The following is a 57671-nucleotide window of genomic DNA, read 5'->3' as shown; positions in this document are numbered from 1 at the left end:
GCCTGAACGCACAGGTATTCAACCGGTTTTTCAGCTACTGGAGCCCGGACGTGATGGTGGATACACACACTTCCAACGGTGCCGATTACCAGTACACCATGACCCTGATTCAGACCCAGACCGATAAACTCGGAAATGGTCTTGGCCCTTATCTGAGTGATGTGATGCTGCCGGAGATTTATGCCGGAATGGTGCAGCGCGGCTGGCCAACCTGTCCGTATGTGAACCCGATCAGTGATATTCCCGATCACGGCATTGAAGATTTTCTCGAAACGCCGCGTTTTTCTACCGGATATGCCGCCTTGCATCACACGATCGGTTTCATGCCTGAAACGCACATGCTCAAACCATTTGCTGACCGCTATGCGTCGATGCGGGCGCTGGTGGAAACGGTGCTTGAGCTGACTGTCAGAAATGCTGCAGATATTCAGCGTTTGCGCCAGCAGGCACGCGCCGCCACACGCGCTCATCAGGAAGTTACCGTCAGCTGGAAATCCGACCGGAATCAGCCATCCCGTTTCCTGTTCAGAGGTTATCAGGCTGTGTACCACCCGAGTCAGATCGGCAGCTACACCCGTTTGTCTTATGACCGGCATCAGCCCTGGGAAAAAGAGATTCCTTACTTTAATCGTTTTGTTGCTGATATCACGGTTCAGCAGCCGCAGGCTTATCTGCTGCCGCAGGCATGGCGCCATGTCATTGAACGGTTGCAATGGAACGGCGTTCAGATGGAGCGTCTTGAAAACTCACGCACGATACAGGTCGAAATTTACCGGATTCAGTCGGTGCAGTCGCGTTCAGGTGCGTATGAGGGGCATTTGTTTCATGAACAGATCCAAATGGCAACCAGCAGCGAGACCGTTCTCGCCGAAGCCGGGGATTATCTGATCCGACTGGACCAGCCACAGGCGCGTTATGTCATCGAAACGCTGGAGCCGCAGGCGCATGACAGTTTTTTCCGCTGGGGATTTTTCAACAGCGTACTCGAAAAGAAAGAACACTACTCGGACTACGTGTTCGAAGACACTGCAGCAGAAATCTTGCGTGATGAGCCGGATACCCGCGCAGCCTTTGAACAGTGGAAACTGGATAATCCGGCATTGTTGACCCGGCAGAATGCCGTTCTGGATTTTATTTTTTCGCATTGCCAGCGTTTCAGAGAGCCGGAATGGTTGCGTTATCCGGTGTTTCGTATCATGAAACATCAGGCCTGAAAGATGATCCATATTCAGTCTTAAACTCAACGACTGGATTCAGTCGTCCGAATAACAGGCAGCCTGCGAGATTTCAGGCAAGATTGACGTCGTGTTAGCACTGGCATACTACCTTATGGTGCACACGGTTAAAAGACGGGATCGGATACTGAACGATTATTTTTCCATGCGGCGTAACGGCAGCAGCAGACTGCGCAGATCATTGTGATCGATCTCGTACATCAGTTCCAGCAGACGGCCGATTTCACCTTTGGGAAAACCCTGGCGGGCAAACCATCCGAGGTAATGCCCGGGTAAATCGACCATCAGTTTCCCCTGATATTTGCCATAAGGCATTTTCAACTCCAGCAGGCGCTGCAGATCATCGCTTTGCATCGGCTTACCGAACGGTTTGTGCAGATCGTTCATGCAGGTCGTCTATTGAGCGACATCATTTTTTCGTGCTGTGCCGGTGTCCGTTTTTTCAGGATTGGCAGATACGGTTTTCGCATTGCTGACATTGTTTGCATTGGTAGCGGCAGGTGTTTCGGGGCTGCCTTCTTTTTTGCTGCTGTCTGTATCGGCGGGAATCTGGCTTACGTCCAGATAGCGCTCTACAAGGTCAAAAAACTGGTTATAAAACTGACCGGTTGGTATCGTTTCACTCGCGACTTTGACCAGCGCATCATCTGTTGAGCCGAACGGCAGCGAGACTGAGCCAATGGCGCTGACGCCGATGCTGGCGGAAGTATTACTTTTCTTGAGCGAGTAACGGTCGCGCACGGCATTGGCAAACACGGTAGTGCTGTTGCTGCCCTGGCTATTGGCAACGCAAACGACATTGAATTCAATTTCCGCATGGACTTCTGCATCATGCTGGTATTTGCGGCGACCCTTGATAATCGCGGGCTTCCAGTCGTTGATAACATAGCCCTGACTCAATAGCGCACGCCGTGCCGCTTCACAGGCGGATTGTTCTGTACCGGGAAAGCTGCGTGTAAACACGCCGCTTTCTCCGAATTCCTCATGCTGCAGGGCTGACTGAGGGCGAGTGGTACTGCAGCCGGCACACAGCAAGGCCAGTAACAACGGGAGATACAATAGTCGACGGCTCATTTTTTGACTGAATGTTCAATACGAATTGGTCTGATTATTTGACTGAGGCGGGTAATCACGCTGAGCAGAAATAAGGTTTTGCCAGTGAATTGCGAGGACAGTAAAGATACCTGCAGTTCATTGCGGGAAGTGGCTGTCATCCGGTCAGTTTTACCGGATCAGGCCAGTGCTTCCTTCGCAGCCTCTTCCGGCGTCAGCCCATCGAAAAACAGATCGGTGAACCATTCGATTTGTTCTTCGATATGTGTCTGTGCCTGATCGCGGGTAGCACCGCCGGCGACTAAAAAACCTTCGACATCCGTACACCAGGCGATCAGTGCTTCTGTTTCAGGATCAAGATCATTCTTTTTGGCCATGGCGTATCCTTTTCTGAAGTTGCAGCACGTATTTTAGCGTGCCGGAGAACAAGGTGCTGTGACAAGCCTGTTACCGGCATTTTCCTGAGATTAAAAACTACCGGCGAACTGGTAATGTCTGCCGGGATGCCACATCGTCACACTGGTGGCGATTTTTCCTTGCGAACGTGTTTTTCGCCTTAATACCAGGCAGGCTTCCTTGATGGAAATATGCAGCATGTCGGCAATCTGTTTCGGCGGCAGTGTAGCTTCGATCAGATAATCCACACCCTGCAGCGGCGCGACGGCGACCAGATATTCATTCGGTGTCATTTTGCTGAAATCCTGCGCGAGGTAATCCGGCGTCACGCTGGAGTTGACCCAGCGGTCCTCTACCTGTATTGCCACGTCATTTTCAAAGTGAACGATCACCGAATGAAACAGCCGGTGTCCGGGTTTGACCAGAAATTCTGCCGCCAGCTGCTCATTGGCGGGACTTTCGCTCAACTCGTGCAATTCGCTCCGATGAACATGTCCGCGTGAACGGATTTCGTCGGCAATGCTTTTGATCTCTACTAAGGTTGCCTGATATTTTTGTTGTGCAACATAGGTGCCGGAGCCCTGAATCCGGTTCAGAATTTGTTCACTGGTCAGCTCCCGCACGGCGCGGTTGACGGTCATGCGTGACACTGAAAATTGCTCTGCAAGCATAGCTTCCGAAGGAATCGCCTGACCTTCTTTCCAGGTGCCGGACTGGATTTCGCGCAACAAATAATCTTTGATCGTCTGAAAGGCGGGGGCGCTGGCTTGGGAGGTAGACACGTGATTCCTGCTGAAATAAATAAATTCTGAAACTGACTTACAAGGAGATATGAGTGAGCACAGCATGATTTTCTGCTTGTGCGCATTTCCGTATTGTCGCATGTAAATTCTGCTTGCAAAAGTTGTATATACAACTTAAACTGATCGCACAATAAATCACGGCCATGCTCAGCGGTCGGCTGAGACCGGACATTTCACCCTGACAGGAGACAATTCATGACGACCCAATTGCAAAACGATCCACGCTGGGATGCCAGCCGAGTTATTCACGCACCGCAGGGTGCTGAGAAGGTCTGTAAAACCTGGGTGGCCGAGGCCGCCTATCGCATGATACAAAACAACCTGGACCCGGCTGTCGCTGAAAACCCCAGGCATCTGGTGGTGTACGGCGGCATAGGCCGTGCGGCACGCAACTGGGAATGCTATGACCAGATCCTCGCTTCGCTGAAAGCGCTGGAAGCCAATGAAACCCTGCTGATACAGTCCGGCAAACCGGTAGGTGTATTCCAGACGCATGAAGATGCACCACGCGTGCTGATCGCCAATTCCAATTTGGTACCGAAATGGGCCAACTGGGAGCACTTCAATGAACTCGACCGCAAAGGTTTGTTCATGTACGGTCAGATGACCGCGGGCAGCTGGATTTACATCGGTACCCAGGGCATCGTGCAGGGCACTTATGAAACTTTCGCCGAAGCCGGGCGCCAGCATTACAATGGTGACTGGGGCGGGCGCTGGATACTGACTGCCGGTCTCGGCGGCATGGGCGGCGCGCAGCCATTGGCGGCCAGTTTTGCCGGGGCAGTGTCACTGAATATCGAATGTCAGCAAAGCAGTATCGACTTCCGTCTGCGTACCCGCTATGTCGATAAACAAGCTCACGACCTCGATGATGCACTGGCGCTGATACAGCAGCATTGCGCACGTAAAGAAGCGGTTTCCATCGCCTTGCTCGGCAATGCGGCTGAAATCCTGCCAGAGCTGGTCAAGCGCGCCAAAGCGGGCGGCATGAAACCGGATCTGGTGACTGACCAGACTTCGGCCCATGATCTGATAAATGGTTACCTGCCGATAGGCTGGAGCGTGGAGCAGTGGAAAACTGCTCAGCAAGACCCGGCGCAACACGCGAAGCTGACTGCCGATGCGGCGCAGGCTTGTGCCGTGCATGTACAGGCCATGCTGGATTTCCATGCGATGGGCATACCTACTGTCGACTACGGTAATAATATCCGTCAGGTCGCGTTCGATACCGGCGTCAACAATGCCTTCGATTTTCCCGGCTTTGTGCCAGCGTATATCCGTCCGCTGTTTTGTGATGGAAAAGGCCCGTTCCGCTGGGTGGCTTTGTCGGGGGACCCGGAAGACATCCGTAAAACCGATGCCAAAATCAAGGAATTATTCCCACACAATAAAGGCGTGCATCAATGGCTGGACATGGCGGGTGAACGTATCGCCTTCCAGGGCTTGCCGGCACGTATCTGCTGGCTGGGGCTGGGCGAGCGTCATATCGCCGGGTTAGCATTCAATGAAATGGTCAAAAACGGCGAACTCAAAGCGCCGATCGTGATTGGCCGCGATCACCTCGACACTGGCTCAGTATCCAGCCCGAATCGCGAAACCGAGGGCATGAAAGACGGTACTGATGCCGTCTCTGACTGGCCTTTGCTGAATGCCTTGCTGAACACTGCCGGTGGCGCCAGCTGGGTCTCTTTGCATCATGGCGGTGGTGTGGGCATGGGCTACTCCCAGCATTCCGGTATGGTGATTGTGGCTGACGGTACGGATGCTGCCGCGAAGCGTCTGGCACGCGTGCTGGTCAATGATTGCGGTTCCGGTGTGATGCGTCATGCCGATGCAGGCTATGAACAGGCAGTCGCCTGCGCCAAGCGCGAAGGCTTGAATTTGCCGATGATTAAATAAGCTGCACTGCACATAGTCGTCCCGGCTTGTCGGTGTCTCCATTGCTGCGCCGGGACAAATTTTTGTCGCTTTAAAAGATAAATTAACTGTTACTCTGATACCGGATGTCGCTGCAGTTCAGCGTCCGGCCTGACAGATGAAAAAGAGAGAATAAGCATGACCACCTGTTTTGAAATTCAACCGGGCCAATTCAGCCTGTCCGATTTACGCGAGGTCTGGAGCCAGCCGCAAACCCTGAAACTGGCACCGTCCGCCTATGCGGCGATCAATGCGTCCGCAGATACGATCAGCCAGATCGTCGCCAAAGGCGATGCGGCATACGGTATCAATACCGGCTTTGGCAAACTGGCTAAGACCCGCATACCGGATGAACAGCTGGAACTGTTGCAGCGTAATCTGATTTTGTCGCATTCTGTCGGTTCCGGTGAACTGATTTCTGATGAAGTGGTGCGCCTGATTCTAGCCATGAAAATCGCCAGCCTGGCACGTGGTGTGTCCGGCATTCGTGCCTCGGTGATCGACAGCATGATCGCGATGGTTAACGCTGGCATCATGCCGGCCATACCGGTCAAGGGCTCGGTCGGTGCTTCGGGTGATCTGGCACCTTTGTCACATATGACGCTGGCGCTGCTGGGTGAGGGCGAAGTGCGGGTCAACGGGCAATTGCAAGCTGCACGTGAAGCGCTGGCGGCTGCTGGTATTACGCCGGTGGTGCTGGCCGCAAAAGAAGGTCTGGCGCTGATTAACGGTACCCAGGTATCGACTGCGCTAGCTCTACATGGACTGTTTTTGGCAGAGCGTCTGCTGGAAGCGGCGACCATTACCGGTGCTTTGTCAGTTGACGCCGCTAAAGGCAGCGATGCACCGTTTGACGCACGTATTCATACCAGCCGTGGTCAGCCTGGCCAGATCGCGACCGCTGCGATTTACCGTTCGCTGTTGGCCGGCAGTGAAATCCGCCAGTCGCATCTGGTCAATGACGAGCGCGTGCAAGACCCATATTGCCTGCGCTGCCAGCCTCAGGTCATGGGTGCCTGTCTGGATATCATCAATAATGCGGCACGTACTTTGCTGATTGAAGCCAATGCGGTGACCGATAATCCGCTGGTGTTTGTCGAAACTGGTGAAGTCATTTCCGGCGGTAATTTCCACGCTGAACCTGTCGCGTTTGCGGCGGATACGCTGGCACTCGCGATTGCGGAAATCGGCTCGATTTCCGAGCGTCGTATCGCACTGCTGATCGATGCGTCTATCTCCGGTCTGCCACCTTTTCTGGTGCCATCTTCGGGTCTGAATTCCGGTTTCATGATTGCGCATGTGACCGCTGCTGCGCTGGCTTCGGAAAACAAATCGCACGCCCATCCATCCAGTGTCGATACGATTCCGACTTCGGCTAACCAGGAAGATCACGTCAGTATGGCGACCTATGGTGCGCGCCGTTTGCATGAAATGGCGCATAATACGGCGACCATCGTTGGAATTGAATTGCTGGCCGCGGCGCAGGGCGTGGATTTTCATGCGCCGCTGAAGACCTCTGCACTGCTGGGTAGTGTGCATCAGATACTGCGTGAGCAGGTCAGCTTTTACGACAAAGACCGTTTCTTTGCGCCGGATATTGCTGCTGCCAAAGCACTGGTGCTGGACGGGGCGCTCAGCGTCGGGCACAGTCATTTATTTCAACCGCTTTATCAGGACTGAATATGGCATTGACGCACCGCTGGCATACCGCAGACTATCAGACCATGCCGTGGAAAAATGGCGGCGGTATCACGACTGAACTGGCAATCTTTCCGGCCGGTGCGACTCTGGGTCATTTTATCTGGCGGCTCAGTACCGCCAGTGTGCATGCCGATGGCCCATTCTCTCATTTTCCGCAAATTGACCGCAGCCTCGCCGTGCTGGAAGGCGCCGGACTGGTTTTACATGACGATGACCCGACGGTTCCGCCTGTGCAATTGACGACGGACAGTACGCCGTACCGTTTTCTGGGCGAATCATCCATCAGCGCTTCGCTGCTGGATGGACAAATCCTTGATCTGAACATGATGACGCACCGTGCCGTGTGTTCGCATTTCATGCGTCAGCTTACTGCCGGTCAGCACGACATTGATGCTGCCGATGCCCAGCAGGTATTGCTGTACTGTGTGTCTGGCCAGGCAACGCTGGGGCAGGGACACACCATGTCACCGGGTGATTTATGTCAATTTGAAGAAGAAAGAGATGGTCGTGGCGCGCAGTTCCAATGCAACGCTACGGAAGATACCCTGCTGTACCTGATCACCCTCCATTTCCTGAACCGGGGTCAAAGCTGATGATGGTGTGGGATAGTTTATGGACCAATGTCCATCTTGCGACAATGCGCCGGGGGGATGGTGGCTCGTATGGAGAAATACAGGACGGCGCACTGGCAATCCGCGATGGCAGAATCGCCTGGATTGGGCGTCGTGCAGAATTGCCTCAGGATTACCGCGTCAAACAGCACCACGATGGCGGCGGCGGCTGGATAACGCCGGGACTGATCGATTGCCATACGCATCTGGTATATGGTGGTAATCGTAGCAATGAATTTGAGGCGCGCCTGAATGGCGTTTCGTATGAAGAGATCGCCCGGCAAGGCGGCGGGATTTTATCGACAGTACGGGCAACACGTGCTGCCAGCGAAGAGGAATTATTGACTGCAGCATTGCCACGCCTGCGCGCGTTGCTGGCAGAAGGTGTCACAACGCTGGAGATCAAGTCCGGGTACGGGCTGGATCTGGAGACGGAAGCCCGGATTCTGCGGGTTGCGCGGCGTATCGGACGCGAGTTTCCGGTGCGTGTCAGAACGACCTTTCTGGGGGCGCATGCCTTGCCGCCCGAATATGCGGGCCGTGCGGATGACTATATCCGTGAGGTTTGTGAAGTCATGCTGCCCGCCCTGCTCGGTGAAGAGCTGGTAGACGCGGTCGATGTTTTTTGCGAAAAAATCGGTTTTACTCCGGCGCAAACCGAGCGTGTTTTTTTTGCAGCACAGGCAGCAGGCATCCCCGTCAAACTGCATGCAGAGCAATTGTCCGATCAGGGCGGTGCGGCATTGGTTGCGCGTTTCCGGGGTTTATCTGCCGATCATCTGGAATATTTGTCGGCGGATGGCATCAGCGCCATGGCAGCGCATGGCACGGTTGCAGTGCTGTTGCCCGGTGCTTTTTACTTTTTGCGGGAAACCGTGCTGCCTCCGGTCGCCGCATTGCGTGCGGCCGGTGTTTCGATGGCGCTGGCGACCGACTGCAACCCCGGAACCTCGCCATTGACCTCCCTGCTGCTGACCATGAACATGGGGTGTACCTTATTTCGCATGACACCGCTGGAAGCTTTGCAGGGCGTGACTTGCCACGCAGCGCAGGCGCTTGACCTGCAGCAGGAAGCCGGTACGCTGGAAACCGGTCAGGCCGCCGATTTCGTGGTGTGGGACATTACCCGGCTTGCTGATCTGGCATACCACATCGGCGCTAACCCCGCGCGTCACATCGTCTTTGCCGGCCAGCCCCGGCTGTAAACCCGCAGATTTTTCGGATTTCAGACGATATCTGCAAGCCTGGCGACCTCATCCGGGCGGTTGTCTTGTTTTTTATCTCATGCCAGCGACGTATAATGTGAGTGTGCTTGTGCATCGCAGAAGCAACGTACGGCAAAACCGAACCGTATTTGGAAATATCAACAGACAAGCGGCCGTTATCCGGCTGGCAGAGCTGTCCGGTGTGATGGCCGTTCTGCGCTTGTCATGTGTTTTTACTCAGGCAGAGGCATATCGTGACCACATCCGCAACACAGACACCAGAGCCGGTTCCGCGCAGATACCCGACTGGCAGGGCGGGTCGCTATGTTTTCAGTCTTGCTGGTATCTTTCTGTTGCTGGCTGCTCTGAGCTGGCTGTTTTTACCGGGATATGTGCAGCGTCTGGCGACTGAGCAGGTGCAGCAGCAGACCGGACGCAAACTGGAAATCGGGGCAGCACATTTTTCCCCCTTCACACTGGCATTGATGCTGGAGCAGGTGCGATTACTGGAAACCGACGGAAAGACACCGGCGCTGACCCTGAACAGCCTGAAACTGAATCTCTCGCTAAGTTCGCTGCTTCATCAGGCACTGGTTCTCGATGAACTGCAACTGGATACACCGGTACTGCATCTGGTGCGCCAAACGGCAGTGCCGCATGGCAGGTACAATTTCAGCGATATGCTGGACAAAGTTGCAGCCACGCCTTCCAGTGGCGCGCCGCTGCGTTTTTCTGTGTCGAATATACAAGTCCAGCACGGTATGGTTGTGCTCGATGATGCGGTTCAACAGCATCAGTTCAAAATTGAAAATCTTGATATCGGCGTTCCGTTTATTTCCAATTTTCCGAAAGCGGTCAGCAGTTTTGTGGAACCCCGGTTGTCAGCACGGATCAATGGTGCGCCATTTGTGCTGAAGGCCAGATCCAGGCCGTTTACCGAGCAATTGGAAACCAGTCTTGCGATTGATCTCGAACAATTTGATATCACTCCATTTCTCGGGTATATCCCGGTTGCTTTGCCACTGCAAATCGCCAGTACCAAGATCAGTAGCAAGCTTGATCTCAGCTTCAGCCGCAAAAAACAGCAGCCGGCAATCCTGCTCTCAGGTGATCTGCAGTTACAGGATGTGGCGCTGAATGACCTGCATTCCCAGCCTTTGTTGAAAATGGCGGATTTACAGGCAAAAATCAAACAGTTCAATCTGCTGACCGCTACTACCGAGTTGCAGCAACTGAGCCTGTCTGCCCCGCAGGTCTGGGTCAGCCTCGATCCGAAACAAGGGCTGAACTGGGCGCATCTGCAAACCCCTTCCAGCGCACCTCACAAGACAGCCGAAAAAAATCCGGCACCAGCTACTGCATTACCACTGGTGCTGGTGCATCAGTTACAGCTGAAGCAGGGGCAGGTTCATTTCTCGGATGCCGTATATGCGCATCCGGCACAGAAACTGGATTTCACAGAAATCGTCTTACAGGCGCAGAATATCTCGACCGCCAAAGAAGCTGCGCCCTCGCCGTTCAAACTGAGTGTTAATGGCGCAGCCGATGAAAAGCTCCAATTTGATGGCGAGCTGCAAGCATCCGCCACTTCACTGAATGGTCGTCTGGAGCTGGCCGCACTGTCGCTGGAGCATTATCAGGCATGGCTGAATCCTTACCTGAATGCGAAGCTGTCGGCAAAACTCGATGCCAGCTCCCAAATTCATCTGAATCAGGAACAGTGGCAGTTGCAGGATGTTTCGTTGCGCCTCAGCGATTTCCTGGTCAAGGGAAAAGCAGAAGATGGCAGTGCCGGATTGCACTCCCTGGCAATCGATAAAATGCAGCTGGATAGTGTTAGCAGGCGCATCCAGCTTGATTCTGTGGCGCTGGGCGGCATGGCGCTCGATATCCGCCGCAATCAGGCTTCTGTGTTTGGTGTACAGAACTGGTTGCGCAGTTCCTCCTCTGCGCGGTCAGCGTCTGTTGCGACTGGACCGGCAGGAAAAAACAATCCGTGGAAAATCAATATCGGTAATGCCGCGCTGAAAAACAGCGACATCCGTTTTGGCGACCAGTCGGTCAGCCCGGCGGTGAAACTCAACCTCACCGGCATCGATATGGATGTCGCTCAGTTCAGCAGCGACTTGTCACGTCAGGCACAATTTCACTGGCAGTCCCGGTTGAACCGGAAAGGTCGGCTTGACCTGAAGGGCAACGTCTTTCCGGCATTGCGGCAGATCGGCGTCACGCTGGCAGCGGATAATTTGCCGGTGGCGACGCTGTATCCCTATTTTTCTCAATTCCTGAATGTGGAAATTACACAGGGGGTTGCCAGCGCCAAAGGCAAACTGACAATAAATAACCTCCTCGATTCCGGGCCCCAGATTGCATATGACGGCAATCTGAATCTGAATGATTTCCAGATTTTTGAAAATGGGTCAGACGATGATTTTCTGGAGTGGAAAAATATCGGACTGGAAGGCATACGCGCCAGACTGGGCATGGCACCACCAACCGTCAGTATCGGCAAGCTGGGACTGAATCATTTCTTTGCCAAAGCCGTGCTGTCGGATCAGGGAAAATTAAATCTGCAGAATATTCTCGCCATTAAAAAGAGTGATGCAGCGCCCACTGCCGCACCGGTAGGAACGGTAACGTCGACCTCAGCGCCAGTCGCCACACCTGTCACAGCAAGCGTGGTAGCGGGAGTGGCAGCAGCTTCTGCAACGGTAGCGAACGCCGGTAGCGACAAGCCGGTTATCCGTATCGCGCAGACGGTTTTCCGCGACGGAAATGTGAATTTCACCGATAACTTTATCAAGCCGAATTATCACGCAAACCTGACCGGTATCAGCGGTAATATCGGCATGCTTGCATCGGATGATCCGCAGGCCGCGACGCTGGAACTGAATGGAAAAATCGATGACGATGCGCCGGTGCTGATTTCGGGGTCGCTTAATCCGTTGTCTACACCAGTTTCACTGGATATCAAAGGCAGTGCGAATGGGATCGAACTGACCCGTCTGACCCCCTATGCCACCAAGTACGCCGGTTATCCGATTGAAAAAGGTAAGCTGTCGATGCAGGTCAGCTACACAATCGACCATCAGCAGCTCAAAGCTGAAAATAACATCGTGCTGGATCAGCTGACATTTGGCGAAAAAGTCGATAGCCCGACAGCCACCAGGTTGCCGGTGATGCTGGCGGTGGCGCTATTACGGGATAACGATGGCAAAATCAATATCAATCTGCCGATTTCAGGTTCCTTGTCTGATCCGCAGTTTTCTGTCGGCGGTATTATTTTCAAAGTATTTATCAATCTGATCACCAAGGCCATCACATCACCATTTGCTTTGCTGGGGTCTTTGTTTGGCGGTGGCGAGCAACTGGCTTATCTGGAATTCCCCCCCGGGATTGCTGAACTGGCACCGGCAGGCAAGGAAAAACTCGATACCCTGGTCAAGGCGCTCAAAAAGCGTGACAGCTTAAGGCTGGATATTATTGGCCGGGTAGAGCAGATCTCGGATACTGAAGGTCTGCGCAGACAGGTTCTGGAAAATCGTCTGCGCGAAGCGAAAGTGCGTGACCTGAACAAAAAAGACCGTCGTGCCAAAACAGAAGGCGTGATCGTGACAGACGATGAACGGGCAAAATACGTGCAGACTGTTTATGATGCCGAAAAATTTTCTAAACCCCGGAATATGATTGGGCTTGCCAAAACCTTACCAACCAAAGAAGCAGAGGCGCTGATTTTGCAAAATATTAAAATCAACCCAGAAGATTTGCGGTTGCTGGCGCAAAAGCGTGCTGATCTGGTGCGTGATTATCTGGAGGATGTGGGCGAGATAAATCGTGAGCGCCTGTTCCTGATTGCGCCGAGAATGAATGCCGATGGCATCAAGGATCAAGGGGCTCCAAACCGGGTGGATTTCTCGCTCAGGTAGCCAGATTGCTGTGGCAGGAAGATCAAAATTTTGTATTGTTGGCTACTAAATTTTACGAAAAATCAATTTCTGTCTGAGAACCGATTGTTTTGACCGTCATCTTGAATTATGCTGAATTTCAGACGGTATGGAGACTTTGCTTAAGGAGCAGTAATGGCATCAGCAAGCCTTACCAATATTTTGTATGTGGAAGACGATCAGGACATACAGACAGTCGCCCAGATTGCGCTGGAAGTCGTAGGCGGGTTTGTCTTGCGCAGCTGCAGCTCAGGCCAGCAGGCGTTGTCTGATGTACAGCAGGGATATCAGCCGGATTTGCTGCTGCTGGATGTCATGATGCCAAACATGGATGGACCAACCACGCTTGCTGAACTCAGAAAATTGCCATTGACAGCCAATACACCTGTTATCTTCATGACTGCCAAGGTGCAGTCCGCAGAAGTTGAGTTTTATAAATCATTGGGAGCAATCGGCGTCATCGCCAAGCCGTTTGACCCGATGCAACTGCCAGAACAAGTCAGAAAACTCTGGCAAGAGATGAAATAAATGTTAGATAAACAAGATAGTCTGCACGAAAAACTCCGGGCGCTGGAGCAGGTTTTTTTGCAAAAACTGCCGTCCAAGTTTGACGAAATATTCGATGCTTTGAATCAGTACATTGCGGACCCCAAAAATAAAGAGGCGCTGGGACTACTGCACCGCCACCTGCACACCATGGCTGGTTCTGCCGGTACCTTTGGTTTTGAGGCGTTGGGAGCGCAGGCAAGAATATTTGAATCCCGTCTCAAGCCCTTGCTGAAAGATGAGACCTGGAGTGATGCTGAATTATCAGAATACGCGCACGATATTCATGACTATTTTTCTTCTGCATTGCTTAATCTGGATAAGGATGCGCCGATAGCAGAACAGCCTAAGGGACAACGGAAAGACCCGGTTCATGAATCCGATCACAATCAGCTGATTTATCTGGTCGATGATGATAACGGACAGAATCAGGCAATCGTCACCCAGCTTGAGCATTTCGGCTACGAGCCGGTGTGTATTGAACAATTGAAAGATTTGGCAATTGCTGTCGCAACCCGCAGACCGGATGCGATTGTGATCGAATTGAGTTTCCCGGAAGGGAAAAATGCCGGTATCGATGAAATCAAACGTATTGAACAGCTCCAGCGTTTGCGGATTCCGACGATTTTCGTTTCTAAATCCAGCAGTTTTGAATCACGCCTGCTGGCGGTGAAAGCCAAAGGGGACGGCTACTTTACCAAGCCGGTGGATGTGGTGGCGCTGACCGAGAGAATGGATTCCTTGTTGCAGCGCGATCAGAACAAGGGATACCGGGTTCTGATTGTGGATGATGATGTGGTCACTTCGCGCTACTACAGCGAGGTGTTGCGCAATGCAGGCATGACGGTTTTTCTGCTGAATGACCCGACCCAGATTTTGTCGGTGATGACTGATTTCCGACCGGAACTCCTGCTGCTTGATATTTACATGCCGCTCTGCAGCGGCGTGGAGCTGTCACGTATGATCCGTCAGGATAATTCGTATGTGGATGTGCCGATCGTTTTTTTATCCAGTGAAAATGATATGGCCAATCAACTCGATGCAGTGCGGGCCGGAGCTGATGATTTCATTATGAAACCAGTGAGCCAGGAATATCTGGTTTCTTCGCTGTCAACGCGGGCTGAACGTTACCGTTCATTGCGTTCCCTGATCATGCGGGATGGCCTGACGGGTTTATATAACCACACCGCCATCAAAGAACATCTTGCATCGGAAATTCTGCAGGCCCGGCGAAAGCAGGCTCCGCTGGCGCTGGCCATGATTGACCTCGATTATTTCAAGCGGGTGAATGATCAGTACGGCCATGCGACCGGGGATCAGGTATTGCGCACACTGGCGCGGATTTTACGACAGCGTCTGCGTCGCAGTGATATTGTTGGCCGTTATGGCGGAGAGGAGTTTGCCATTGTATTTCCCGATACTGATGCGGCGACGGCTCGTCGAGTATTGGATCAGGTACGGACTGCCTTTGCCAAGGTGAGTCAGCATGCAGAAAATGAAGAGTTTTTTGTCACCTTCTCGGCAGGTGTTGCAGATTTAGAGAATACCATCGACCCCGACGCCTTGTTTGATATCGCAGATAGTGCGATGTATGCTTCAAAACAGGCTGGGCGTAACCGGATCACGTTAGCTGAATCCTTGCAGACATTGGATAACCCTGTCTATAAGTTGAGTGTATAACTGAGTGCCGCCAGGTCAGGATGCCGATCAAAATAAAAAGCCGGGCAGATGACCCGGCTTTTTGCTGAATGCGTGCGCTGGACGCCATACGGCACCAGTCAGCTGATAGGTTGCAGCTGACTGGCTTTGATTCTGGATTCCAGTGCCTTGCCTTTACGTGCCCGCTTGTTGATATGTATGCTCAGTGCGCCGGCACTCAGGCTGATTTCCTGGACTTTACCGCCACGACCGCTACCGGAGATTCTGACTCCTTTCTGACTGATTGCTTGGGCTGCAATCAGAGTTTCTTTTTCCTCCAGATCCATCAGGATCACGCCGCGGCCACCGCTGGATAATTGCTTGATCTCGCTGAGGCCAAATACCAGCAGACGACCATTTGCAGACAGGCAGGCGATGGCGCTGGCATCATCCTTGACGATGCCGGGCGGTAGCGGGATGTCACCTTCTTCCAGCGTCATAAAGGCTTTACCGGCTTTCATTCTGCCGACCATGTCGCCTGCTTTGGCGGTGAAGCCATAGCCTGCGCTGGATGCCAGCAAGAGCCCGGTCTCGTTACCGCCTGCAAAATAATGCAGGATCTTGCTGCCGGGCGCCAGATCAATCAGTGTCGTGACTGGCACACCGTCGCCGCGCGCCCCCGGCAGCGCGGAAACCGCCACCGAATAAACACGGCCATTGGAGCCGAACACCAGCATATGGTCTACGGTGCGGCATTCAAACGTACCGTAGAGACTGTCACCGGCTTTAAAGGTGAACTGCGCCGCATCATGCCCATGTCCGGTACGAGCGCGCACCCAGCCTTTTTCAGAAATCACGACAGTCACCGGTTCATCCACCACTTTTTGTTCGACCGACGCTTTTGCTGCTTCTTCGATCAGGGTACGACGTGCGTCGCCAAATTGCCTGGCATCGCTGTCGATTTCCTTGATCAGCATTTTTTTCATGGAAGCCGGATTGTCCAGCAAATCATGCAAGCTCGCTTTCTCTTTGCGAAGTTCAGCCAGTTCCTGCTGAATTTTGATGGTCTCCAGACGCGCCAGCTGACGCAGACGAATTTCCAGAATATCCTCAGCCTGGCGCTCAGACAGCCGGAAAGCCTGAATCAGTGCCGGTTTCGGTTCGTCTGATTCGCGGATGATGCGGATGACCTCATCAATATTCAGCAATACGGCTTCGCGGCCTTCCAGAATATGAATCCGGTCATCGACTTTTTTCAGGCGATGTTGGGTACGGCGGGTCACGGTACTGAAGCGGAACCCAATCCATTCATTGAGGATATCGATCAGCCCTTTCTGGCGTGGGCGGCCATCGCCGCCGATCATCACCAGATTCATCGATGCCGAGGTTTCCAGCGAGGTATGCGCCAGGAGCATCTGCATGAATTCAGCCTGATCCTGATTTTTGGACTTCGGTTCAAATACGAGTCGTACCGGCGCATCTTTGCCGGACTCGTCGCGCACGGTATCGAGCACCGACAGGATCACCTGCTTGAGCGAGACCTGTTCCGGCGACAGCGTTTTTTTACCGGCTTTGATTTTCGGATTGGTGAGTTCTTCGATCTCTTCCAAAACTTTTTGTGACGAGGTACCGGGCGGCAGTTCGGTCACGACCGCCTGCCATTGTCCGCGTGCCATGTCCTCGATTTTCCAGCGTGCCCGCACTTTCATGCTGCCGCGTCCGCTGGCATACATTTCTGCAATGCTGGCAGCAGGAGTGATGATCTGGCCGCCGCCGGGGAAATCCGGGCCGGGAATGTACTCCATCAGCTCGCTATGTTTCATGCCCGGATTGCGGATCAGAGCGACCGCTGCTTTGGCGACCTCGCTCAGATTATGCGACGGGATTTCCGTTGCCAGACCGACCGCGATACCGGAGGCGCCGTTGAGCAGCACAAAAGGCAGGCGGGAGGGCAGCAGCCTGGGTTCTTCGGTCGTGCCGTCGTAATTAGGCTGGAAATCGACCGTGCCTTCGTCGATTTCATCCATCAGCAAACGTGAGATCGGCGTCAGGCGGGCTTCGGTATACCGCATCGCTGCAGCACCGTCGCCATCGCGCGAGCCAAAGTTGCCCTGACCATCGATCAGAGGATAACGCAGCGAAAAATCCTGCGCCATGCGTACCAGCGCGTCATACACGGACTGATCGCCATGCGGATGCAGCTTACCCAGCACATCGCCGACCACAGCCGCCGATTTGCGCGGTTTGGCACTGGCATTCAGCCCCAGTTCGTTCATTGCGTACAGAATGCGGCGCTGTACCGGTTTCTGGCCATCGCAGACGTCCGGCAAGGCGCGGCCTTTCACCACCGAAATCGCATAATCCAGATAGGCGCGCTCGGCGAAGGTCGCCAGAGTCAGTGCCTCTCCATCGCCGGGGGGCTGGGTTTGTTCAAATAAGTTTGCTTGTTCGCTCATAGCTTGCTGTCTGATTGGATTCCGGCTTCGGAGTTGACCGAAATATTCAAAAATTATGGGGTATATGCGTTTTCTGCCTGATTGTCAGCATCAATAATTGGCTTTAAAATATACTGGAGGGAGTATGTTTAGCGCTGCATAATCGGCTGACGGGCTCAAATATCGGCCTCGACGGCATTTCCGTGCTCTTCTATCCATGCGCGGCGGGCGGCGGCTTCGCCTTTTCCCATCAGCATGTTAAAGCGTGCTTCGGAAAAATCCTGATCAAATTCTCCCAACGATACCGGGAGCAGGCGACGCGTATCCGGATTCATGGTGGTTTCCCACAACTGCTCCGCATTCATTTCACCAAGTCCTTTGAAACGGGAAATGCTCCAGGCGCCATCTTTCACGCCGTCTTTACGCAATTTGTCTTCAATCGCGATCAGTTCGCCATCATCCAGCGCATAGATTTTTTGTGCCGGTTTTTTACCACGGGCAGGGGCATCCACCCGGAACAGCGGTGGCCTCGCCACGCAGATATGACCGCGTGCGATCAATTGCGGAAAATGTTTGAAAAACAGCGTCAGCAACAGCACCTGAATATGCGAACCATCGACGTCTGCATCTGACAGGATGCAGATTTTGCCGTAGCGCAGATTGGACAAATCGGGCTGATCATTCGGCCCATGCGGATCGACGCCAATGGCGACGGAAATGTCGTGAATTTCATTATTCGCAAACAGACGATCGCGTTCCGATTCCCAGGAGTTCAAGACCTTGCCACGCAACGGCAGAATAGCCTGAAATTCTTTGTCACGTCCCATTTTTGCAGAGCCGCCAGCGGAATCGCCCTCGACCAGAAACAGCTCATTGCGCGTGATGTCGTTCGATTCGCAGTCGGTTAATTTGCCGGGCAACACGGCAACGCCGGAGGATTTTTTCTTCTCCACTTTTTGTGCCGAACGCAGGCGTGACTGCGCCTGTTTGATGACCAGTTCCGCCAGTTTTTTGCCGTATTCAACGTGAGAATTCAACCACAGTTCAAGCGGTGGTTTGGCAAATGAGGAGACCAGCCGCACTGCATCCCGGGAATTCAGTCGCTCTTTGATCTGTCCCTGGAATTGTGGATCCAGCACTTTTGCCGACAGGACGAAAGAGACGCGTGCAAAGACGTCTTCGGGCAGCAGCTTCACACCTTTCGGCAGCAGTGAATGCATTTCTGCAAAATTTTTCACCGCGCCGAACAGACCGTCGCGCAAGCCGGATTCATGGGTGCCGCCAGCCGGTGTCGGGATCAGGTTCACATAAGATTCGCGTACCACATTACCATCTTCGGTCCATGCCACGACCCAGGACGCACCTTCGCCTTCGGCAAAACCTTCGTTGTCCGAACTCGCAAATTGTTCGCCTTCAAACAACGGAATCAGGGGTTCACCGTGCGAGGATTGCGCCAGCGCTTCGTTCAGGTAACCGCGCAGACCCTGATCATATTGCCAGACCAGGTCTTCCCCGGTTTTGGCATTGGCGAGTGTGACTTTGACCCCGGGTAACAGCACTGCTTTGGAACGCAGCAGGCGTTGCAATTCGCCCAGTGGAATGTTGGCAGAGTCAAAGTATTTGGCATCCGGCCAGATCGAGACGCGTGTGCCATTCTTTTTGTCACCGCGTGGAATCGGTTGGCTGCGCAAAGGCTCGATGACATCGCCATCGGCAAATGTCAGCTGATGCAGGCCGTTGCCCTTGTCGTCCTTGCGCCAGACCGTGATTTCAAGTCGCTTGGACAGCGCATTGGTGACAGAAACACCGACACCGTGGAGACCGCCGGAGAATGCATAAGCGCCGCCTGAACCCTTGTCGAACTTACCGCCGGCATGCAGACGGGTAAACACGATTTCCACCGTAGGCACACCTTCTTCGGGATGCAGGCCAACGGGAATGCCGCGGCCGTCATCTTCGACGCTGACGCTGCCATCGGTATGGAGAGTAACCTGGATATGTTTGCAATGACCGCCCAGTGCCTCATCGGAAGCGTTGTCGATGACTTCCTGGATGATATGCAGCGGGTTTTCTGTCCGCGTGTACATGCCCGGTCTTTGTTTGACGGGCTCCAGTCCTTTCAGGACTCGGATTGATGATTCGCTATAGTCAGTCGTTACTGTATTTTTTTTGGTTGCCATGCGAAGTAAAAATTGTTGGTTTGGTTGAAATATAATAATGTTTTGCAATTTCTTCGTCAGAGTGGCGCAGAATAGAGGTATTCTTGCACCCGTTTTGGCAGCTATTGTAGCTGTATTGTGTAGATGGATAAACGATGCCACAAAAAACAGCCACCATCGCAATCCGCTTGTTAGGCTTTTCCGCTAAAGAGGAGGAGACATTCTCGACTGTTCTCGCCGTCGCCCGCGAGAAAGGCTATCTGTACACTTGTCTGAAAAACGGCTGTGTGCAGGATCCGGATATGTATCTGGTGAACGCCGAGAATATTCAGGCCATTGCAACCTTGTCGGATCTGAATCCCGGCGAGGCCTTGCCTGTTTTGCTGATTGGCCAGCCTGAAATTGATCTGCCTTACGAAGTCATGCCGCGTCCGATACGCTGGCGCAATATTTTCGGAATTCTCGATGGACTCATCGACCGGCGCGATTTACTGCTGACAACGCTGGCGGCACATACTTCGGTGACGGTGCATGAACGGCGACGCCATAAACGCCTTGACCTCGATCTGACTGATCCGGTGGTGTACCAGAAATTACGGCAGCGCCCCATGGCCAAAGGCGGTATTCTGGTGATTGATAAGGATACGCAATTCCGCGAATACGTCGCGATGATGATGGATCGTTACGGCATTACCGTGACACTGGCTTCGGATGAACGCAGTGCTTTGCTGCTGGACAGGAATAATCAGCATGCACTGACCCTGATTAACACGTCGACCCCGGGCGTTGATCCTTACCGCCTGTGCGAAGCGCTGAAAAAGCAGAATCAGGGCCACAGAACTTCAGTGATTTTTCTGCTCGACAAAGGACAGGAATATAAACAGATCATGGCGGAAAAGGTCGGATGCGACGGCTATCTGATAAAGCCGCTGTCACGCCACGTTCTGGTGCGGACAATTAAAAAATTCCTTCACATATTCAGTGATCTTCCGATCCGCAAGGAGCATGGCTGAGATCTGTCCGCTGTCATGCCTTGAAGCGCAGCGTATAGTGTGGCGGAATTATTTACTCAACAGGCGCATACCGCGCTCCAGTCCTTCCAGCGTCACCGGAAGCATCCTGTTGCTCATCAACTGGCGCACCACAGAAATCGATTGCCGGTATTGCCATAAACCTTCCGGTTCGGGATTGAGCCAGATGTATTTCGGAAACGTGCTGGCAAAACGCTGCAACCAGACTGCGCCAGCTTCTTCATTGTTATATTCCACAGAGCCGCCGGGTTGCAGAATCTCATAAGGACTCATCGTGGCATCACCGACAAAAATCAATTTAGTGTCAGGCGGATATTTGCGCAGGATGTCCCAGGTCGGAAATTTTTCCGCATGGCGGCGGCGATTATTTTTCCACAGATAGTCGTAAACGCAGTTGTGGAAATAAAAGAATTCCATATTTTTGAATTCAGTTTTGGCTGCGGAAAACAGTTCTTCAGTTTGGGCAATATGATCATCCATGGTGCCTCCCACATCCAGCAGCATGAGCACCTTGATATTGTTTTTACGCTCAGGCTGCATCTTGATATCCAGGTAGCCCGCATTATTGGCTGTTGCCTTAATGGTAGCATCCAGCGCGAGTTCTTCTTCCGCCCCTTGCCGGGCGAATTTACGCAGGCGGCGCAGTGCAACCTTGATGTTACGGGTGCCAAGTTCGCGTTCCGCATCGTAGTCTTTGAATGAGCGTTCTTCCCATACTTTGACGGCACTGCGGTTACCGCCGTTACCGCCAATCCGGATACCTTCCGGGTTGGTACCACCATGACCGAATGGCGATGTGCCGCCGGTGCCTATCCATTTGCTGCCGCCTTCGTGGCGTTCCTTCTGTTCGTTCAGTAATTCCCGCAAGCGATCCATCAGTTTGTCATAGCCAAATTTTTCGATCGCGGCTTTTTGCTCATCTGTCAGTTCACGCTCCAGACGCTTGGTGAGCCAGTCCAGCGGTATCTCGGGTCGTTTTTCAAAAATGGTTTCGATGCCCCGGAAATAAACGCCGAATGCCTTGTCGAATTTATCAAAATGAGCTTCGTCCTTCACCAGAATGGTGCGCGCCAGAAAATAAAAATCATCCAGCGACATGCTGATCAGTCCCTGTTCCAGCGCTTCCAGCAGCATCAGGAATTCTTTAATAGAAACCGGGACTTTGGCATCTTTCAGCGTAAAGAAGAAATCGATCAGCACTTGTTTTATTCTCCATATTGATTTTGCAGATACTGCAAATTTCTTTTAACCCCGGGCCATTCATTTTGCAAAATGCTATAGACAACAGTATCACGAATGCGCCCATCCGGCAGTACCATATGGTTGCGCAGCACCCCATCGCGTTTGGCGCCCAGCCGTTCAATCGCTGCCTGTGAACGGCGGTTGAACCAGTCTGTTCGGAATTCTACCGCGATGCATTCCATCCTCTCAAATGCCGCTGTCAGCAATAGCAGCTTGCATTCCGTATTTACACCGCTGCGCTGCGCAGAACGGGCATACCAGGTGTAGCCAATTTCGAGCCGCCGATTCTGGTGGTCTATATTGCAAAAGCGGGTACTGCCGATAATTTTCCGGCTGTTATTATCCCTGACTGCAAAAGGAATCGCTTTTTGTTGTGCCTGCATGTCGAGCGCCAGTTGCAGCCAGTGTTCGGTATTTTCCGGTGCCGGAACCGATGTGAAAAATAGCTTCCACAGTTCGCCGTCCTGCGCAGCGAGCCGGATTTCAGGTAAATGCGCTGCATTCAGAGGTTCAAGCGTGACCAGATTGCTGGTCAGGTTAACTGGTTCGTATTGCATGTAAATCCTTCGTGAATGAGATGGTCAAAGTGCAGGCATAGATTGACTGTCCCATAAAATGGTCGTCAGCGTCAGCAGCAAAGCAGGTAAAAAAGATCCGTAACAGAAAAAATCCGGCGCTATAATACTAAATTCATTCAAAACAACAGCGATGCTTGCTAACGAAAATAAAAAACGTTATACTGCAAAGCTGTATAGAATTTTGCGGCGTGGCATTTAATCAACTTGCTTTGACCTCGTCGCTTTGACCACGTTTAGGAAATCTCATGGCAAATACCGCACAAGCACGCAAACGTGCTCGTCAAGCAGTTAAACAAAATGCACACAACTCCAGCCAGCGCTCCGCGTTGCGCACAGCAATCAAGGCTGTCCGTAAAGCGATCGAGGCAGGTGATAAAGCCGCTGCTGCGACAATCTTCCAGACATCTGTTTCTACAATCGACAGTATTGCTGATAAGAAAATCATTCATAAAAATAAAGCTGCACGTCATAAGAGCCGTCTGGCATCTGCGATCAAGGCACTGGCATAATTGCTGCTTCTTGTTTGAAAAAAAACCGCAGATATCTGCGGTTTTTTTTATGGTCATTCAATTTCTGAGAAATTCCTGAACTGAGTTACTGAGCGTACTCAGGTCGGTGAAATGTTCAAGTGCAGAAGCTTAACGCAACGGCAAACCTTCAATCTTGCTGCCAGACTTGATATTTTTCTGTTTGAACCAGCCCTGATTCATTTCCAGTGCGTAGCGTACGGTTTTATTGGCGCAATGCGAATCGGTGGTTTCCGGCTGCATATCCTCAATATTCACGATTTTCCCATCGCCATCAATAAATGCCACCGACAGTGGGATCAACGTATTTTTCATCCACATGCAGACGCTTGCCGGTGCTCCGAAATCAAACACCATCCCTTCGTTTGCACCCATCTGGGTACGTAGCATCAGACCTTGCTGGCGCTGGGCCTCGTTGGCGGCAACTTCAGCTTTGATGACATAAATGCCCGCAGAGAGTTGCGTGACAGGGAGTTTTCCCTGCGCGGAGCAGGTCAGGGTTGTCAGTGAGAGAACGGTCATGCCGAACAATTGTCTGGCGGAAGAAAAAAAAGTATTTTTCATGAAGAAATAGTCAACAGGATCAATTGAGGCTTATATCCTACCGGAAATAAAAAAGGCAGGAGTCAATCCTGCCTTTTTTGTCACACTTTGATTCAAAATTCTTTATTTTGCCGGAGTAGCTGATGCAGCAGCTTCAGCTTCTGCCTTTTTCGCTTTTTTGGATTTCTTGGCTTTTTTAGCTGGCTTTGCTGCTGCCTCTGCAGATGCAGCAGAACCGGAGGCCGGAGCGGAAGCAGCAGGTGCTTGTGCAAATGCAACTGAAGCAAACAGACCAGCAATCAGAGCGGCGATCAATTTTTTCATGTCAACTTCCCCTAAATAATATTTTACAAAAAATGTTTTCCAGTCAGTGATTCCATTGAATCAGGTGGAATAACGGTGGCCGGAGAGAGCGGGTTGACATGGAAAGTAAAATTATTTTGGCATGGATGTCGGAATGTTAACTTCCTGCCATTCCCCTGGCATCAAAGGATGTGTCTCCAGCGAAAATCCGCCGATAGCAATCCGGACCAGCCGCAGCGTGGGTAATCCGACAGCTGCAGTCATGCGTCTGACCTGGCGGTTTTTCCCTTCCGACAGAATCAGACATAGCCAGTTGGTCGGAATGTTTACCCGCTCGCGCACAGGAGGGTGGCGGGACCAGATCCAGTCAGGAGGCTGAATATGCCTTACGACGCATGGCTGGGTGGTGAAGTCGCCCAGATCAAGCGGTTGAGCTAATCGTTCAAGCATCGCTTTGTCCGGCGTTCCTTCAACCTGGACCAGGTAAGTTTTCGCCTGTTTATGAACCGGATGACTGATACGGTTTTGCAGTCGGCCATCGTCTGTCAATAAAATTAATCCTTCGCTGTCCGCATCAAGGCGGCCAGCAGGATATATATTGGGAATATCCAGATAATCGGACAGGGTTTGCCGCGATGGATGTGCCGAAAACTGGCACATCACATTGTAAGGTTTGTTGAATAAGATGAGTTTCATGGCAATATGGTACCCGCAATTGGGAAAACTGATGGCATCCAGTAAAATACTAGTGCATAATACGAAATGAAGGTCTTGTGTCTTATAGAAGAGTTAATAGCGATATTGACCGTTGTGTAGCCAACAAGGCATCTTATGAGCAAAGCGCGACCCGCTTGATCGCCTAACTACGGAGAAAACGATGTATCAACATATTCAAGTTCCTGCTGAAGGTAAAAAAATTACCGTCAATGCCGATTTCTCGCTGAATGTTCCTGACAATCCAATTATTCCTTTCATTGAAGGTGATGGTACTGGCGTGGATATCAGCCCTGTCATGATCAAGGTGGTTGATGCTGCTGTTGCCAAAGCATATGCTGGTAAGCGCAAGATCAGCTGGATGGAAATCTATGCAGGTGAAAAATCGACCAAGGTTTATGGCCCGGATGTCTGGTTGCCGGAAGAGACATTGAAAGTCCTTAAGGATTACGTTGTTTCGATCAAGGGGCCTTTGACAACGCCGGTCGGCGGTGGCATCCGCTCCCTGAACGTGGCATTGCGTCAGGAACTGGATCTGTACGTTTGCCTGCGTCCCGTACGTTATTTCAAAGGCGTGCCATCCCCGGTACGTGAGCCAGAAAAAACCGACATGGTCATCTTCCGTGAAAACTCTGAAGATATTTATGCCGGTATCGAATTTGCAGAAGGTACTGATCAGGTTAAAAAACTGATCAAGTTCCTGCAGGACGAAATGGGTGTGAAAAAAATCCGTTTCCCCGAGTCTTCCGGTATCGGCGTGAAGCCGGTTTCCCGCGAGGGTACAGAGCGTCTGGTACGCAAAGCGATCCAGTACGCGATCGACAATGACAAGCCATCTGTTACGATCGTTCACAAGGGCAATATCATGAAGTACACCGAAGGTGGTTTCCGTGACTGGGCATATGCGCTGGCGCAAAAGGAATTTGGCGCAGAACTGATTGACGGCGGCCCATGGTGCAAATTCAAAAATCCGAAGACAGGCAAAGAAATCACCGTCAAAGATTCCATCGCTGACGCATTCCTGCAGCAAATCCTGTTGCGTCCGGCAGAGTACAGCGTGATCGCAACACTGAACCTGAATGGTGATTACATTTCCGACGCGCTGGCGGCACAGGTTGGCGGTATCGGTATCGCTCCTGGCGCTAACTTGTCTGATTCCGTGGCAATGTTTGAAGCAACACATGGTACCGCACCGAAATATGCTGGCAAAGATTATGTGAATCCGGGTTCGCTGATCCTGTCCGCTGAAATGATGCTGCGTCACATGGGCTGGGTCGAAGCAGCAGATCTGCTGATTTCTTCCACAGAAAAGGCCATTACTGCCAAGAAAGTCACCTACGACTTTGCGCGCCTGATGGAAGGGGCTACTCAGGTATCATGCTCCGGATTTGGCGATGTCATGATCGAGAATATGTGATTTCCACTCTTTGCACTGTAAAAAAACCGGCTTATGCCGGTTTTTTTATTGGTTATTTAAATTTACCATCAGGTGCGGCTGGTAATCTGCAAACAGCAGTTATGACACCGTATTATTCAGTGCATAGCGGATCAGATCGGCCTGTCCTTCGATATTCAGTTTGCGTTTGATATTCAGTCGGTGAGTTTCCACTGTCCTGACGCTCAATCCCAGTTCATGGGCAATATGTTTATTGGATTTGCCAGTGGCGATGCTATTCAGAATGCATTGTTCCCTCTGTGTCAGCAGCGGGGTGGCTGTCGTGTTGGATTGCTTCAGACCGGAACTGAAATAATTTCCGCCCGCGGTCACTGTTTCAATTGCATTGATGATGTCTTCCGCCGGCGCATCCTTCAAGACATAAGCGCGGGCTCCGGCCTGTATGGCCTGCGTGACGTACTCGGCTTTGTCGTGCATGGAGAGCATGATGATGGCAATATCAGGATAATCCTGAGTCAGCTTTCCCGTCAGGTGGATGCCATTCATGCTGCCGAGATTAATGTCCATCAATATCAGGTCAATCATCTGGGACGCAATGATTTTTAATGCTTCTGTGGCATTGCCTGCTTCTCCGGCAATATGAAAATGGTGCACTGATTCGAGTCGGGCGCGCAATCCATCGCGCACCAGGGGATGGTCGTCAATCAGTAGCAGATGGATCTTTTTTTTCTTTTCCATTAAAGTTCTCCGTTGGGAATGGTGGCAATAACACGGGTTCCCGACATATCCGAGTGAATGTCGAGGTGCCCACCTGCGGTTGCCAGACGCTCGCGCATATTGCTTAACCCGATGCCGCGCTTGGGATGATTAGCAATGCCCTGAATGTCAAAGCCGGTTCCGTTATCTTCGATGATAAGCGTAATATCGCGGGCAGTTTCGATCAGCTGCATGTTGACATGACTGACTTTCTGAGCGTGCTTGTGAATGTTGGTCAATGCTTCCTGAGCTACCCGGAATAAAACGGTATTGCTGATTTCGGACAGTCTGCTGAAATTTCCTGCGGCGTTAAAACTGACAGGTAATTCTGACGCATTCTGAAATTCACCTGCCAGATGTTCAAAAGCAGCAACCACACCGAGATCATCAAGCATAGCGGGGCGCAGATCATGAGAAATACGCCGGACTTCACTGAGCGCCTCGTTCAGCTGCTTGGTGGCACGGTCAAAGGAATTGCGCGCGGGTGATACTACTGGCAGTGTGGTTCCAAGTTTTGCCAGACCAGATTCAATCTGTAATTTAATCGAAACCAATAACTGACTCAGTCCATCATGCAGATCGCGCGACAAGCGGGCTCTTTCGTCCTCCTGAGAGCGCACCACGCTGCGTGCCAGCACTTTCAATTTAGCTTCTGCCAGGCGCGATTCGCTAATATTTAGTACCAGACCGGAGAGCGCCGTTAACAGGGCGCAAATCAGGGCGATGCCTGCCATCCAGAACAGCGTGCTGTGAATATTTTTTTCAACCTGAACGTCAATTTTTGCCAAGGCCGTATCGACATCATCAAGGTAAATACCTGTGCCCAACATCCAACCCCATTTGTTTAGGGGAATAACATAACCAAGTTTGGGAGCAATCTGACCTGATGAAGGTTTTTCCCATAAATAGCGTACGGCACCACCACCATTTTTTGCGGTATTGATCAGGTTCTGAATGGTCAGATTACCTTTTGGGTCGGACAGATTCCAGAGGTTTTTACCGACCAGATCAGGCTGGCGTGGGTGCATCAGATTTTTCCCCTGCATGTCGTACACGTAAAAATATCCATCATCACCAAAATCGAGAGTTGATAGGATTTTTTTTGCTTCCTCCTGATCCTGAGGCGAATTCCCTGATTTTTTATATAAATGCAGAATTGCGGATTTACCGAGCGTGACGTAATGCTTTAACTCGGTTTCTTTACTGGCGATGTAGGCCTGTTCGATCGTATTGCGCTGTTGCTGGGCAAGAATGGTCGCCTGATAAAACACCGCAGAGGCAATCCCTGCAAACGACAGCAGCAGAGGAATGATGGCGAGCAGAATGAATTTATAGCGAAGTTTCATGCAATCACCGTTATGCAGAAAGACGCCAGATTACAGCTGGCAATAAAAAAAACCCCGCAACTGCGGGGTTTTTCAGAAAACCATAATCAGTGATTAAGGGTTTTGGATGTTAGAAGCTTGCTTGCCTTTAGGGCCTTGCGTGACTTCGAACGTTACTTTTTGACCTTCTTTCAGGGTCTTAAAGCCGTTCATTTGGATTGCGGAAAAGTGGGCGAACAAATCCTCACCACCGTCGTCCGGAGTGATAAAGCCGAAGCCTTTGGAATCATTGAACCACTTGACGGTACCTGTTGCCATAATGCATCTTTCAAATAGAAACTAATCACACGAGCCGTAAAAGCAAGAAATCTGACGGAATGTCAGCCCTCCCTCAACTTGCCCACTTCATGTTGACGAATGGTTACTAGTGTTGCCAACAAATGTCATTCTTGAGGGAAAAAAAACGAAAGTCAAGAAACTTTTGGATACGTCCCTGCCATTGTTGTATTTTTAAGTAAGAAGGGATAATCATCGATAAAAATGCCTTCTAAACGTGCACAAGAAAATCAAATACCTGAACAAAACTTGATCTGGAAGAAATGATCACCATCTACGGAAATGAGCGAAAGCAGGTAACATTTGAGCAGGGTGGAAATAAGGCCCTTTTTATTCGCTTATTATTTACCTTTGTCACGAATCAACGTACTAGAATAGACGTATGGGAAACAAGCATGAAAACGGTACTATATTGGAGCGGCAGGCGCAAAAGCTCAAGCCACCCTCTATGTATCAGGTCATATTACTGAATGATGATTACACACCGATGGAATTTGTCGTGGCCATTATTCAGGAATATTTTAATAAGGATCGTGAGACTGCGATGCAGATCATGCTGAAAGTACATCGGGACGGCAAAGGTATTTGTGGCGTCTATTCAAAGGATATTGCTCTGACAAAGGTTGAGCTGGTGTTGACGCATGCCCGTAAAGCAGGACATCCCCTGCAATGTGTGATGGAGGAAGTATGATTGCGCAAGAGTTGGAAGTCAGTTTGCATATGGCGTTTGTCGAAGCTCGACAGGCCCGCTACGAATTCATCACGGTAGAACACCTGCTGCTCGCATTACTGGATAATCCTTCTGCAGCTGAAGTGCTGCGCGCCTGTGCTGTGAATATTGAAGATTTGCGTAAAACACTTAACAATTTCATCACAGACAATACGCCAACCGTACCGGGAACCAGTGAAGTCGATACTCAGCCGACACTGGGTTTCCAGCGCGTGATACAGCGCGCCATCATGCATGTGCAATCGTCGTCGAATGGAAAAAAAGAAGTGACCGGTGCCAATGTATTGGTGGCTATTTTTGGCGAAAAAGACTCGCATGCCGTGTACTATCTCCACCAGCAAGGCGTGACACGACTGGATGTTGTGAATTTCATTTCACATGGTGTCCGTAAAGATAGTTTGAACGAACCGCAAAAATCTCCAGAGGGCAGCGAGGAAGGGCATACCGATGCGCAGGTCAAGGAAAATCCTCTGGATCAGTTCACCCAGAACCTGAACAAGGCGGCTGCTGAAGGGAAAATTGATCCGCTGATCGGACGTGATGCCGAGGTGGAGCGGGTGATTCAGATTTTATGTCGCCGCCGTAAAAATAATCCTCTGCTAGTTGGTGAGGCTGGTGTCGGTAAAACCGCGATTGCAGAAGGCCTTGCATTGCGCATCACCCAAAGCGATGTTCCTGATGTGTTGCAGAATGCTGTCGTCTATTCGCTGGATATGGGCGCATTACTGGCTGGAACCAAGTATCGCGGTGATTTTGAACTGCGTCTGAAGGGCGTGTTAAAACAGTTGAAAGACACGCTGAACGGTATTCTGTTCATTGATGAAATTCACACTATCATTGGTGCAGGATCAGCGTCCGGCGGTACGCTGGATGCATCGAATTTGCTAAAACCGGCTTTATCGAGCGGTCAGCTCAAATGCATAGGTGCCACTACTTACACTGAATATCGTGGCGTGTTCGAGAAGGATCATGCTTTGTCACGCCGTTTCCAAAAAATCGATGTGAATGAACCAACAGTTGAGCAGACCGTGCAGATTCTGCGTGGCCTGAAGGCGAAATTCGAAGAGCACCACAATGTCAGATATTCTGCTTCTGCCTTAACAACGGCCGCCGAATTATCTGCACGTTTTATTAACGATCGTCATTTGCCGGATAAAGCGATTGATGTCATTGATGAGGCTGGTGCTGCGCAGAGAATTTTGCCGAAATCCAAACAGAAAAAAACAATTGGCAAAGCTGATATTGAAGACATTATCGCCAAAATAGCCCGGATTCCGCCGCAAACGGTGAATCAGGATGACAGAACTAAATTACAGACAATCGATCGCGACCTGAAAAATGTGGTCTTTGGTCAGGACCCCGCGATTGAAGCGCTGGCTTCCAGCATCAAAATGGCGCGTGCGGGTCTTGGGAAAACGGATAAACCAATCGGTGCTTTTCTGTTCTCGGGACCGACCGGTGTTGGTAAGACTGAGGTCGCAAAACAGCTGGCCTTCACGCTGGGTATTGAACTGATCCGTTTCGATATGTCGGAGTATATGGAGCGTCATGCTGTTAGCCGCCTGATCGGTGCTCCACCTGGCTATGTTGGTTTTGATCAGGGTGGATTGCTGACTGAAGCGATTACCAAAAAGCCGCACGCTGTGTTATTGCTGGATGAAATTGAAAAAGCGCATCCGGATGTATTCAATATCCTCCTGCAGGTAATGGATCACGGTACGCTGACGGATAACAATGGGCGTAAAGCGGATTTTCGCAATGTCATCATTATCATGACTACCAATGCCGGAGCGGAAAGTCTGCAGAAGCGTTCTATCGGCTTCAATGATAATCGTGAGACTGGCGATGAAATGGCCGATATCAAGCGAATGTTTACACCGGAGTTCCGTAATCGTCTGGACGCGATTATCAGCTTCCGCGCACTCGATGAGGAAATTATTCTGCGGGTTGTGGATAAATTCCTCATGCAGCTAGAAGAACAGTTGCACGAGAAAAAAGTCGAGGCGACTTTCTCGGATGAGCTACGCCATTTCCTGGGTAAAAAAGGTTTTGATCCCCTGATGGGCGCACGTCCGATGGCCCGCCTGATTCAGGATATGATCCGCAAGGCATTGGCAGATGAACTCTTGTTCGGGAAACTGGTTTCTGGCGGCAGGGTGATCGTCGATATTGATGAGAAAGACCAGATCAAACTCGAATTTCCGGAAGGTGACGCCACACCACCGGAAGCTTCACAGGAAATCGTCGAGGTAGAATAAGCGTTCGCCGATTTCTCTGTAGCGTGCTGTGATCGATGGAGATAAGTCATGCTGAAAGCGCCATTGTATGTACTGGAATACACCCCAAAAACGATAGAAGCTGTTTTATCTTCATCAGCTTTGGAGGGCAGAGAAGTGGAAGTCGATGTGTACGATAAACGTGATGCCGCCAAAAAGCATACGGCGATCGGACATCGGCTTGCAGCTCAGGGAGATGTGTTCAGGGTGCGGGTTTTGACGGATAGTGGCATCCATGAGGATGAATGGAATTACGCAATCCTGCGAGAGTCTGCAGGCCGCAGTCGTAAAATCAAGAAATAGAGCATTTGATGTGTAAAAAAACGGCTGTGAAGCTGTTTTTTTACGTATATATAACTATATTTTTTGCTTTAAGCACTATGAATTGAACTGCGTCGTAAGCCAGTCGGATGCTGGAAATGCGCAAGCTGCGATAAATGACTTTGGTTTCAAAGTAGCAGCGTATGTCTTTCGGAATATTAATACCAAAGTACAAAACACCATGTCTGTTACGGTGCAAATTGGAGGGTAATTTGGTGCCCATTTTGTGCGATATGTGACACTTGACAAACAGGGCGTAAAAACCAAAAAAGCCCCGTAAAGGAGCTTTATCATTATTGGTGCCGAGAGCCGGAATCGAACCGGCACGCCTTGCGGCGCGGGATTTTGAGTCCCGTGCGTCTACCTATTCCGCCATCTCGGCAACGCATCAAGAGATTATGACAGGAGACGACGAAGAATGCAATATCTGCCGTTGCTCAGGTCGTGCTGGTATGGCCAGGGTATATTTTTTTGCAGGAAGGCCAGATATAGCCAGAGCGTGGTTGCGGCGAGGGCGATGCTGATGGTGTTTGCGAACCAGAATCCGGTTGCGCCATGCAGTTCTGCCGGGATGATCTGAGGATGGGTGAGTCCGATCAGGTATCCTCCGCCAAGTCCGCAACCCCAAAGCGAAAAAGCATATAACAGGCTTGGGATGACCGTAATTTTATAGGCTCTCAGAATGAACGCAACGACTACCTGAATCGCATCAAAAATCTGATAGAAGGCAATAAATCCAAATAGCGGAATTGCTGCTGCAATGATCGTTTCATCGGGGGTATAAGCATGCAGTATGTCGGTTTTTTTATACCAGATGATCAGTGCAAGAGGGAGTGCAAAACTGATTGCAAGCAGTATGCCGGCCTGACTGATTTGCCTGGCTTTTTGTGTTTCTCTGGCGCCGATAGCTTGTGCGACCAGGGTGCTGGTTGAGCTGGCAATCGACAATGGCAGCATGTAGAGGATCGTGCCGAAGTTGGCGGTCAACTGATGGCCTGCTACTGCAATAGCGCCAAGCCTGGCAATGAAAAGTGCCATGAATGCGTAGGCGGTTACTTCGATGAGATAGCTGAATCCCATTGGAATTCCTAAGTGCAGCAGCGCTTTGAGTGATGGCCAGTGTGGGCGTACCCAGCCACTCCCAAACAGGGTGAACAATTGATAGTACCGAACCCGGTGCAGTATCAGCCAGGCTGTGACCAGCATCAGCCAGGAAATGCTGGTCGTTGCGATAGCACAGCCCGGGCCGCCCATCGCGGGAATACCTAAACCGCCGAAAATGAATAAGGTATTAAGCGGTATTTTTAATGCCAGAGAGATGAGTTGTATCACCATCACCATTTTGGTTTTTCCAACGGCATTATTCAGAGCACTGTAAATCCGGAATCCTAGTGTTGCCGGTAAGGCGCAGGCGAGAATCCCCAGATACAGTGTTGCCTTGCTGTTCAGTGCGCTGCCTGCCTGGGCGATATTCAGCAGTGGCTGAGGATGCAGCAGAATGCCGCAACCAATCAATGCGAGAAATAGCGCCAGCCAGACTGCCTGTTTGACCTGGCTGCCGATTTCCCGGAATTCTCTGGCACCGAACAGCTGACTAATAACCGGGGAGACAGCTTGCAGAACCCCATTGAGCCCCACAAAAATACTGACATAGATAGATACACCGAGAGACAGGGCGGCCAGGTCTGTGGCAGAGAATCGGGAGGTCATCGCTGTATCGATGACGCCATTCGCAACGACGGCAAGCTGGCCAATCAGCATAGGCCAGGCAATGCCGGTAATCCGTCGTGCATGGTGTAACAAAACGGAGGCTGATACCGGGGACATTACATTTTCCGGCGGTACAGGGTAAATATTTCATCCTTGTCTGCTGCGCGGTGACCAGACCAGACCTGATCCCATTGTTCGGGTTGATAAGGTGCAGGCAATTCGGTTTTAAGTATGTGTCGCCGGCTGCTCTGCAAGAGCATATATCCACACTCGTGATCGGAGAAGGTGGCGAACTGTATTTTTCCGAAATAGGCAAAAGAGCTGCGTTGCGAAGGGCCGATATACGCTTCGATGCAATAGCTCTTGTTCGGTAATTGCTGTGCCAATTCTTCGGCAACAGGAGCGTAGGTGATCCGGTGATTGATCCAGGGCAGCCAGAGCGTCAGTAGCAGCAGCCAGCACAGAATCACACCACCGCTGGACAAGACAACGGCGCGCCAGAGTACTGAGGGCTGACGGGAAATACGCCAATAAACCAGCAAAAACCAGGCGATGGTGGCAGCCAGTGCCAGCACAAAAATAAATGGGTTAAAGCTGGCAGAAAATCCCGGCGCCAGATGCAGGATTTTGGCGCCCAGTTTGACTGGCCAGCCAGTTTGCTCGGCAATCCATCCCAGCCAGATAAATCCGGCTGTGGCGGTCAATACTGTGACGGCGAACCAGTCTACGGCATTGATAGCGCTGCGCTTCATGGTTGGCAGGCCAAATGCCGCCAGAATCGCCAATGGCGGCAGGATAGGTAATAACAGGCTTTCTTCTGAAAAGGGATTCATCAACGCCAGCAGGACGAAACAGAGAAAGAAAGCCGCCGGTAATGAGATATGAAGTGCTTTTTCTTGTCTCCGCCAGGCATAAATGGCCCAGCCTGCAAAGGGCCAGGCTGGCCACGCAAACCAGATACCGTATTTAAAAAAGTAGCTGACGCTTTCCATTCCCGGGAAAGCTAACTGACGGTAATTCCACTCCATCCATGCAGGTATTGGACTACTGTCGTATGGGTGAACCAGATGGATGGCAACGATCCAGCAGGCCGGGAGAATCAGGGCGACCGGGAGGGATAATCCGATCAGCTTGAGTAAGGATGTCTGCTGGCGGTACAGGCTCAGCAAAATCAACGTCAGGGCAATACTTGCTGGCGCAACCCAGCCTTTTGTCAGTACCAGCAAACCAAGACTCACGCCGAGCTGCAGCGCCAGCCGCATTCTGGGTGTGTCAAACAGCCGCACGCTCAAATAAAGAATGAACGCTGTCAGGGAAATCTGCAGTGTTTCTGCACTGGTTTCATGGCTGCGGATCAGTAGTCCGAGACAACCAAGATAAATCAGTAAAGCACCATCGGCCAGTGTCCGCCCGAAATCCCGGGCTTCCGGCTGGCCGCCGAAAGCGAGCTTTAACGGTTGTGCCTCCGCCCGGCGACCCAGCAGGTAGGTGGCATACCAGACTGATACGGAGCCCAATAAAAAAAAGACGCCCGTAGATAAACGGGCTGCCATGGGTTCTCCCAGTATTCCACCAAAGATTTTGATGCACAGCGCACCGATCCAGAATGCCAGCGGCCCTTTTTCTGCCATCGGCAGTCCGACGATATGCGGCCATAACCAGTCAGCCATTGTGCCGTGCGCCATGGTCCACATGATGCCAAAGCTGGTTGCATCATCGCCTTTCCAGGGATCGCGCCCGATCAGCCCGGGCAGGATGTAAAGCAGACATAAGGCGACAATTCCCCAACGGGGGAGTGCAATGGTTGCAGCAGCAGGTAGACGGACTGGTTTCATATTTTGATTCAGTGGCCGGGAGCGTGCCTATTGTAAGTAAAGCGGCAGTAAAAAAGGCAGCCTGAGCTGCCTTTTTTGTACAAATCGTTTTGCTGATTAGTTGGCAACGGATGTCTTGGATCCGACTTTGCCGAACTTCTGGCGGAATTTTTCAACGCGACCAGCAGTATCCACGATCTTGTGCTTACCTGTGTAGAAAGGATGAGATTCCGCAGAAACCTCGATCTTTACCAGCGGGTATTCCTTACCTTCAAACTCAGCTTTTTCTCTAGTCTGAATTGTCGAGCGTGTAATGAATTTGAAATCGTTAGAAACGTCGTGGAACAACACTTCACGATAATTTGGGTGGATGCCGTCTTTCATGCTTGCCTCAAAAATAAGTTAGGTAGCCAGTCCGCACTTCGTCGATCGCCCAGCTTCTTGACCCGATTGCGTACCACTTGCCAGAGTTAATATTAAATATTGGATTTTCGCATCTGCAAAATGCCAAGCTTATGATTATACAATGAAAAATTATCGTGTTGCACAGGCTTTTTGTTCCTGATTTTCTTTATTTGATTTTATTTTTTGCAAAAACAGCGGATCGCATCGCGGACGTATCATTTCCGCCGTTACAATATCTGTCAGTCTTGAAGTGAAAGAAGAGGGGAATGTGAGTTATCTGGGAATGAATGCGATGCTGCATACCATTGAAGTGGCTGGCATCATTGCTTTTGCGAGTTCGGGCTTTATTGAAGCCCGGCGTAAGCGGATGGATATTGTCGGTGTATTTACCGTAGCATTCATCACGGCCTTTGGCGGCGGCACACTGCGTGATTTGCTGCTCGACCGGCGTCCTTTGTTCTGGGTGGAAAATCAGCAGTATCCGATACTGGTCTTTGTACTGGCATTAATTGCCATGCCGTTTTTGCGTCATCTGCGCCATGCCGTGACGGAGAGCGTGCTGGAATGGGCGGACGCACTGGGCTTGGGGTTGTTCAGCGTGACGGGAACCTCGCTGGCGCTGGAAGCCGAAATGCCGGTCTTTATCTGCGCCATGATGGGCGTTATCACCGGTATTTTTGGCGGCGTGTTAAGGGATGTGATTTGCAATGAAATCCCTCTGGTGTTTCGTCGCAGCCAGTTGTATGCCACTTGTGCATTCAGTGGTTGCTGGGTGTTTTTATTCCTGAACTGGCTGCAGGCTTCGGAGGCATTATCCCTGCTGGCAGGTATTTGCACGACGTTTGCTCTGCGTATTCTTGCGATTAGGTTTGACTGGAAATTACCTGCCTGATCAGCTGTTTTCCTTTGATTTTTTTTTCAACGGCGGGCGGGCGAACAGCCCTGTCAAAAATATGTCAATCATGTCTTCAGCGTGGTCAGCCAGCGAATAAGCTGAGGGGTCTTCCAGCCACTCATGGACAATACCTACCAGAAAAGCATGGTTTGCCTGCATCGCAATCCAGCTGTCGGTGTCCGGATGCAGTTGGCCGATCCGTACGGCATGCTGAATGATGGACTCCACTTTGGACAGGCATTCCGTGCGTTTTTCCTGCTCCGTTTCAAAAAAAGGGAGATCAAGATTTTTTTCGCAACGGTGGAAAATAATGTCAAAAACCCGGCGTTGCTGCTGGTCGCCAGAGACCAGTTGCAAAAAGTGCAGATTCAGTTCCCGTAGCGCGGTGATAGGATCGGTTTGCGGGGTACCCGCGATTTCATTCAACAAGCCTTCCATTGGCAAAAAAGCGCGATCGCACATTGCCTGAAACAAGGCATTTTTGTCTTTGAAATGCCAGTAAATTGCGCCGCGAGTCATGCCCGCCGCCTGCGCCACGTCGTTTAACGTGGTGTTGGTCACGCCTTTGGCAGAAAAAACCTGTTCCGCTGCATTCAGCAAGGCAGTATAAGTTTCCTGGGCTTCTTCTTTGGTTTTTCTGACCATTTGAATTCTTTCTTGCAATATAGGTATGCATGAAAACCGGAAGCGGATTGCTATACCGGCAAATCATCCACTAACAATTTTCATTTGGCGGCATCTTAAAAGAGCTCTCCGGATACTGCAATCCCGGTCTGACGCCAGTTGTCCGGCATAGTTTTGTCAATAAAACCAGAAACCTTTTATCTTTGTATAATGCAATGCGCAATTCAGCCGATTCCCTGACCCACATCACTTTTCAGGCTTGAGTTTGATGATGAATGTTATTTCCGTTATTGGGGCGTATCAATACCTGATGGATTTGTAAGGCTGTTACAAAAGTCGATTTACAAACATTCGTGAATGTATATAATAGCACGTCCTCCTTCCCTTTCGAAGAAAGAATTCCTATGCGCTCTCCAGACCGCTCAATTTCTCCTGTTTCCGCTGTGAATAATTCTCTTTCCCTTCAGATCCGCCGTTTATTCAGTCTTCATACCGTGCAGCGCGTGTTGATCAGTCTGCCAGTGGTAGCGCTGGTTGCCTGCGGTAACCAGGCTGCAGGAGGCGCTGCTGGCGCGGGTAAAATGCCGCCGCCGGAAGTCAATGTCGTCACGGTGAATCAGCGCGATCTCGCCGTGGACTTTGAATATGTTGGTCAGACTGCAGGCTCCAAAGAAACAGAAATCCGGGCGCGGGTTCCCGGTATTCTGGAAAACCGCTTGTATGAAGAAGGTTCCCGTGTGAAGGCCGGTACCGTGTTGTTTCAGATTGATCCGGGCACCTAACAGACCCAGCTTGCCTCTGCTGAAGCTGCGGCAGGTGTGAGTGAAGCGAAGCTGAATCAGGCTAAGCGCGAATATGCGCGTCTTGCGCCGCTGGCTGCTGAAAAAGCGATTAGTCAGAAAGAGTTTGATGATGCCAAATCGAATCTGGAAACTGCTGAAGCGAGTTTCAAACAGGTTCGTGCGCAGGTCAATGAAGCCCGTCTGAATCTGGGTTATACCCGCGTGGTGGCCCCGATTGATGGTGTGACAGGTGTTGCGGCAAAATCAAATGGCAGTCTGGTAACGACGGCAGACAGCTTGTTGACGACCATTGTCCAGACTGACACGATTTATATTAATTTCAGTATTCCCGAAGCAGATTATCTGAAGGCGGTGAAGGAAGTACGCAGCGGCAAAATTGCGATGCCCGGACAGCGTGCCAGTAATGGCAGCCTGGGTTTTGATGTGCGGTTGAAGTTGGCTGACGGCAGCATGTTTCCTGTGGCTGGAAAAATGAATTTTGTCAGCGAAAAAGTGAATCCGACAACAGGTGGCTTTGATGCACGGGCACAGGTCGCGAATCAGGACGGTAGTTTGCGTCCCGGCCAGTTCGTGCGTGTGATGCTGGCCGGGGCAAAGCGTAGTTCAGCGCTTGCGGTGCCTCAGCGTGCAGTGATTGACAGTCCCATGGGGAAAATGGTTTTCACGGTTTCGCCTGATAACAAATTAGTTCCTAAACCGGTTGAGCTGGATGGCTGGTCGCATGGTGAGTGGATCGTCACTAAAGGTTTGCAAAATGGTGACCGTGTCATGGTCGATGGTGTGATTAAAGCCCATGAACCGGGTATGACGGTCAAGCCAGTCGCGGTCAGTACGCAAGATGCAGTACCGGCGGCAGGTGTTGCGCCAGCTGCTGTTGCGGCAAAATCGCCTGCTTCTGCGACGGCTGGCAATGATGCCAGTGGCGGGGCGCCAGCCAAACCATAAATCACCTGTATTTGTTGTGTCAGTCAGTATTCTTAATGAACATCCTGCTGCATAGTCAGCACAGGCGACAAGGAATTTTTCATGTTCTCTAAATTTTTTATTAACCGGCCGATCCTGGCGACCGTGATGTCGCTGATTATCGTGCTGGCAGGCTTGGCCGCGTTGCGCGTCCTGCCTATTTCACGTTATCCGGAAATTGCTCCTCCGGTGGTCAACGTTACTGCGTTTTATCCCGGCGCTTCTGCTGAAGTGGTGGAGCGCACCGTAGCTGCACCGATTGAAGAGCAGATCAATGGTGTCGAACACATGCTGTACATGGATTCGGTTTCTTCTGCCGATGGCCGGGTCTCGATCAATGTGACTTTTGAAGTCGGCACAAATCTGGATATTGCTGCAGTTAACGTGAATAACCGGGTGCGTCAGGCGGATGCGAAATTGCCCCAGGAAGTACGTCGTCAGGGCGTGACGGTTGCCAAGAGTTCCTCTAATTTTCTGGTTGTCGCAGCGTTGTTCTCACCGGATAATCGTTACGATGCACTGTATCTGTCGAATTATGCGACGCAGAATGTGCTGGATGCGATCAAACGTGTTCCCGGTACCACCAATGTGCAGATTTTCGGTGCCAAAGACTATGCAATGCGTATCTGGATGCGTCCGGACCGGATGGCACAGCTTGGTGTGACTGTGAACGATATCTCGAATGCGGTATCGGAGCAGAATGCGCAGTATGCGGCTGGTAAGGTTGGCGCGCCACCCAACAATACCGAAGAACTGACTATGACTGTGACGGCGAAAGGGCGTTTGCTGGAGCCGGCTGAGTTTGCCAATATCATTATTAAATCTTCCAAAAATGGTGGTACCGTCCGTATCAGCGATGTGGCACGGGTAGAACTGGGTTCGAAAGACTACAGTCTGTATGGACGCGTTAACGGTCATCCTTCCGCCAATATCGGTGTATTTTTACAGACCGGAGCGAATGCACTGGAAACCCGGAAAGCAGTGGAGAAAACGCTGCAGGAACTGAAGGCCAAATTTCCGGAAGGGATGGAATACACCACGCCTTACGACACCACGCCATTTGTGACAGAGTCGATTGCCGAAGTGCTGAAGACGCTGGGTGAAGCGATGGTGCTGGTATTTATCGTGGTATATCTGTTTTTGCAAAGCTGGCGCGCGACTATCATTCCGACACTGGCAGTGCCAGTTTCACTGATTGGCACGCTGGCAGGTCTGCACTTACTGGGATACAGCATTAACACCCTTACCTTGTTCGGGATGGTGCTGGCGATCGGTATTGTAGTGGATGACGCGATCGTGGTGCTGGAAAACGTGGAACGTCTGATCAATGAAGAAGGCATGACACCGAATGCGGCTGCGATTGAAGCGATGCGTGAGGTGACCGGGCCAGTGATCGCGATTGTGCTGGTGCTGGTGGCAGCGTTTGGTCCGATTGCGTTCCTCGGTGGTTTGGCCGGTGAATTGTACCGGCAGTTTTCTGTCACGATTTCGCTGGCAGTCGTGTTGTCCGGCATCGTCGCGCTGACACTCACGCCGGCTTTGTGCGCCTTGTTGCTGAAGCCCGGTTCTGAAAATCATAATCGGTTTTTCACCTGGTTCAATGCAGCTTTCCTGCGCCTGACGAAGCGTTATACCAACGGCGTTTCTTTTTTCCTCAAACGTGCTGTTCTGGGAACCTCCCTGGTGATCGGCATGATACTGATGACGGGCCTGCTGTGGAAAAATGTTCCCGGCGGTTTGGTGCCGGACGAAGATCAGGGGTATTTCCTCGGAGCGGCAATTATGCCCGACGGCGCTTCGCTTGACCGTACCAATAACATGGTGAAACAGGTTGAAAGCATCATGAAGACCAACAAGAATATCGATACCACCTTTGCACTGGTGGGGCTTGATTTTCTCGGTGGCGGTGGCTTGAAATCATCGGCAGCAACAATGTTCTTCCCCCTAAAGCCCTGGGATCAGCGAAATCAGTCTGCGCAGCAGATGGTGGGCGAGAGCTACATGAAAACCGGGCATATCAAAGAAGGCTTGCCACTGTTTTTCAGTCCTCCTGCGATTCAGGGTTTGGGGCAGACGGGAGGTTTTGAGTTTTATCTGCAGAATGCCGGCGAAGGTGGCGTCAAGCGACTGGCCGAATTGTTACCCCTGTTGATTGCCGAAGCTAATAAGCAGCCTGAACTGGCCGGTGTGAAAACATTGTGGCAGGCTAATTCGCCGCAATTGTTTGTGGATGTGGACAATGAAAAAGCACGTTCCATGGGCGTGACTTTATCCGATGTCTACAATACGCTGGCCGCGACCATGGGCAGTTATTATGTGAATGACTTTAATAAAAACGGACGCATCTACACTGTCCAGTTACAGGCTGAAGGTCAATACCGTGCCAAACCGGATGATATCGGTGGCATGTATGTGCGTTCGGCAAGTGGTGCTATGGTACCGGTCAGGGCGTTCACGACAATTAAATTCATTACCGGGCCGGATTCAGTACAACGCTTTAACGCACTGCCGGCGATTAAATTGCTGGGGGATGCAAAACCAGGTTATAGCTCCGGTCAGGCGATTGCTGCTATGGAGCGGGCTGCCAAAAACATTTTGCCGGCTGACGTTGTATATGACTGGGGTGGTGCTTCGTTCCAGGAAAAACGCAGCAGCAATGCCGCAGGGTTGGCACTGGGTGCAGGCGTGTTGATGATTTTCCTGATTCTTGCCGCACAGTATGAAAAATGGTCGCTGCCGTTTTCTGTTCTGCTGGCAATGCCATTCGGTATCTTCGGCGCTTTGCTGGCGGTTTATCTGCGTCATTTCAATAACGACGTCTATTTCCAGATTGGTCTGGTGACTTTGCTGGGATTATCCGCAAAAAATGCGATTCTGATCGTTGAATTCGCTGTGATGAAGGTGCATGAAGGTTATGCACCGGTAGCCGCGGCGGTGGAAGCGGCGCGCCTGCGCTTCCGTCCGATTCTGATGACTTCGATGGCATTTATTCTCGGGGTGGCTCCGCTCGCGTTTTCTCACGGTGCCGGTGCAGCCGCCCGTCAGTCACTGGGAACGGGTGTGTTTGGCGGCATGCTGGCAGCGACATTCCTGGCGATTTTCTTCGTACCATTGTTTTTCAAATTGATTAACGACAAGCGCTTTAAAACAACGGAAGAGGATTTTAAGCATCCCGCTCCCATTTTGCCTCCGGCATCTTCTGTTGAGGCGAAGGAATAGTTATGTTGAGAACATCATTTATATGTAGTGCCATGACTGCCAGCCTGATTCTTGCTGGATGTGCTTCCGTCGGCCCGGATTACCAGCGCCCGGCGCTGCAGCTTCCTGCCAGCGTCGGCACTGTTGTCACAAACCATAAAACGACAGCCACCGATTATGTGAGCTGGTGGCAAGGTTTTCAGGATCCTGTCCTGAATCAGTTGCTGGACGAGGCCACGACGAATAATCAGGATCTGTTGCTGGCTTCCGGACGGATTGAAGAAGCACGCGCGCTGGCTACTTCAGCCCGTTCGAATCGCTTTCCTTCTGTGGATGCGACACTGGGCGGTACGAAAGCCAGAACGAGTCAGAATTCCGGCAAGTTGCCGGTCGGCGCTGCGCTGATCAATACCGATTATCAGCTTGGCCTGAGCGCTTCCTACGAAGTCGATTTGTGGGGCAAATTATCCCGGGCAGACGAAGCCGCGCGTGCCCGTTTGCTGGCGCAAGAAAACAACCGTGCAGTCGTGTTGTCTGGTTTGTACAGTAATCTGGCACAGACTTATTTCACACTGCGGGCTGGAGATGCCCAGCTGGCATTGGTACAGGCGACGCTGAAAACCCGCCAGGAAAATTTACGCTTACAACAAAAGCGTTTTACTGCCGGTGCGATTGGTGAACTGGATCTGCATCAGGCGGAATCAGAGGCGGCAGCCGCTGAAATTTCCATGGCCCAGGCACAGCAGCTGGTTGCCATCACAGAGTCTGCGATGGCGGTATTGCTGGGGCGGACTCCGGATGCTATTGCGCATCCGAATATTCTGCGTGGTAACACGATTGGTAATTTGTACCAGAATCTGAGTATGCCAAATGATTTACCTTCTGATTTGCTGAACCGTCGCCCTGATTTACTGGCAGCGGAGCAGGCTCTGATTGCGGCAAATGCCGATATTGGACAGGCTAAATCACAGTATTTCCCCAGTCTGAAGCTGACGATAGGCGCCGGTTATGAATCTAAAGCCTTTCATGACCTGATTAATCCGGCATCCTGGCTATGGAATATTGGCGCGAATCTGGTTCAGCCGGTATTTCGCGCAGGAGCTATCGGAGCAGTCGTATCCGGTGCCGAAGCGCGTAAAACACAGGCTATGGCGCAATATGTACAGGCCGTGCAGTCTGCCTTCCGTGATGTCCATGATGCATTGAGCAGTGCAGCATCCAATGAATCACAATACGTCGCGAACCAGAAACGCGTGGTGGCATTGAAAGACAGTCTGCGACTGACTGATTTACGCTACCGGAATGGTTACAGCAGCTATCTCGAGGTTCTGAATACCCAGCGTGATCTGGCTCAGGCCGAAACTGCACTGATCGATATGCAGCGTGCGCACCTGAGTGCTGTGGTTGGTTTGTACAAGGCAGTGGGCGGCGGCTGGAGCAGGATCGAATCGGGTGGCTGAAATAACTGATGGGACGCATGCGATGTTCGCAGGATATCGCATAGTTTTCTGATAAATAAACTCCGGATTATATGCATTAAAAAGTATCAAATAATGCAGATAATTTGAGAGCAATCAGTCACTTTGATACCGACAATAAAAAACGCTGGGATGGATTCCCAGCGTTTTTTATTGAACGGACAATTCATCCCGGATAATCCAGCGAATTAACCGCCACGACGCATCATCTCAAAAAATTCTGCATTGTTTTTCGTGGCTTTCATTTTGTCGAGAATGAATTCCATCGCCTCGATCTCGTCCATCGAATACAGCAGTTTGCGCAAGATCCAGATCTTCTGCAGCTGATCCGGTTTGATCAGTAATTCCTCGCGACGGGTACCGGATTTGTTCAGGTTGATTGCCGGGTAGACGCGTTTTTCAGCCAGGCGTCGTTCGAGGTGAACCTCCATGTTGCCGGTGCCTTTGAATTCTTCGTAAATCACATCATCCATACGGCTGCCGGTTTCGATCAGCGCGGTAGCGATAATGGTCAGCGAGCCGCCTTCTTCGACGTTACGGGCTGCGCCGAAGAACCGTTTAGGGCGCTGCAGCGCATTTGCATCGACACCGCCGGTCAGAACTTTGCCGGATGCCGGGATGACGGTATTGTAGGCGCGTGCCAGACGGGTGATCGAGTCCAGCAGGATCACGACATCTTTTTTCATTTCGACTAAGCGTTTGGCTTTTTCCAGCACCATCTCGGCAACTTGCACGTGGCGGGTGGCTGGTTCGTCGAAGGTCGAGGCAACCACTTCACCGCGCACCGAGCGCTGCATCTCGGTCACTTCTTCAGGACGTTCGTCGATCAGCAGTACGATCAGTGTCACATCAGGGTGGTTGGTGGTGATTGCGTGTGCAACGTGCTGCAGCATCACGGATTTACCGGATTTTGGTGACGCCACCAGCAAACCACGCTGACCGCGACCGATAGGGGCAATCATATCAATGATGCGACCGGTGGTATTTTCCTCGCCGCGCATATCGCGTTCCAGATTCAATACTTTATTCGGATGCAGTGGAGTGAGGTTTTCAAACAGGATACGATGCTTCGATGCTTCCGGCGATTCGCCATTAACTTTGTCCACCTTCACCAATGCGAAATAGCGTTCGCCGTCTTTTGGTGTACGCACTTCACCTTCGATCGAATCACCGGTGTGCAGATTGAAGCGACGGATTTGCGAAGGCGAGATATAAATATCGTCAGTCGATGCCATATAGCTGGCATCAGGTGAGCGCAAGAAGCCGAAGCCATCAGGCAAGACTTCGAGGGCGCCGTCGCCGAAAATCTGCTCGCCTGCTTTGGCTCGCTTTTTCAGAATCGCAAACATGAGTTCTTGCTTGCGCATGCGCGCTGCATTGTCGATATCGAGCCCTACAGCCATTTCGAGCAAAGCAGATACGTGCAGGGCCTTTAATTCAGATAGATGCATGGTGAATGTCCCGGACTGGGGAATATGAGGTGGGGGAGTGAACGGAGGAGCTACGGAATAAACAGAATCGTTACAGGTAGATTACTTGTCTCTGACAACCCTTGGCCATTTCAACCAAGAGATAATGATTATGCTGCGTCAGCTGCATCAGCAGATTGTGATTGTACACCATCTTGGATGCAGGCTGACCGTCAATTCATGCGCGTCAGATATTGCTGTCAATGAATGAAACGAGCTGGCCTTTGGCAAGAGCACCGACTTTTTGAGCCGCTGCCGCACCGTTCTTAAACAGAATCAGGGTTGGGATGCCACGAATGCCAAATTTGGCTGGTACTGACTGGTTTGCATCGACGTCCATTTTGGCGATAACGATTTTGCCGTCGTATTCTTTCGCGACTTCTTCCAGAATCGGTGCAATCATTTTGCATGGGCCGCACCATTCAGCCCAGAAGTCAACCAGTACCGGTTTTTCAGATTTTAATACATCAGCTTCAAAAGAAGCATCGCTTACATATTTGATGTTTTCGCTCATGGAGTCCTCGTTGAGAGGGAAAAATTAAGGGGTAGTAACAACGCCACAGATATCGGTCAGGTATATTGGAACTCGCCATTTATCCAGACGTTATCTGGTGGCGACTGGCTGCAATTTCAATGGTGCTAAACGGGTATTGCACCAAGACTGTGCCAACAAGTGTCAAGCGTGGTTAGCTATACGTCAGATAATAACCTATTTTTAAAAAAATTGTGATGCAGGATGTGATTTTGTTCCCTGAGCGTTTTTTGGCGCGGGCACGTCTTTGCTGACTCCTTGTACGTCGAATTTGCTGCATGGTTCCCCGCGCATGTTTCAGGTAATCTGAGCTATGTAGTAAAAATCAGGAAGAATTTGTATTTTTAATTACGGATGGTCACTGAGCTGAGAAAATTTACTCGTATAATAAGATTCCGGGTTTGCTGTAGAACAATACATTTATGATGATTTCTGATTTTGAGTTGCTTGCCGAAAAAGTGGCGAAACTTGCTGAACTGACGCACTCCCTGCGCAAGGAAAACGCGGGACTGCGTCATGAAATGGCATCGCTGAATGCGGACAATCAGGAGTTGCGGTCACGTATGCAACAGGCGCACGACCGGGTGGCGGCATTGCTGTCGCGTATGCCGGCAGAAGTGATTGCTGATGAGGACGCCGCATAATGGATAAGAAAATAATTCAGGTCGATGTTTCCATCATGGGACAAGGATACAAACTCTCTTGTAAGGAAGGCGAGGATCGTGCTTTGCGCGAAGCTGCTGCCTATCTGGATGCCAAGATGTGTGCAATCCGCGATTCATCGAAAGTCAAGGGGACAGACAGAATCGCGGTTATGGCGGCATTGGGAATGACAACCGAACTGTTGGCAACGAAATCGTCAGAGGGGCCTTTGTCTGGCATGTCGCTTTCTGAGGTGAACCAGAAAATGCAGGCCATGCACGATGTGTTGGATCAGGCGTTGACGCCCCAGGAAAAATTGTTCTGAAAAAGCTATTCTGAAATTTAGAGTTATTACTTATTTCAATCAGAATTTGATGAAATCGTTCACCGGAAAGCACGGTTTGGGAGTAAACTTCAGTTCCCTGCCGTGTTCGCCAATGTCATATATTCCTTGAACCATTTATGTGCATAGGCCGCGGAATATTGTTCGATGGGCGTGAGCGTCGCTAGTCCGATGAACCCGAAATTGAACTGACTGCAGCCAACTTGAACCGCCAGGTTCAGGATGCCGGCATAGCGGCATCGGTGGGGACTTTTTTTGAACGGCTGCTCTGGTGAGTGGCCGTTTTTTTATTTGAGCTCGACATGTCCGATCCAGATCCGGTACCTGTACTTTTCGTCACCTGTTAACTGGCGCTGCCGGAATCGGCGGAATGTGGCAGAGTTATGCGACAATCCAATTTTGATCAAAAGGGCGGCTATGGCTTATTGGTTGATGAAATCAGAACCGGATGAGGTCAGCATCGATGATGTGATGGCTACATCTTCCATCCCCTGGTTTGGCGTGAGGAATTATCAGGCCAGGAATTTCATGCGGGATGCGATGCAGATTGGTGATGGTGTTCTGTTTTACCATTCGAGTTGTCCTGCGCCCGGTATCGCGGGTCTGGCAGAAGTCGTCAGCACGGCTTACCCGGATCACACGCAATTTGACTCCTCCAGCCACTATTTTGATCCGAAGGCGACGCCTGAAAACCCTCGCTGGATGATGGTGGATGTGAAGGGTGTACGTAAAACCCGCTTGCTTAGTCTTGCCGAATTACGTGCGGTGCCGTCGCTGTCGTCAATGCGTGTGCTGCAAAAAGGCAGCCGGTTGTCTATCACCCCCGTCACTGCCGACGAATGGCAGCAGATTTTACAACTGCTGGATCAACCTTCTCCCTGATTACACATGAGTAACAACGAAGACCAGGCACATTTTCCGGTAGCCCGATTTATCAAGGAAATCGGGCGCGGCAAAGAGGGTGCCAGAAACATGTCCATGCAGGATGCTGAACAGCTCTATCATGCCATGCTTACCGGACGTGTTTCTGCGCTCGAGTTGGGGGCAATTTTATTATCGATGCGGATTAAGGGAGAGTCGGTCGATGAAATTGCCGGATTTCTGGCGGCGGCAAAGTCTTTCCTGTTGCCGTTGCAGATACCTGCAGATAGTCAGTATGTACCTGTGCTGATTCCGACTTATAACGGTGCCCGTAAAAAAGCTAATCTCACGCCTTTGCTGGCGATGCTGTTGGCACGTCGCGGTGTGCCGGTGCTCGTGCATGGTGTGCGAACGGATGCTGGCAGGGTAACGACGGTTGAAATTTTTGAGGCAATGGGCTGGCCGCTGGCAGTTGATTCGGATCAGGTAATGGCGCAGATGAAAGCCGGCCGGCCGGCGCTGATGCCAATTGACTGCCTTTCTCCGGCGATGGCGCACTTATTGTCTTTACGCCAGATACTGGGAGTGAGAAATTCCACGCATACGCTGGTCAAGATTTTGCAGCCATTTGATGTGCCTGCGCTGCGGCTGACTTCTTACACGCATCCTGAATACCGTGAGATGCTGACTTCTTATTTCACTCACAAGGCATCTCCGCAGGAAGGCGATGTTTTTCTGATGCGTGGAACCGAAGGAGAGACAGTGGCAAGTACCGGGCGCATGCAGCAGATAGACTGGCTGCATGCGGGGGAGTGCACGACGCTGGAGTATACGCACCAGACAATTATCGGCGCCGTTACGGAAACGCCGGATCACATCGACGCCGACAGTACCGCTGGCTGGATTGAGCAGGTGCTGGCTGGAAAAATCGAGGTGCCGCATAACATTACCGCGCAAGTGGAACACTGTGTTGCCGTTGCACGCCTGATCCGGCATCGCTCTTTTGCCAGTTAAAACAGAGAAAGCCTGACGCTCATAAAAAACGCACCGGATTTGATGTCCGGTGCGTTTTTAGTTTTGATTGAATGAACAAGATTAACGAACGAAATTAAGTATCAGTTCTAAAGCGTTCAGTTCGCAGGCAATCAGAAATTGGCTTTGAATTGCACACCATAGCTGCGTGGCTCGTTCAGAATACCTGTCAGGTTATTGAAGTCAATCGCAGCGATAACTTGTTGCTGATTAGTGATATTGCGACCGTAGGCCGCCACTTCATATTTGCCATCTGCCCACTTGTAGCCGACACGCAGCCCGCCTTCCAGCAGCGATTTGGCTTTATATTCTTTAGCTTCATACAGGAACATGTTGTAGGTGTCCTTGTATGCCCAGTCTGTAAAGACATACATCTCACCGTTAGCGATTGGCGCGGTATATTTCAGTGTGAAATTTCCTACCCACTTCGGTGCGCGTGGCAAAGGATTGCCGCCAATCAACACTGTGCCTGCAACAGGGCCGGCAGGGTTGGTGACGGTGCAGCCGTTACCGCATGGGGAAACAAACAGTTTGGCATCTTTGATTTGGGTGTCGTTATAGCTGACGCCCAGGGTCGATTTCCAGTTACGGCTCAGATTCGCCTGCAGATCGACTTCAAAGCCCTGGCCGGTTGCCTTGTCGGCATTGACCAGACGGTTCTGATTCACGGAGCCGCTGCCGGCGGTCAGCTGCAGGTCTTTGGCGGTGTACTGGAAGACGGTTGCCGTGATGCGGGCGGTGTTATCCAGAATATCTTTCTTCACACCGGCTTCAAACGACAGCGTCTTTTCCGCGTTGGCAACGGAGATGCTATCGCCGAACAGGACGCGTCCCTGCACACTCGGCGCACGGTAACCGGTTGCAATCCGCCCGAAGAAGTTGGTGCTGGAGTCGGCCGCATAGTTGGCGCCCAGGTCCCAGCTGACGTTGGTGGAGCTTGGATTCGCGGTCAGCAGTGGCGTGGCCTTCACGCCGGGAGCGGAACCTGGTGTCCAGGTGCGTTGTGCATCGAAATCCTTTTTGTCGCTGGTGTAACGTACTCCGCCGCGTATTTTCAGTTGGTTGTTGACGGCATAATTCAGCGAGCCGAATGTGGCCCAGGCTTTGGCGTGCTGGTGTTGTACTGCGTAGCCATCCTGCACATTGCCGCCTAAGGAATTGAAGTCGAAACTGTCAACCTGCAGGTCTTCTTTGAAATAATAAACGCCGGCAATCCACTGTAATGGATCTTTGGTATTCGATTGCAGACGCACTTCCTGGGTGATCTGCTTCAGATCAGGAACACCGTCGGCGGTTTCTGCCGGGAATGGAATAAAGCCTGGTCCCATTGGTGGTGCGAACGAAGCACCGTAGCCACCATCAACGTCTGCGCGGCTGTAGAATTTTGCTTTGTCGTAAGCCGTAATCGAGTACAGCGACATGCCGTCCCAATCCCAGCGCAGACGCATGCTGGCGCCACTGGAGGTCAGGGTCTGGGTGTTGATGCCATCTGTCGGGTAGCTGCTGTAATTAAAGCCTGGCACCAGTTCATTAGTGCCTTTCTGGATGATGTTGGCGCGGAACAGGGTCGCATTGCCCGACATATCACGGCCATGGACATTAAACAGCGCGCTGAAGCCGCCGTTCTTGTATGCCAGCTGGATGCGGCCGGCTTTGTCCTGATAACCTTCAAAATTCTTGGTGCCGGTGCTGCGCGGATTGGTCACACGATCGTCGCGGGATTGGGATTGCCCGGACAGGCGCAGTGCCCAGTCGCTGTTCAGCGGAATATTGATCGCGCTTTCCAGATTCACGGCGTTGTAATTGCCGTAACCCAGATTGGCATAGCCTTCCAGCACATTGCTTGGTTTGGCAGAGTCAAACTTGATCACGCCGGCCGGAGAATTGCGGCCGAACAAGGTGCCTTGCGGGCCGCGCAATACTTCGACCTGATCGACGTCAAATATTGGAAAGCCTTTGAGGATCGGGTTTTCCTGCACCACATCATCATAAATCAGACCGACTGGCTGGGAGGCGTTCAGGTCAAAATCAGTATTGCCGAGACCACGGATATAAAAGCGCGGGAATGAACGGCCGAAATCGGATTCAATATTCAGACTCGGCACGCGCGACGCCAGGAAGCGGATATCCTGACCGCTGGTGTTATAGGTGTCGAGCGCATCGCCTTTGATGGCGGAAATCGACATTGGCACTTCTTTGATATTTTCTGCGCGGCGGTTTGCCGTCACGATCACGGTTTCAAGCTTGGCAGGGTCGTTTTTTGCGGCATCCTGTTTGGCTTCCTGCGCCCAGCTGGCCTGCAGCGGGAAAGCGGAGGTGATGGCGAGGGCAATCAGTGTACGGCTGGCCCCTTTAACGAATGGAGAATAAAGAGAAAAATCAGACATGGCGTTGATCCTGTTGTGAATGTGAGCGTGTTTTATTTTGGTGCAATGCGATTTTGAAACCCGGATTAATCATGATACTGCGCATGAAATAACAGGTGCGCAAACGTTTGCTATTGCTGTTGTCAGTTATCGCTTCTTGGGATTCTGAAGTCAAGAACAACTGCTTTGATGGCATCAAAAACAAACGATATATCCTGAAAATGTTGTGGATTTTTCACAGGAGTTTTTTGTTTGTCTGCAGGTTGTGCCGTAGGGAAAGAAATGTTGCATCGCACGGAAACAGGGCATGATCGATTGCAGTTATATTTTGCGGCCGGATGTATCCATAACTGTGCGCTGAATGGAGCAGGCATGCACTGCGTCATTTGAGATAGCGGATGCTTCCGGTATCGCATTTGCCGGTGGGGGGACACAGATACACTGAATGTGCAGATACGGTTACCAGTTACAATCCGGTCTGCATTTTTTTAGGATGGTTATGAATCAACAATTTGATGTCGCTGTGATCGGGGCGGGTGCTGCCGGCATGATGTGCGCAGCAGTGGCGGGGCAGCGGGGCAAGCGGGTTATTCTGATTGATCATGCCAGCCGCCTGGCGGAGAAAATCCGTATTTCTGGCGGGGGGCGGTGTAATTTTACGAATCTGCACACCAGCGCCAGGAATTTTTTATCGGACAATCCGCATTTCTGCAAAAGCGCATTGTCGCGTTTTACGCCGCAGGATTTTCTCGAAAAATTGAAGCAGCATGGAGTTGCCTGGCATGAAAAACATAAGGGACAGCTGTTCTGCGATGACAGCGCCGAAGATATTATCTGGATGTTGAAGGTGGAATGCGATGCTGGCCGGGTGCAGTGGCGTATGGGTGTTGCGGTAGAAGGTGTGCAGCAGGAACCGGATGGCGGATTTTGCCTGCAGACGACTCAGGGTGTCGTGCGGGTGGGGCAGGTCGTGATCGCCACCGGCGGTTTGTCGATTCCCAAAATCGGGGCGACGGATTTTGCCTTCAGCGTGGCCAGGCAGTTCGGACTGAAGGTGATCGAAACCCGGCCAGCGCTGGTGCCGTTGACATTTGATGCCGCAGCCTGGGAGCCTTTCGTGTCTTTGTCCGGTATTTCTCTTGAGGTGGATATCGAAACGGGCGAAAAGAAAAATAAAATCGTTTTCCGCGAAGATTTGTTGCTGACGCATCGTGGTTTGTCCGGTCCCGGGGTGTTGCAAATTTCCAGTTATTGGCAGTCAGGCACAGCGATTCGCGTGAATCTGCTGCCAGAGATTGATCTGGCTGATGAATTAGTGAATGCCAAAACGACGACCAAAAAGAATCTGGATAATTATCTTGCCCAATATCTGCCGTCCCGGCTGGCTGAGGGGCTGATCAGGGCGCATGGATTCGATGGCAGCCAGAAACTGGCCGATATGCAGGATAAACGTTTGCGTTTGTTGGGTGAAAAAATTAACCGCTGGGAGTTGTTTCCGAATGGTTCTGAGGGATACCGCAAGGCAGAGGTCACGCGCGGTGGCGTGGATACCCGTGAGCTGTCGCAGCAAAGTATGATGAGTCATCGGGTCCCAGGCTTGTATTTTATCGGTGAAGCAGTGGATGTCACCGGATGGCTGGGGGGCTTTAATTTTCAATGGGCATGGGCGTCCGGCTATGCTGCCGGACAGGCGCTGTAGTGAGTGCCATTATTTTACTTTCACTGCTGTCGTTTGGATACGACGGTATGTAAGGTTGTGGTATTGGCAATGTTGAAAGTGATGGAATTGATGCTTAATAGAAGATAAAAATATACTGAGGGGGAGTATATTTTGAAACCCTTTAAATATAAAGAGGTTAGGTGTATTTTGGGAGATACTCCCATGATTCTTTTTGGAAATAGTCTTTTTGGGAATCATGCGGCAGCAGGTGGTGTAATCCCGATGAAATAAATTTGCGTAAGATTTAATCATCGTTCTTCCCATAATTGAAAAAGCCTGTTAATATCTCGTTCTTCTATAAATCTTTCAATTGGTTTGAACTTACATGACCACAATTCGCCTTAAAGAAAACGAGCCGTTCGAAGTCGCCATGCGCCGCTTCAAGCGCACTATCGAAAAGACCGGTCTGTTGACCGAATTGCGCGCTCGCGAGTTCTACGAGAAGCCAACTGCGGAGCGCAAGCGTAAGCTGGCAGCAGCGGTTAAGCGTCACTACAAACGCATTCGTAGTCAGCAATTGCCTAAGAAAATGTATTAATTCCGGGCGTGTGTCTGGCACTGTCAGATGCGCTCAGTCTGTTATTCCTTAGGTGTGCATGCCCGCTCCGGTAGTCCGCAGCGGGCTTTGTTGTTTTTATCTGTTTTATATCAAGGGGTAAGTAATGAGCTTAAAAGACCAAATCACCGATGACATGAAAGCTGCGATGCGTGCCAAGGAAGCTGGCAAGCTCGGTACCATCCGGTTGTTGACTGCCGCGATGAAGCAAAAAGAGGTGGATGAGCGGGTCGAGCTGGACGATGGCATGATCCTGGCGATCATCGAAAAAATGATCAAGCAGCGTAAAGATTCGATTCAGCAGTTCGAAGCAGGTGGTCGTCAGGATCTCGCAGATATCGAAAAAGCAGAGCTGGCTGTGCTGGCTACCTATATGCCAGCGGCATTATCGGATGAGGAAGTAGCTGCTGCGGTGGCTGCTGCGGTAGCAGAAACAGGCGCTGCCGGGCCGCAGGATATGCGCAAGGTGATTGATGTGCTGAAAGCGAAGCTCGCAGGCCGTGCCGATATGGGAAAAGTATCCGGACTGGTCAAGGCTGCGTTGACGCGCTGATTGGCATTCGTAATTTGTGAATATCCATTTCCACCTATTGACTGATTTTTCATTCCGGACTTGATACCTCAAAGTTTTATTCAGGACTTGCTTGCCCGCGTCGATATCGTTGATGTCGTGGGTAAGTACGTTCAACTGAAAAAAGGTGGCACAAACTATATGGGTTTGTGCCCCTTTCATAACGAAAAATCTCCCAGTTTTACCGTGAGTCCTACAAAGCAGTTCTACCATTGCTTTGGATGTGGTGCGCATGGCAGTTCCATTGGTTTTCTGATGGAATATTCCGGGGTCAGTTATGTCGATGCCATTCGTGAGCTGGCGCAGGCAAACGGCATGATTGTGCCGGAAGAAGATCGCATGCTGCCGGCACAGCGGGCTGAGGTGCAGGCGAAAACCCTGGCTTTGTCCGAGGTAATGAGTAAAGCCGGTGACTACTACAAACGGCAATTGCGTGGTGCGCCAGCAGCTGTGGCATATCTGAAAAAACGCGGACTGACGGGGGAAATTGCCGCCCGTTTCGGTCTGGGATTTGCGCCAGATGCCTGGGATGGATTGCGCTCGGTTTTCGTAGATTATCAGGCACCTGAGCTGGTAGAGGCGGGACTGGTGATTGATAAAAGTGATGAGGCCAGTGCCGGGCGGAAGCGTTACGACCGTTTTCGTGACCGGATCATGTTCCCGATCCGTAATACCAAAGGTCAGATTATTGGTTTTGGTGGCCGGATCATGGAGCAGGGTGAGCCCAAATATCTGAACTCTCCTGAAACACCGTTGTTTCAGAAAGGCTATGAATTGTATGGCTTATTTGAGGCGCGCCAGTCGATTCGCGATGCAGGTTATGTACTGGTCACCGAAGGCTATATGGATGTGGTGGCGCTCGCGCAAATGGGGTTTCCTCAGGCTGTGGCAACCCTGGGAACTGCGTGTACGCCGACGCATGTGCAGAAATTGCTGAGACAGACTGACCACGTTATTTTCAGTTTTGATGGTGATGCCGCCGGACGGCGGGCAGCCAGGCGTGCGCTCGATGCCTGCTTGCCGCATGTGAATGACGATAAATTTATCAAATTCCTGTTTTTACCGGCAGAACATGATCCGGATAGCTATATCCGCGAATTTGGCGCGGATGCTTTTGCCCGGGAAGTGCAGGAGGCGATGCCTTTGTCGCAATTCTTTATGCGGGAAGTCATGGCTGATCATGATATGGGATCCGCAGAAGGCCGCGCAAAAACACAATTCGATGCCAAACCATTGCTGCAGCAGATGCAACCCTCGGCTTTGCGGCTGCAAATGGTTCGCAATCTGGCGCAACTGACGCAAAGTACGCCTGCTGAAATTGAAACGCTGTTTGAACTGGCGCAGCCTGTTTCCCGTCAGAAGATTGCTCCACCTAAAGCAAGGCGCAGTGCTCCAGTCGGGCTGGAGCGGCAAATTATGCGAATACTGGTTGCTTGCCCTGCGCATGCTGTTTTGCTGGATCAGCAATCTTTGCAGGAAGCGGCTCAAGTGGCGCCGGATGGCGCAGCCATGCTGCGTCAGCTGGTGGATGTTGCGCAGGAGATGGGGGCTGAAGCGCAGTTCGTCGCACTGGCGGAACGTTTGCGGGAAACCGGTGCGGACTTCGATGAATTGATTGCTGAAGTGGCCGGGCAGACCGATCCTGATCCTGAATTAATCCGTCTGGAATTACAGGGGGCAATACGGCAGATCCGTTCTCAGGCCCTTAAAATGGAGGCGGATCAACTGGTGGCTGGCGGGTTGGGGACTGAGGCTGAGCGCGCCCGGTGGCGGGAAATTATGCTCTTGCAGGACACTTTACGTCAGCAGGCGATACAGGAGGCTGCCGCCCGGTGACTTCGGATACTGTTTGTGTGGTTACAGGTTTGCTTGCCGCAAAGGGTTTGTCTGGAAAATAGAAAACTTAACCAGAAACTAATTTGCCTAAATTTTTATCAAATTACTTGTCTTTATACGGGTTTCGGGGTAGAGAAAAGACGGTTGGCATGGTATAATTAAAGGCTTACGATTCAAGGTCTTAGGTTGTTTCATTCTGTTCGGAAGCGTGTTGTCGCCGTATTGCGATAAGCGGATTTCGTGTGGAATGTGTTGTTTAGGCGAGCGTAATGCTCCTCCGAGTAACCCAAAACACTGGCGCTGAGACTCGGGAAGTCTGAAGCAAAAATAGTTTGTACCGTATGCAGGCCGTCAGGTCTGGCGGCGGCTTATTTTCTTTTTGCGTTAGTGACAGACGACTTCCTCAGTTCCGGATGGTTTAATTCAATGGCTGACGCAATGAAGAAACCCGCAAAAAACCTGATGCCTGCAACGGTAAAAAAAACTGCGACTAAGGCATCCAAAGATGCAAGTACCGCTACAGCAGCGAAAACTTCGCGTCAACCAGCAGCCAGAGCAACCACTGCAACTCCTAAAGCACAATTGAAACCTACCAAAAAAACTGCTGCTCCGGCAGCAAAAGCCAGCACAGCAGCCAAAGTCACGGCAAAACCGAAGTCTGCACCAGTCAGGGGTGCTGATAAAAAAGTAGTTGCGAAAGATGTTAAAGCGCCTAAAGTAAATAAGGCAGCTTCGCCGGCAGCTGCGCGTACTGCAACAAAATCTGCCGCTAAACCAGCAGCAAAATCGGTGGTTAAGCCAACGGTCAGAACGGCAGCGCCGTCAGCGGCAAAGAGCGTGGGCAAAGCAGGAACAAAAGCGGTCTCTTCAAAAACAATTGTTCAAAAGGGCGTCACTCCGTCATCGAAGAAACCGGTTGCTAAAGACGTGATAGCGAAAGAAGTAACGGCCAAGTTGCCACCGAAAACCAGAAAGAATGATGTCAAGCCCGAGGAAGTCATTGCGCATCAGGTCGCCGGAAAAAACAATCGTGCAAAAGCAGGGGAAACAGTTGAAAAACAGGCTGTTTCTGCAGTATCGAAAGCTTCCGTGACAACTAACAGAACCGATTCAAAAACAGTGACTAAGCCTACCAAGAAATCAACAAAAGCAGTACCTGAAATTCAGGAAATCAAGACCGGTGCAGCACCGACAGTCAGTCAGACGACTGATGCTGCGGTGCTCGCTGCGATTGACACATCCGGTTATGTATTGCCGGGAGTGAAAGTGCCGGGACGTCGTGGACGCAAGCCGAAAGAATACCAGCCTGAGAATGACGAAATCGCTGCATTGAATGCGGTAGAGCGTGCTGAAATGAAAGCCATTGACAAGGCAAAGGCAAAAGATCGCAAAGCGAAAGAAAAAGCATTGTTGAAAGACGCGTTTTCTTCTGATCCGGAAGCGACAGAAGAAGAACTGGAGCGTCGTCGCCAAAAACTGAAAACACTGATCAAGCTCGGTAAGGATCGCGGCTACCTGACTTTTGCCGAAATTAACGATCACCTGCCTGAGAATGTGGTTGATCCTGAAGCAATTGAAGGCATCATCGGCACATTTAACGATATGGGCGTGGCTGTCTATGAACAGGCCCCCGATGCCGAGACATTATTGTTGTCCGATAATGTAGTGACGGTCACCACGGATGATGATGAAGTCGAAGCAGCGGCAGAAGCTGCCCTGTCAACTGTCGATTCAGATTTTGGTCGTACAACAGATCCTGTGCGCATGTATATGCGTGAAATGGGGTCGGTCGAATTGCTGACGCGAGAAGGCGAAATCGTTATTGCGAAGAAAATTGAGGAAGGCCTGAAAGACATGATTCAGGCGATTTCCGCATGCCCGACCACGATTGCGGAAATTCTCGCAGCGGCAGACAAAATTGCCTCCGACGAAATCAAAATTGATGAAATCGTTGATGGTCTGGTTGATCCGAATGCCTCAGAAGATGCTGCACCGGTGGTCGCTGCCGCATCAGATGAAGAGTCTGACGACGAAGAGGACGATGACGAAGAGGACGAAGGAGAAGAGGAAGATGGCGGTGCAGCAGGCGCGGCCGCAATCTCTTCTGAGCAACTTGAGCAGATGAAGCGCGA

48 protein-coding genes, 1 tRNA gene, 1 other RNA gene and 1 pseudogene (2 of these 51 running past the window's edge) are annotated in these 57671 nt (G+C 51.2%); 29 read left to right on the top strand and 22 right to left on the bottom strand.

Annotated features, from left to right (window positions below; all coding sequences use genetic code 11):
* A protein-coding gene (locus HV832_RS04855; protein WP_176802411.1) for a M14 family zinc carboxypeptidase crosses the window boundary here: on the top strand, positions 1-1214 show its 3' portion. Its footprint begins 502 nt before the window's first position; only the last 1214 of its 1716 coding nucleotides appear in the window; its start codon lies off the left edge, out of view; the stop codon is at positions 1212-1214.
* A 156-nt stretch (positions 1215-1370) separates the two neighbouring features.
* Here the strand turns inward: HV832_RS04855 and HV832_RS04850 are convergent, their stop codons facing one another.
* The 4 genes from HV832_RS04850 to hutC form a co-directional block, all read right to left on the bottom strand.
* Positions 1371-1589, bottom strand: coding sequence for a DUF3820 family protein (locus HV832_RS04850; RefSeq protein ID WP_176802529.1), 219 nt, complete (start codon positions 1587-1589; stop codon positions 1371-1373).
* 42 nt (positions 1590-1631) lie between these two features.
* Positions 1632-2309, bottom strand: a complete 678-nt coding sequence (locus HV832_RS04845; RefSeq protein WP_176802410.1) for a DUF2242 domain-containing protein — start codon at positions 2307-2309, stop codon at positions 1632-1634.
* A 158-nt stretch (positions 2310-2467) separates the two neighbouring features.
* Entirely contained in the window at positions 2468-2665 is a 198-nt protein-coding gene (locus tag HV832_RS04840) for a hypothetical protein (RefSeq protein ID WP_176802409.1), read from the bottom strand.
* 90 nt (positions 2666-2755) lie between these two features.
* On the bottom strand, positions 2756-3466 hold the full coding sequence (gene hutC / locus HV832_RS04835) for a histidine utilization transcriptional repressor HutC (protein WP_317889293.1): 711 nt from the start codon (positions 3464-3466) through the stop codon (positions 2756-2758).
* A gap of 216 nt (positions 3467-3682) precedes the next feature.
* Between hutC and hutU the strand changes: the two genes are divergently transcribed.
* The 7 genes from hutU to HV832_RS04800 all read left to right on the top strand — a co-directional run bounded on the left by hutU (position 3683) and on the right by HV832_RS04800 (position 15091).
* Positions 3683-5386 carry a urocanate hydratase gene (hutU, locus tag HV832_RS04830; protein ID WP_176802408.1) on the top strand — a complete coding sequence of 568 codons (1704 nt, stop codon included), beginning with the start codon at positions 3683-3685 and terminating at the stop codon, positions 5384-5386.
* Between the two features lie 156 nt (positions 5387-5542).
* Positions 5543-7084, top strand: a complete 1542-nt coding sequence (gene hutH / locus HV832_RS04825; protein WP_176802407.1) for a histidine ammonia-lyase — start codon at positions 5543-5545, stop codon at positions 7082-7084.
* A gap of 2 nt (positions 7085-7086) precedes the next feature.
* Positions 7087-7698 carry a HutD/Ves family protein gene (locus tag HV832_RS04820; RefSeq protein ID WP_176802406.1) on the top strand — a complete coding sequence of 204 codons (612 nt, stop codon included), beginning with the start codon at positions 7087-7089 and terminating at the stop codon, positions 7696-7698.
* 2 nt (positions 7699-7700) lie between these two features.
* Positions 7701-8921, top strand: coding sequence for an imidazolonepropionase (gene hutI, locus HV832_RS04815; RefSeq protein WP_176802527.1), 1221 nt, complete (start codon positions 7701-7703; stop codon positions 8919-8921).
* Between the two features lie 254 nt (positions 8922-9175).
* Complete coding sequence (locus HV832_RS04810) at positions 9176-12847, top strand: DUF748 domain-containing protein (protein ID WP_176802405.1); 3672 nt, start codon at positions 9176-9178, stop codon at positions 12845-12847.
* A gap of 153 nt (positions 12848-13000) precedes the next feature.
* Positions 13001-13393 (top strand): response regulator, encoded by a 393-nt coding sequence (locus tag HV832_RS04805; protein ID WP_176802404.1) that lies wholly within the window; start codon positions 13001-13003, stop codon positions 13391-13393.
* Positions 13394-15091, top strand: a complete 1698-nt coding sequence (locus HV832_RS04800; protein ID WP_176802403.1) for a diguanylate cyclase — start codon at positions 13394-13396, stop codon at positions 15089-15091.
* A 98-nt stretch (positions 15092-15189) separates the two neighbouring features.
* Here HV832_RS04800 and parC read toward each other — a convergent pair whose 3' ends face one another.
* Positions 15190-17505: a DNA topoisomerase IV subunit A gene (gene parC, locus HV832_RS04795; protein ID WP_176802402.1), complete on the bottom strand. Its 2316-nt coding sequence runs from the start codon at positions 17503-17505 to the stop codon at positions 15190-15192.
* A 155-nt stretch (positions 17506-17660) separates the two neighbouring features.
* Positions 17661-19664, bottom strand: a complete 2004-nt coding sequence (locus HV832_RS04790; RefSeq protein ID WP_176802401.1) for a DNA topoisomerase IV subunit B — start codon at positions 19662-19664, stop codon at positions 17661-17663.
* 134 nt (positions 19665-19798) lie between these two features.
* Here HV832_RS04790 and HV832_RS04785 point away from each other — a divergent pair, with 134 nt between their 5' ends.
* Positions 19799-20656 carry a response regulator gene (locus HV832_RS04785; RefSeq protein WP_176802400.1) on the top strand — a complete coding sequence of 286 codons (858 nt, stop codon included), beginning with the start codon at positions 19799-19801 and terminating at the stop codon, positions 20654-20656.
* A 48-nt stretch (positions 20657-20704) separates the two neighbouring features.
* On the opposite strand, the gene HV832_RS04780 is transcribed toward HV832_RS04785, so the two are convergent.
* Positions 20705-21874, bottom strand: coding sequence for a vWA domain-containing protein (locus tag HV832_RS04780; protein ID WP_176802399.1), 1170 nt, complete (start codon positions 21872-21874; stop codon positions 20705-20707).
* A gap of 5 nt (positions 21875-21879) precedes the next feature.
* A complete protein-coding gene (locus HV832_RS04775) occupies positions 21880-22473 on the bottom strand; it encodes a GNAT family N-acetyltransferase (RefSeq protein ID WP_176802398.1) in 594 nt (197 codons plus the stop codon).
* Between the two features lie 266 nt (positions 22474-22739).
* Between HV832_RS04775 and rpsT the strand changes: the two genes are divergently transcribed.
* Positions 22740-23003 (top strand): 30S ribosomal protein S20, encoded by a 264-nt coding sequence (gene rpsT, locus HV832_RS04770; protein WP_176802397.1) that lies wholly within the window; start codon positions 22740-22742, stop codon positions 23001-23003.
* 129 nt (positions 23004-23132) lie between these two features.
* On the opposite strand, the gene HV832_RS04765 is transcribed toward rpsT, so the two are convergent.
* From HV832_RS04765 to HV832_RS04755, 3 genes are all read right to left on the bottom strand, one after another.
* Entirely contained in the window at positions 23133-23585 is a 453-nt protein-coding gene (locus HV832_RS04765; protein ID WP_176802396.1) for a DUF192 domain-containing protein, read from the bottom strand.
* Between the two features lie 102 nt (positions 23586-23687).
* Positions 23688-23888, bottom strand: coding sequence for a hypothetical protein (locus HV832_RS04760; RefSeq protein WP_176802395.1), 201 nt, complete (start codon positions 23886-23888; stop codon positions 23688-23690).
* A gap of 111 nt (positions 23889-23999) precedes the next feature.
* Positions 24000-24563 (bottom strand): pseudouridine synthase, encoded by a 564-nt coding sequence (locus tag HV832_RS04755; protein ID WP_176802394.1) that lies wholly within the window; start codon positions 24561-24563, stop codon positions 24000-24002.
* Between the two features lie 181 nt (positions 24564-24744).
* Between HV832_RS04755 and icd the strand changes: the two genes are divergently transcribed.
* Complete coding sequence (gene icd, locus HV832_RS04750; protein ID WP_176802393.1) at positions 24745-25998, top strand: NADP-dependent isocitrate dehydrogenase; 1254 nt, start codon at positions 24745-24747, stop codon at positions 25996-25998.
* A gap of 99 nt (positions 25999-26097) precedes the next feature.
* Here the strand turns inward: icd and HV832_RS04745 are convergent, their stop codons facing one another.
* From HV832_RS04745 to HV832_RS04735, 3 genes are all read right to left on the bottom strand, one after another.
* Complete coding sequence (locus HV832_RS04745) at positions 26098-26715, bottom strand: response regulator transcription factor (RefSeq protein ID WP_176802392.1); 618 nt, start codon at positions 26713-26715, stop codon at positions 26098-26100.
* The gene (locus tag HV832_RS04740; protein WP_176802391.1) at positions 26715-28079 is read right to left on the bottom strand and encodes a cache domain-containing protein; all 1365 of its coding nucleotides are present in this window, start codon (positions 28077-28079) and stop codon (positions 26715-26717) included. The genes HV832_RS04745 and HV832_RS04740 overlap by 1 nt, the downstream gene beginning before the upstream one ends.
* A gap of 93 nt (positions 28080-28172) precedes the next feature.
* Entirely contained in the window at positions 28173-28376 is a 204-nt protein-coding gene (locus tag HV832_RS04735; RefSeq protein WP_162021162.1) for a cold-shock protein, read from the bottom strand.
* A gap of 400 nt (positions 28377-28776) precedes the next feature.
* Between HV832_RS04735 and clpS the strand changes: the two genes are divergently transcribed.
* The 3 genes from clpS to HV832_RS04720 are packed head-to-tail and all read left to right on the top strand — an operon-like array spanning position 28777 to position 31703.
* Positions 28777-29085 carry an ATP-dependent Clp protease adapter ClpS gene (gene clpS, locus HV832_RS04730; RefSeq protein ID WP_176802390.1) on the top strand — a complete coding sequence of 103 codons (309 nt, stop codon included), beginning with the start codon at positions 28777-28779 and terminating at the stop codon, positions 29083-29085.
* A complete protein-coding gene (gene clpA / locus HV832_RS04725; protein WP_176802389.1) occupies positions 29082-31382 on the top strand; it encodes an ATP-dependent Clp protease ATP-binding subunit ClpA in 2301 nt (766 codons plus the stop codon). The genes clpS and clpA overlap by 4 nt, the downstream gene beginning before the upstream one ends.
* A 48-nt stretch (positions 31383-31430) precedes the next feature.
* A complete protein-coding gene (locus tag HV832_RS04720; protein ID WP_176802388.1) occupies positions 31431-31703 on the top strand; it encodes a hypothetical protein in 273 nt (90 codons plus the stop codon).
* A gap of 315 nt (positions 31704-32018) precedes the next feature.
* On the opposite strand, the gene HV832_RS04715 is transcribed toward HV832_RS04720, so the two are convergent.
* The 4 genes from HV832_RS04715 to HV832_RS04700 all read right to left on the bottom strand — a co-directional run bounded on the left by HV832_RS04715 (position 32019) and on the right by HV832_RS04700 (position 35629).
* A tRNA-Leu gene (locus HV832_RS04715) sits at positions 32019-32103 on the bottom strand.
* A gap of 14 nt (positions 32104-32117) precedes the next feature.
* The gene (locus HV832_RS04710) at positions 32118-33548 is read right to left on the bottom strand and encodes an MATE family efflux transporter (protein ID WP_176802387.1); all 1431 of its coding nucleotides are present in this window, start codon (positions 33546-33548) and stop codon (positions 32118-32120) included.
* Positions 33548-35266, bottom strand: a complete 1719-nt coding sequence (locus tag HV832_RS04705) for an ArnT family glycosyltransferase (protein WP_176802386.1) — start codon at positions 35264-35266, stop codon at positions 33548-33550. The genes HV832_RS04710 and HV832_RS04705 overlap by 1 nt, the downstream gene beginning before the upstream one ends.
* A 96-nt stretch (positions 35267-35362) precedes the next feature.
* Entirely contained in the window at positions 35363-35629 is a 267-nt protein-coding gene (locus tag HV832_RS04700; RefSeq protein WP_176802385.1) for a type B 50S ribosomal protein L31, read from the bottom strand.
* 304 nt (positions 35630-35933) lie between these two features.
* On the opposite strand from HV832_RS04700, the gene HV832_RS04695 reads away from it, so the two are divergent.
* On the top strand, positions 35934-36542 hold the full coding sequence (locus HV832_RS04695; protein ID WP_176802526.1) for a trimeric intracellular cation channel family protein: 609 nt from the start codon (positions 35934-35936) through the stop codon (positions 36540-36542).
* Here the strand turns inward: HV832_RS04695 and HV832_RS04690 are convergent, their stop codons facing one another.
* Positions 36543-37190, bottom strand: coding sequence for a TetR family transcriptional regulator (locus HV832_RS04690; RefSeq protein ID WP_176802384.1), 648 nt, complete (start codon positions 37188-37190; stop codon positions 36543-36545). It lies immediately after the preceding gene.
* A 383-nt stretch (positions 37191-37573) separates the two neighbouring features.
* Here HV832_RS04690 and HV832_RS04685 point away from each other — a divergent pair, with 383 nt between their 5' ends.
* The 4 genes and pseudogenes from HV832_RS04685 (at position 37574) to HV832_RS04670 (ending at position 43593) form a co-directional block, all read left to right on the top strand.
* Entirely contained in the window at positions 37574-37951 is a 378-nt protein-coding gene (locus HV832_RS04685) for a biotin/lipoyl-binding protein (protein WP_176802383.1), read from the top strand.
* A 15-nt stretch (positions 37952-37966) separates the two neighbouring features.
* Positions 37967-38917 (top strand): annotated as a pseudogene (locus HV832_RS04680) (efflux RND transporter periplasmic adaptor subunit); the annotation flags it as partial.
* 81 nt (positions 38918-38998) lie between these two features.
* Positions 38999-42154, top strand: coding sequence for an efflux RND transporter permease subunit (locus tag HV832_RS04675; protein WP_176802381.1), 3156 nt, complete (start codon positions 38999-39001; stop codon positions 42152-42154).
* A gap of 2 nt (positions 42155-42156) precedes the next feature.
* Positions 42157-43593, top strand: coding sequence for an efflux transporter outer membrane subunit (locus HV832_RS04670; protein WP_176802380.1), 1437 nt, complete (start codon positions 42157-42159; stop codon positions 43591-43593).
* Positions 43594-43799: 206 nt separating this feature from the next.
* Here the strand turns inward: HV832_RS04670 and rho are convergent, their stop codons facing one another.
* Both rho and trxA read right to left on the bottom strand, forming a co-directional pair.
* Entirely contained in the window at positions 43800-45062 is a 1263-nt protein-coding gene (rho, locus tag HV832_RS04665) for a transcription termination factor Rho (RefSeq protein ID WP_176802379.1), read from the bottom strand.
* A gap of 205 nt (positions 45063-45267) precedes the next feature.
* Positions 45268-45594 (bottom strand): thioredoxin TrxA, encoded by a 327-nt coding sequence (trxA, locus tag HV832_RS04660; RefSeq protein WP_176802378.1) that lies wholly within the window; start codon positions 45592-45594, stop codon positions 45268-45270.
* Between the two features lie 440 nt (positions 45595-46034).
* Here trxA and HV832_RS04655 point away from each other — a divergent pair, with 440 nt between their 5' ends.
* The 5 genes from HV832_RS04655 to ybiB all read left to right on the top strand — a co-directional run bounded on the left by HV832_RS04655 (position 46035) and on the right by ybiB (position 48472).
* A complete protein-coding gene (locus HV832_RS04655) occupies positions 46035-46256 on the top strand; it encodes a DUF904 domain-containing protein (RefSeq protein WP_317889292.1) in 222 nt (73 codons plus the stop codon).
* Positions 46257-46267: 11 nt separating this feature from the next.
* Positions 46268-46579, top strand: coding sequence for a cell division protein ZapA (locus HV832_RS04650; RefSeq protein ID WP_176802524.1), 312 nt, complete (start codon positions 46268-46270; stop codon positions 46577-46579).
* A 91-nt stretch (positions 46580-46670) separates the two neighbouring features.
* Positions 46671-46850, top strand: a non-coding RNA gene (gene ssrS / locus HV832_RS04645) — 6S RNA.
* A gap of 164 nt (positions 46851-47014) precedes the next feature.
* Positions 47015-47479: an EVE domain-containing protein gene (locus HV832_RS04640; protein ID WP_176802377.1), complete on the top strand. Its 465-nt coding sequence runs from the start codon at positions 47015-47017 to the stop codon at positions 47477-47479.
* Between the two features lie 6 nt (positions 47480-47485).
* Entirely contained in the window at positions 47486-48472 is a 987-nt protein-coding gene (gene ybiB, locus HV832_RS04635) for a DNA-binding protein YbiB (RefSeq protein WP_176802376.1), read from the top strand.
* Positions 48473-48603: 131 nt separating this feature from the next.
* On the opposite strand, the gene HV832_RS04630 is transcribed toward ybiB, so the two are convergent.
* Entirely contained in the window at positions 48604-50877 is a 2274-nt protein-coding gene (locus HV832_RS04630) for a TonB-dependent receptor (protein ID WP_176802375.1), read from the bottom strand.
* Between the two features lie 478 nt (positions 50878-51355).
* Here HV832_RS04630 and HV832_RS04625 point away from each other — a divergent pair, with 478 nt between their 5' ends.
* The 5 genes from HV832_RS04625 to rpoD all read left to right on the top strand — a co-directional run.
* Positions 51356-52555 (top strand): BaiN/RdsA family NAD(P)/FAD-dependent oxidoreductase, encoded by a 1200-nt coding sequence (locus HV832_RS04625; protein WP_176802374.1) that lies wholly within the window; start codon positions 51356-51358, stop codon positions 52553-52555.
* Between the two features lie 346 nt (positions 52556-52901).
* Entirely contained in the window at positions 52902-53114 is a 213-nt protein-coding gene (gene rpsU / locus HV832_RS04620) for a 30S ribosomal protein S21 (RefSeq protein WP_005877634.1), read from the top strand.
* Between the two features lie 124 nt (positions 53115-53238).
* Positions 53239-53685 (top strand): GatB/YqeY domain-containing protein, encoded by a 447-nt coding sequence (locus HV832_RS04615; protein ID WP_176802373.1) that lies wholly within the window; start codon positions 53239-53241, stop codon positions 53683-53685.
* Between the two features lie 60 nt (positions 53686-53745).
* Positions 53746-55539 carry a DNA primase gene (dnaG, locus tag HV832_RS04610; protein ID WP_176802372.1) on the top strand — a complete coding sequence of 598 codons (1794 nt, stop codon included), beginning with the start codon at positions 53746-53748 and terminating at the stop codon, positions 55537-55539.
* Between the two features lie 1161 nt (positions 55540-56700).
* Positions 56701-57671: the 5' end (the start) of an RNA polymerase sigma factor RpoD gene (gene rpoD, locus HV832_RS04605; protein ID WP_317889299.1), read on the top strand. Its footprint extends 1198 nt past the window's final position; the window shows 971 of its 2169 coding nt (coding positions 1-971); its start codon is at positions 56701-56703; its stop codon lies beyond the right edge, outside the window.

The sequence above is a fragment of the Cognatundibacterium oligocarboniphilum genome, assembly GCF_013377855.1.
Classification (GTDB): domain Bacteria; phylum Pseudomonadota; class Gammaproteobacteria; order Burkholderiales; family Burkholderiaceae_D; genus Undibacterium; species Undibacterium oligocarboniphilum.
The sequence above is the reverse complement of the archived record's forward strand: the minus strand, read 5'-3'. Positions and strand labels throughout refer to the sequence as shown.

What these genes read in the sequence shown, in the direction of transcription:
- rho (WP_176802379.1), bottom strand. Translation starts at nt 45,062, where the DNA reads ATGCATCTATCTGAATTAAAGGCCCTGCACGTATCTGCTTTGCTCGAA.
- HV832_RS04775 (WP_176802398.1), bottom strand. Translation starts at nt 22,473, where the DNA reads ATGCAATACGAACCAGTTAACCTGACCAGCAATCTGGTCACGCTTGAA.
- HV832_RS04705 (WP_176802386.1), bottom strand. Translation starts at nt 35,266, where the DNA reads ATGAAACCAGTCCGTCTACCTGCTGCTGCAACCATTGCACTCCCCCGT.
- rpsU (WP_005877634.1), top strand. Translation starts at nt 52,902, where the DNA reads ATGACCACAATTCGCCTTAAAGAAAACGAGCCGTTCGAAGTCGCCATG.
- HV832_RS04700 (WP_176802385.1), bottom strand. Translation starts at nt 35,629, where the DNA reads ATGAAAGACGGCATCCACCCAAATTATCGTGAAGTGTTGTTCCACGAC.
- HV832_RS04670 (WP_176802380.1), top strand. Translation starts at nt 42,157, where the DNA reads ATGTTGAGAACATCATTTATATGTAGTGCCATGACTGCCAGCCTGATT.
- hutH (WP_176802407.1), top strand. Translation starts at nt 5,543, where the DNA reads ATGACCACCTGTTTTGAAATTCAACCGGGCCAATTCAGCCTGTCCGAT.
- HV832_RS04755 (WP_176802394.1), bottom strand. Translation starts at nt 24,563, where the DNA reads ATGAAACTCATCTTATTCAACAAACCTTACAATGTGATGTGCCAGTTT.
- icd (WP_176802393.1), top strand. Translation starts at nt 24,745, where the DNA reads ATGTATCAACATATTCAAGTTCCTGCTGAAGGTAAAAAAATTACCGTC.
- HV832_RS04695 (WP_176802526.1), top strand. Translation starts at nt 35,934, where the DNA reads ATGAATGCGATGCTGCATACCATTGAAGTGGCTGGCATCATTGCTTTT.
- HV832_RS04845 (WP_176802410.1), bottom strand. Translation starts at nt 2,309, where the DNA reads ATGAGCCGTCGACTATTGTATCTCCCGTTGTTACTGGCCTTGCTGTGT.
- HV832_RS04850 (WP_176802529.1), bottom strand. Translation starts at nt 1,589, where the DNA reads ATGCAAAGCGATGATCTGCAGCGCCTGCTGGAGTTGAAAATGCCTTAT.
- HV832_RS04625 (WP_176802374.1), top strand. Translation starts at nt 51,356, where the DNA reads ATGAATCAACAATTTGATGTCGCTGTGATCGGGGCGGGTGCTGCCGGC.
- HV832_RS04805 (WP_176802404.1), top strand. Translation starts at nt 13,001, where the DNA reads ATGGCATCAGCAAGCCTTACCAATATTTTGTATGTGGAAGACGATCAG.
- HV832_RS04800 (WP_176802403.1), top strand. Translation starts at nt 13,394, where the DNA reads ATGTTAGATAAACAAGATAGTCTGCACGAAAAACTCCGGGCGCTGGAG.
- HV832_RS04720 (WP_176802388.1), top strand. Translation starts at nt 31,431, where the DNA reads ATGCTGAAAGCGCCATTGTATGTACTGGAATACACCCCAAAAACGATA.
- clpA (WP_176802389.1), top strand. Translation starts at nt 29,082, where the DNA reads ATGATTGCGCAAGAGTTGGAAGTCAGTTTGCATATGGCGTTTGTCGAA.
- HV832_RS04630 (WP_176802375.1), bottom strand. Translation starts at nt 50,877, where the DNA reads ATGTCTGATTTTTCTCTTTATTCTCCATTCGTTAAAGGGGCCAGCCGT.
- clpS (WP_176802390.1), top strand. Translation starts at nt 28,777, where the DNA reads ATGGGAAACAAGCATGAAAACGGTACTATATTGGAGCGGCAGGCGCAA.
- HV832_RS04765 (WP_176802396.1), bottom strand. Translation starts at nt 23,585, where the DNA reads ATGAAAAATACTTTTTTTTCTTCCGCCAGACAATTGTTCGGCATGACC.
- HV832_RS04710 (WP_176802387.1), bottom strand. Translation starts at nt 33,548, where the DNA reads ATGTCCCCGGTATCAGCCTCCGTTTTGTTACACCATGCACGACGGATT.
- HV832_RS04675 (WP_176802381.1), top strand. Translation starts at nt 38,999, where the DNA reads ATGTTCTCTAAATTTTTTATTAACCGGCCGATCCTGGCGACCGTGATG.
- HV832_RS04745 (WP_176802392.1), bottom strand. Translation starts at nt 26,715, where the DNA reads ATGGAAAAGAAAAAAAAGATCCATCTGCTACTGATTGACGACCATCCC.
- rpsT (WP_176802397.1), top strand. Translation starts at nt 22,740, where the DNA reads ATGGCAAATACCGCACAAGCACGCAAACGTGCTCGTCAAGCAGTTAAA.
- HV832_RS04690 (WP_176802384.1), bottom strand. Translation starts at nt 37,190, where the DNA reads ATGGTCAGAAAAACCAAAGAAGAAGCCCAGGAAACTTATACTGCCTTG.
- HV832_RS04785 (WP_176802400.1), top strand. Translation starts at nt 19,799, where the DNA reads ATGCCACAAAAAACAGCCACCATCGCAATCCGCTTGTTAGGCTTTTCC.
- HV832_RS04655 (WP_317889292.1), top strand. Translation starts at nt 46,035, where the DNA reads ATGATGATTTCTGATTTTGAGTTGCTTGCCGAAAAAGTGGCGAAACTT.
- HV832_RS04740 (WP_176802391.1), bottom strand. Translation starts at nt 28,079, where the DNA reads ATGAAACTTCGCTATAAATTCATTCTGCTCGCCATCATTCCTCTGCTG.
- HV832_RS04685 (WP_176802383.1), top strand. Translation starts at nt 37,574, where the DNA reads ATGCGCTCTCCAGACCGCTCAATTTCTCCTGTTTCCGCTGTGAATAAT.
- hutU (WP_176802408.1), top strand. Translation starts at nt 3,683, where the DNA reads ATGACGACCCAATTGCAAAACGATCCACGCTGGGATGCCAGCCGAGTT.
- trxA (WP_176802378.1), bottom strand. Translation starts at nt 45,594, where the DNA reads ATGAGCGAAAACATCAAATATGTAAGCGATGCTTCTTTTGAAGCTGAT.
- ybiB (WP_176802376.1), top strand. Translation starts at nt 47,486, where the DNA reads ATGAGTAACAACGAAGACCAGGCACATTTTCCGGTAGCCCGATTTATC.
- HV832_RS04640 (WP_176802377.1), top strand. Translation starts at nt 47,015, where the DNA reads ATGGCTTATTGGTTGATGAAATCAGAACCGGATGAGGTCAGCATCGAT.
- HV832_RS04790 (WP_176802401.1), bottom strand. Translation starts at nt 19,664, where the DNA reads ATGGCAACCAAAAAAAATACAGTAACGACTGACTATAGCGAATCATCA.
- HV832_RS04820 (WP_176802406.1), top strand. Translation starts at nt 7,087, where the DNA reads ATGGCATTGACGCACCGCTGGCATACCGCAGACTATCAGACCATGCCG.
- HV832_RS04615 (WP_176802373.1), top strand. Translation starts at nt 53,239, where the DNA reads ATGAGCTTAAAAGACCAAATCACCGATGACATGAAAGCTGCGATGCGT.
- HV832_RS04840 (WP_176802409.1), bottom strand. Translation starts at nt 2,665, where the DNA reads ATGGCCAAAAAGAATGATCTTGATCCTGAAACAGAAGCACTGATCGCC.
- HV832_RS04735 (WP_162021162.1), bottom strand. Translation starts at nt 28,376, where the DNA reads ATGGCAACAGGTACCGTCAAGTGGTTCAATGATTCCAAAGGCTTCGGC.
- parC (WP_176802402.1), bottom strand. Translation starts at nt 17,505, where the DNA reads ATGAGCGAACAAGCAAACTTATTTGAACAAACCCAGCCCCCCGGCGAT.
- HV832_RS04760 (WP_176802395.1), bottom strand. Translation starts at nt 23,888, where the DNA reads ATGAAAAAATTGATCGCCGCTCTGATTGCTGGTCTGTTTGCTTCAGTT.
- hutI (WP_176802527.1), top strand. Translation starts at nt 7,701, where the DNA reads ATGGTGTGGGATAGTTTATGGACCAATGTCCATCTTGCGACAATGCGC.